The organism is Paraburkholderia sp. BL10I2N1 (assembly GCF_004361815.1).
GTDB lineage: Bacteria > Pseudomonadota > Gammaproteobacteria > Burkholderiales > Burkholderiaceae > Paraburkholderia.
On sequence record NZ_SNWA01000003.1, the window covers coordinates 511,112 to 567,836 of the forward strand.

Here is a 56,725-nt window from a genome sequence, read left to right on the forward strand (position 1 = left end):
GGTACTGCTTTGCCGGATCACACCCTCGATCGCGACACCCGCCTGTCGCTCGTTGAGCACGATCGGCTGGTCGTAAAAGATGCCCCAGCGATCGCGCACATGCGTGTACACGCCAATCGACGCCGTGCGTCGCCGCGGATCGGCACGCGCCTGCCAGACCGTTTTCGTCGTTTCCAGCGACATCATGTCCGACGACGCAAGGTCCGCCCGGCCCCAGTGCTGCGCGATCGGATGCTGGTGCATGAATTCGAGCACAGCATCGGCAGCCTGGCGCAACATCCGCTCGTCCGCGATGCGGCTCATCATCTGGCGGATCGCGGTCGCCGACAGTTCCGGCACCATGCGGGCGATATCGGCGGCGGACATCGACGTGCCGTGTGCGAGAACCGCGGCATAGACCATCAGCAGTTCGGTGCGCGAGCGCGGCTCCCGACCCAGCAGTATCCAGCTGAAGCGCACGGTGCTGTCGACTTCGAGAATGATCCTCGGCAATTGCCCGTCGGGTCGGGGTGCAAAAATTGCCCGGCGCAGCGATTCGAGCGCGACATCGTGCGGATGGGCGCCCAGCGGGCCAATATGGACTGCATCATCGACGCGCAGCTCGCCGCGCGCCACTGCCTCGCGAAGACGTTCCAGACCGGCATTGAGATGCTCGATGACCGGCTTGAGAAATTCCTTGGGGTCCTGAGGTAGTTTCAGATGGCCATAGTAATGATTGCGTCTGGCCTGCCATTCGTCGTCCGGGATCAGCAGCGTGGCCTGACTGCGGAAATCAAAGCTGTGCTCGACATAGACCGAGCCGTTGCGCAAGGCGACGCGTAGCGCGAAAAGGGTTGCCCATTCGAAAGCGAGCAGCGCCTGGTTGCGGTCTTCGTTCTCGATCAGGCGTTGCCAGGCCCGACCGAGCTGGATGGTCGTGTTCTGCGGCAGCTCGACCGATCTGCTCGCGTAGAGGTCGCGCAACAGCGCGATCGCTTCGATGACCGGATGCGCGATCTGCGCTTCGAATGGCAGCGTCAACAGCCTGGCGAGCATGGCGCGAGCGACGCGCCGTTTGGATATCAGTTGCGAGCGAACCAGACTTGCGCGGCTGGGCGTCTCCTGTTTGAGCACTGCATCCGCCAAGGCAGAGATCTGCTCGACCAGTTCGTCGTGCGTCAGACTTTCGTCGGTGGCTATCGCCTTGACGGCCGTGGCAAAGTGGTGCATCTGTGCCTTGAGGTCTGGCCGCGCTGCCGAAACCCTGCTGTTCGCTTCGTTGAGGGATTTACGAATCCAGCGGCCGAGCATCGAAAGCAACTGGTCGGTGGCGGTGCAGAGCGCATACCGTATGAAGCATGCGGCCTCGAGCCGGCGAGACGACTGGATTCGCTTGCTGACCGATGGTTTGCGATGGGCACAGCGCCGCGCGAAGTGTCGCACGCTTGCTTCATTGCATGTCGTCGGCCAGTTACCGTGTACGCCAAGCTCGATCAGTCGATCAATCTTGCGAAACAGTTCGCTCATCTGGTGCGTCGAGTTGCGCAGCGGCACCGACCACAGCCATTGCTGCAGGCTCGCAACCGATCCATGCGGCAACGGTAGCAGGCGTCCCCAGCGATCAAGCGTCGCTTCGCCGAACGCGTGGACGAGGCTACCGGTCAGTGTCGTTTCGACATCGCGCGCGGCCTGCACAAGTAGGGGCGTGAGCGCGCGATCCTGCTGGATCAGGATGCGATGTTCATAAAGCCATCGTTTGAGTTCCTGCATCAGATCGGCGCGATTCGGACGCCCCGCCAAGCGCTCCTTGAGCCAGCGCACAACGTAACGGCGCTGATGTTCGGCCATCGGTACGAAGCCGAGCGCCTGATAGGCGATCACCTGATGATCGAAAAGCGTGCGCTCGCGCGTTTCGTAGAGGGTGCGCAGCGTGCCGAGGTCTGGTGGCTCGATCCCGAGATGCTTGCCCAGGTGGCTCCACAAGATCTGCGGTACATACTGGTAAGCATCGAGTGTCGCGCCGGTCATGCGCACGAAGCCGATATGCAACGCGAGCGCGAACCGGTAGAGGGGACCACGGCGCGCGTTGATCAATGCCCGTTCTTTGGACGAGAACGTAAAGAACGTGGCGAGTTCGAACTCGCTGAGATCGCGCGGCATACGCCGCATGCCCAGATAAGCCAGTCGCCAGTGTTCCATCGTCGTCCGCTCCGGAAGCGAAAGAGGGACCGACCAGCCTAGCCGGAAAAAATTGGCAGATCAACAGACAATTGTCGGAACACGCCAGTACGCGATCGAGAGCGAACCACAAACAGTAACTATTTGATCTATATAAACATAATATTGGGGTCCGACCGTTAACCATTGTCGCGCCTAGATCGCGCTACCGTCGTAATCTGTATGGAAATCACGGGGACGCCTTGCATGCGCACTTCCGGTACTCATCTGCGCGTCGTTGCGCGACAATCATCGTGCACCGATGTCTGGTCGCTCGTTCTCGATAGCGCGCGGGTACTCCACATCGATACAGATCCCGAAGAGATCGGCCGCAACTACAAAGCCGTACGCCTCGCCGGCGATACCCGCGAAACGCTTGAGCGCCTCACTGCAGTGCTCGGCCAGCACAGCCGTGACCGCGCTGCGATCGAGCCCAGGATTGCCGATGCATGGACAGCTTTCGATCGGCCACGCACCCCCTTGTTTCGGAGAGCACACCGATTCGTCCCGAACGGATTCTGGCGGCAATCCAAAAGCGAATGGCTTCCGATCCGATCGTAGTCACTGACGCCAGCTATTCATCAATCAGGGTTGCAACGGGTGCATCAAATATGTACGGAGCATGGTCGACGGTCGCAGGACCGACAATCTTCTTGCACTGCCCCAGCGATAGGCCCGTCCGTGGCAATACCGGGCAAATGAACGCGCACGCATGAACCTGATATGCGGGAGGAACGGTTTCGGATATTCCTCCCGCTTTCATCGCATACGTCCGAACGAGAAAGCCTCCAGTTCATCCGTATCGAAGCTAGGCATTCGTCAGGCCGTGGCTTACTTCCAACTCTTCGAGGATCTGAGCAGCCTGAAATGGGTCTCGTACCAGCCGAAGGTCGATGCCTTTTTGTCCGCTCATGAACCGCAGGCGAGCCAGCAGTTCGTTGGCGATCTGACTGGCTTCCTTCGTCTTTGCCGTGTTTAATGCCGCTGTATTGATCAGTAACGCGGATTGCGCCGGGGCGTTCGATCGAAGGATGGATGCGGTGATGTCCAGTTCGAGTATCTTGCTTTCCGCTTCTTTCTGTAAGGCTGCGAGATGCGGTGCCGTTTGTGGAAGGCTTGTCACCTGTATCAGATGCTTGTCGTGCGCATAGTCGATTGTCATGCCTGCTGCGCCGGCCACTTCGATGGTCCGATTGAAACGCGACCTCCGCTCATCATCGTTCTGCGCAAACACTGATCGAAGCGATCTCAGGAATTGTCTGGTCGGCACCGAGTCCCGTTGAACCTGCTCTTCGTCGTCTTCAAAGTACGATCTCGTACCAAAAGCCGAGAGCGTTCGGATTGCGGTGTCGACGACCTGCTTGGCGGAGTATCCCTTGATACTCGTTGTGGTACCAACATCGAAGCCGTCGTAAGGCGCGACAACCTGGTCGAAATCGGCGCCGGCGATCATCTGTTGCTGCATGAATTCTGCGACATGCTGCATGATTCCGAGGGCGGACTCAGCCCGCTTCGCGCCAATCATCGCGCGAAGCTGTTTGGGGTGGAACGCGATAGGCGTTGCGATCTCGCCGCGATTGGGCGACTGAAACTGAACGAGTATCAGGGAGACGAAGCGCTCTCCGGTCGTTGCTGTCGGCGTCCATAGCACGGGAGCGGCGCGCGCAGCAAATGGTGGGCTTTCCCAGATATTCATGACGAAGGAGACCAAAGATTTTTAGCGGTGGGCGTTTCGAGCCGTTGCTCAAGATACATCGCCAGCGGCTTCAGGCGCAGCGCTATCAGATCAACAATGGTGGCGGCCACCATCACGATGGGGGCGATCCTAGCGTCCAGTTTCCACTTTCGCATTTCAATGGCTAGAAACGAAAGCTTTTTCGCCTGTTTGACTAACCTGTCCGCTTCCTTGAGGATGCCCTCATTGCCCGAGTGCCTACTTTTCAGCTGTGAAAGAATCTGATTAACCCGGGCGATGTGATCGACGACCTTACGCTGCGCGCTCGCTTCACCAATCGAGGCATACAGATCGGAAAGGGGTTGCAGGGCGAGGTTATGATCGAATAACCACCAGTTGACGCCATCGAACAGCAGGTTCTGGGCGTGCCGATCCGGGTTCGCCACGAGTTCGTCCCAGGCCGCCCCTTGCGGTGCAACCTCATTTTCACATACCTTTTGCCAGATATATTCCGTTCCTAGCTCACCCTCCTTCGTCCGCTGCACCGTGAATGGATCGGGTGGTTGAAACAGACTGCCGAACAGCAGGACAGGGCCATTTTTAAGGCCATTGGGGTGGTTTGGCAGTTCATCCAGGTCCGCGATCACAAGCGCCGGGTTCGGTACCGGCAATCGCAAGACCTGTGAGGCAAGACCACAAGCCAGTTCGATGTCGATCTGGGATTGGCGTGGAAGATACTTTGCGAATACGGGGATACCCGGCTCATCCAGTCCTGGCACGCCTGCGAGGCCCTTCCAGACGTGATTGAGATGGTCGCCGTAAACCTTTTCGCCGACACCCAGCAACCGGTAAATTGGCGGCCTTTGGACGAGCGTGGCTAGATCGGAGGGTAGGTCATTTCGCGTGGTCATAGTCTTCCGCGTGCCATTCGCTCGGGGGTGTATGCTACTGCCATTCATATTTTGCCATCAATGCTCCGCAATCGGACGACGGGTGGCAGATCGACCGGGGTTTGTAATCGGCGTCGTCCCGTAACGGCGCCAGCGCGCCCGGGATCGTGCGGACGTCCTGTCGACAGAGATAGCGATCTGCGTGCATGGGTTGGCTGCATCGTCATCGCTCGGAAGATCTGATCGCGAAGTGTGCTCAGGCTAATCCATTTGACGGTGCTTCGGAAGGTGCGGCCGTTCGCATTGATCGACTCGATGATCACGTGCTGACCGCTCGCTTCGGCGATCGCACGCACAGTGCGCTGGCCGTAATGCATCAGCGCGCCTATGAGCGCACAGGCTGGGCCCTTTCGCCCGGCTCCTCCTGCCCGCGTTTTCCCGACGCGAGTTTCCTTTTCCATCGGGCCTAGGCCCGCTTCCTCCGCCGTGCCGTCGTTTTGCTGGATGGCGCCGAGGGAACCGGGACCTAGCGTGTCGGCCCGGTGTTCGCGCCGGACGGGCTACGGGGGTGCGTGCGGCAATGGTCCTCGCGCAATCTGGGTGAGCATGGTTGGCGCTGGATTCGCGTCGAGCAGCCAACTGTTCCTGCAACATCACGTTCGTCGCCTGTACGGCATCGAGCCGCCCCTGCAGCATGCCCGCCTGATGGCGCGCGTCACCGAATTGGATCTACAGCGCCTCGACCGCCCCGCGATGCTCCGCCTCGCGCCGGTCGGCCAGCTTCGTCGTCTCGTCGGCTTCGTTCTGCAGGCTTCACGACGGCGCTGCGCTCGCGATCGGTCTCCAGCAGCGCGCGCTTTTCCGTGGCACGCAGGCACTCTTCGGCACGCTCCGCCGTTTCCCGCAGATTCGCGAGGTCCCGCGAAAACCCCTCCCGCACCTTTTCAAACTCACGGTCGCGCGCCGCCGCCTCGGCCTTCAGGTGGCTGACCTCCGCCTCGAGCGCCTGCCGCGCGACGTGGCCCTCGGCCTGCGCCTTCTCGAGCGGGCGGACCTCGACCTGCGCGGCGAGCAGCGCCGCGGTGCGCTGTTCCGGTGCCACTTCCGTGCGTTCGGTTCGCTGCGGACATGCAAACGCGTTATCGGCATTGTTCCGCGGCTCTTGAATTTGACGAACGTGCGGGTGCGCTGTGTTCATCGGCAGACCGGACTATGCTGGGTACGACAGCGCGGCCGCCCGGCAAGCCCGGGTATCGCGACGCGGCGTCGGGAGATCATCGGCGGGTGATCGGTAGAGGGGCGATATTTTGCCCGCGTCAAGAGTCGGGTCGAACTGTATCGACTTGCTCCCGCACGGTTTCGGTGTGTCGCCGGTCATCTTCCACGTGAAGATAGATGCCGGTCGTCTGGATTGATGCGTGACGCATGTTCTTCTGGATGAAGCGCAGGTCGGTGCCGGCGTCGGCCTGATGAGTAGCGGCGCTGTGACGCAACCAGTGAGTCGAGGCGCGTCGCAGCTTTGCTGCGCCCGCTGAATCACTCGCTTCAAGCATCCCGGCGGCCCGTCTAAACACTTCCTTGACGATGAGGTAGACCGCCGACGGCGTCAGATGTCTGCACGGGTCGCCGGCGACGCTCATCAGCGCGGCCGTGGTCTCGTTCCCCGACGGCGTTGGCGCCAGTCCGTGAAAAACCCGGTACCGCGCCAGGTCCGCCATCAGCGCGGCGCTCACCGGCACCTCCCCTTCGGTGCCACCCTTCCCGACCACGTGCAGCCACCACCTGCCGCGCCGCGGATAGAAGTCCGCTGCCTTTGCATTCGCCGCCTCCGAGACCCGCAGCCCTGTGTGATATAGCAGGCGGATCAGCCAGCGGCTGCGCTCGTAGTGCTGATGATCGCGCGCGGTCAGCCGCGGCCACTGCTCGACGCTGGCGAGCACGTGGTCCCAGAGCGCGTGATCCAGATACCGTTCGACCCGCCGCGTACGTCGGGCTGCAGTGCCGGTCCGGCGGCGCAGCGCCAGTGGATTGCCAGCCAGATAACCGGCGCTGACCAGATACGTCAGCAGGCCCGACACGATGCCAAGCGCCTGATGCTGGCTGCGCTCCGACAGCGGCCCGTCAAAGAGGCGCCGCGTGCCGCCCCGCCGCGGCAGGGTTGGATCCGCCCAGTCGCCGGTCGGCGCCGCGAGAAACTGCTCGTACAGCACAAAGTCCTCGCGCGTCAGGCTCGAGAGTGGCTTGCCCAGCGCCTGCGTGGCCCACAGCAGCAGGCGTACCGCTTCCTTGCGGTAGCTGCGCAATGTGTGGGGCGAACCGGCATATTCCGCGAGCCACAGGCGCACCGCCTCGACGTCGCTGTCCGCGGCGATCTGCCGGTGCCCGCCGCGTGCGCGGTTGACACCGTTGTGCCCGTCGAGAGCGGCCGGCAGCACAAGGGAAAAGATCGGTTCTGGTGATTCTGGGGCTGCAGCGGGCAGGTTCATGGTGTGACGCGTTTTGAAGTGGGTGTTTGGCAGCGTACACGATCAGAACTTGCGATTATGCGCCTTATCGTAAATTTCTTGCCTGTATCGTTATGTATATAACGTAATACGTAGATATACGATTATACTTGCCGGCAAAACTCCACTCCCTCGACCACTTCACGGTGAAATCCACTCATGAGCCGCATCAGCGACACCCGCATCCGCACCCGCGATGCCGCCACGCGCTTGGTCGCTGCCGGCCGGTGCCCGCACGAGCTCACCGTCGACCTCATCTACGCGGAGATCCGCCAGGGCAGCCGCACCACGATCAACGACGAGCTCAAGCTCTGGAAGGATGAGCAGGCGCGCCACGACGCGCTCGCTGCGGCGCTGCCGCCCCCGGTTGCCAATGCGATGCTTTCGCTCTGGGCGCTCGCCGTTGAGCACGGCGAACAGGTGTTCGCACAGCGCGGTGAAGAGCTCGAGCGCGAAGCGACCGACGCCACGGCACGCGCAGAGTCGTCGGAGACTGCTCATGCGGCGCTCGAGGCCCAAGCGCAAACGCTGCGCGCGCAACTCGAGGACCGAGAGGTGCGGCTCGCCGCGGCGACAGCTGAGCTCGCGCGCGCCCAGGCTGAGCACGACACGGCCGTCCGCGAGGTACAGACTGTCGCAGCCGGGCGAGATGCCGCGCGCGCCAACGCGGAGGAAGCCCTGCGTGCGGCGCGGGCTACACATATGCGCGAGCTCGAGACGCTGCGCGCCGAACACGCTGAGCGCGAAGCCGCCCTGCGCGTGCAGATCGACCAGGCAACTGCGCGGCTCGAAGGTGTGCAAAAGCGCGTCATGCTGCAAACCGAGGAGGCGCGCGATGCGCAGCGCCGCGCGGAAGCGGCGCTGGCCAAGATCCAGCAGCGCAACGAACAGCTCGTCGGCGACGTGCAGCGGCTCACGGCTGAGGCGGGCGAGCAGCGGCGCCTGGCCGAACGGCACGAAAAGCAACTCGCGGGCGTTATGGACGAGGCGCGCGAACTGCGGCGCGAGCGTGACGCGCTCGCCCAGCAGGTCGCGCTGCTGCAAGGACAGCTCAACGCGCGAGCCGAGCCCGCGCCGACGCGGGCGACGAGGCGTTCCCGTCAAGCAACCTGACGGTGCGACACACAGCCTCTACAACGTGCAGTGGATGTCGCGCAAACTGAAGGGGTTGCAGGGGAAGGGCCACCCGGTCGACGCCGAGGTGCTCCAGGCGCTGTCGCCTTACCGCAGGGACCACATCAACCGGCTCGGATCCTGTCTGCTGGATCTTCAGCGGAAGGTCCCGCCGCTCGATCCATCGATCGATTTCGGCTTTGAATCAGCCGCTTAAGCCGATTTTGGCGAAAATTTCACGATCCCGCCCGACCCTCCACTGCGGGTACGCCTTGCGGGAGCTCGATTCCCGATGTGGAGAATAAACCGGTCGGCTATTTTTGCTGCAGTACACCCCCTGAAAGCCAAGCCTGGCAGCGGTTTTCGGAGGATTTTCAGGTTTCGGGGGATGGGCAAAAATAGCCTTCCACCTCGCCCCGACGGCCAAAGCCATAAGTAAAGCGGACCCATCATCGTCTTTTTTATTGCTTTACCCGCTCCACGTTCTACCCGACAGTAACCTCAGCGGGCCGCCACGGCAGCTTGCAGCCGAAACGCGATTGATCAGTGCTGACGGCTACCTACGACAATGATGACCTGCATAGCAGAAAATCTGCGGGTCCGGGAGACGAGACGATGAGTCATGTGGAAGCTTAATCAACTACCGGCTTACGAAGTCAGGGCCATTCACTTCGGCCGACACACGGCCGGCCCGGCCATGGGCATATCACCTTGCTGCGATCTCTGTTAATGACGCTGGATTTATTGCGTCATCGCGATGCACGCCTGCAGGGACCTCTCGAACAGGTGATGCCTAACTGGGAATTAAGGAACACCGAAAACCATACCGCTCCGGCAAGTTTCACCATTCCAAATATCAAAGATATCGATGTTTTATTATCTAAATTATCAGAAAGACAAGGCATCGAGATGAAGACTTCAATTAATGATTAGATCCCGGATAGCTTTTTATATTTAACCGACATTAATACTGGATTCGATATGTCTAACCATGTGATTTTGCCGCGCATCCTTCAGGTCGGCGCCAACGCCAGCGAGACAGTTCCCGCGGTTCTGGCGACTCTCGGCTGCAGTCGACCTCTGATCATCACCGACAAGATGATGGTGCAGCTGGGCTATGCCGGGCGCATTCAGGAAAATCTCGCCGCCAATGGCATGACAGCCGAAATTTTCGCTGATACGGTCCCCGAGCCCACGGTTGACTCGATTCGAGCTGGCGTGGAGAAGGCTCGCGCAGGAGACTACGACAGCATCATTGCACTGGGCGGCGGCAGTCCGATCGACAGCGCCAAGGCGATTGGCATTCTTGCCAGGCATGGTGGAGAAATGCGCGACTATAAGTTTCCGCGCATTGTTACCGAGGTTGGGTTGCCCATTATCGCGGTGCCCACCACTGCGGGAACCGGCTCGGAAGTGACGCGTTTCACGATCATCACTGACGCGCAGAACGACGAAAAAATGCTCTGCGTGGGCATCGGCTTCATGCCCGTGGCAGCCTTGGTCGACTACGACCTGACCCTCAGCCTGCCGCCGCGCGTCACCGCCGATACGGGTATTGATGCGCTGACCCACGCGATCGAGGCCTACGTCAGCCAGAAAGCCAACCTGTACAGCGACAGTCAGGCCCTGGCGGCCATGCGCTTGATTGGCCCGAACCTGCGTAAAGCCTATCGATCCGGCCGGGATACAGCCGCCCGCGAAGCCCTGATGCTCGGTTCGACGCTCGCCGGTGTGGCGTTTTCCGCTGCGTCCGTGGCGCTGGTACACGGCATGAGTCGACCGATCGGCGCCTTTTTCCACGTTCCCCATGGGCTGTCCAACGCCATGCTGCTGCCCAGTGTGACCGCGTTCTCGATCCCGGCGGCGGAAGAACGCTACGCTGATTGCGCTCGTGCCATGGGCGTGGCCGACAGGCAGGACAGTACGCAGGCCGCCAATGCCAGGTTGCTCGCTGAATTGCGGTCGATCAACGATGACCTTCAGGTGCCGACGCCCGAACAATTTGGTATCGACCGCGAGCGCTTCTTCAGCTTAATGCCGACCATGGCACAGCAGGCTCTGGCCTCCGGCTCGCCTGGCAATAACCCACGCGTGCCCTCGGTCGAGGAGATGGTCGAGCTCTACCGCGGTCTCTGGTAAGCGAATACCAAAAAAACCGCATCTGATCTATCGAAGTCAAGGTCGTTCAGATGCGACAACAACAACTCTTGGCGTCGGGAAGCAGAACCCTATTCCCATCGCCCCTTTTTGCGGCCCTTAGAGCCTGTTCCGATCCCAGCAAGGAGTATGAAATGCAGCCCTTCAACGACGACGCAGACGTGGTTCACTTCATCAACGGTCGCCGCGTGCCAGGCTCAGGCACTCGAAAGCAGCCGATATTCAACCCCGCGACCGGTTCTCCGGCACGCATGCTGCACCTCGGCGACGCGTCCGACGTAAGTGCCGCCGCAGCGTCAGGGACACAGGCGTTCCAGGGATGGAGCAATACGCCACCCATCCGTCGCGCGCGCGTCATGCGCCGCTTTCTCGAACTGATGAACCAGCACAAGGACGAGCTGGCAACGATCATGACCGCCGAGCATGGAAAAGTGTTCAGCGATGCGCAAGGCGAAGTGGCACGGGGCATCGATGTGATCGAGTTTGCCTGCGGCATTCCGCAATTGCTGAAGGGTGACCATACGGAACAGGTGTCGACCGACATCGACAACTGGACGACCCGGCAACCACTCGGCGTTGTCGCGGGAATCACGCCTTTCAACTTTCCGTGCATGGTTCCTTGCTGGATGTTTCCGATCGCGATCGCCGCAGGCAATGCGTTCATTCTGAAGCCCAGCGAGCGTGATCCCTCAGCGTCGCTCTACATGGCCCGCCTGCTGCAGGAAGCCGGGTTGCCTGACGGCGTGTTCAACGTCGTGCAGGGGGACAAGGTAGTCGTGGATGCTCTGCTCGAGCATCCTGACGTAAAAGCGATCAGTTTCGTCGGTTCGACGCCGATTGCCAACTACATCTACGAGACGGGGGCAAAGCACGGAAAACGGATCCAGGCGCTTGGCGGAGCGAAGAATCACATGGTTGTGATGCCCGACGCTGACATTGATCAAGCCGTCGACGCCTTGGTCGGCGCAGGCTACGGCTCCGCGGGGGAACGGTGCATGGCGATCTCGGTCGCAGTCCTCGTAGGCGACGTTGCGGACAAGCTGATTCCGCGGCTCGCTGATCGAGCACGCTCCGTAATAGTAAAGAACGGCATGGAGCCCGACGCCGAGATGGGGCCGATCGTCACACGTCAGGCGCTGGAACGCATTGAAAACTACATCGCGATTGGCGTCGAAGAAGGCGCGTCGCTGGTTGTCGATGGACGTGGCCTCAAGGTTCCGGGGCACGAGGAAGGCTTTTTTACCGGTGCCACGTTGTTCGACCACGTCACACCCGAGATGCGCATCTATCAAGAGGAAATCTTCGGACCGGTGCTGTCCTGCGTCCGTGCGAAGGACTTTACAGAGGCCGTCGACCTGGTCAACGCGCACGAATTCGGCAATGGCGTCGCCTGTTACACTCGCGATGGACACATCGCGCGCGAGTTCGGCCGGAGAATTGAGGTGGGAATGGTTGGCATCAACGTACCGATCCCGGTACCGATGGCGTGGCACGGATTTGGCGGCTGGAAGCGCAGCTTGTTTGGTGACACGCACGCGTATGGCGAGGAAGGCGTCCGGTTCTATACGCGTCAGAAGTCAATCATGCAACGCTGGCCGGAGAGTATCGAGCAAGGTGCCGAATTCGCGATGCCGACGGCGAGGTAGTCTTTCCACTGCAAAACCCGCTACAGCTCCCGTGCTGTCACATCCCGGCACGGGAGAACACACCACCGGTCCTGAAGTCGCAGGCCTTCAAATCCGAACGGAAGCGCCCGGCATCATGCGCTGCGGCAAATGTCGACAACCGTTCGACCCCTCAGCTTTCCATCCATCATTTGCACGGCTGCCTCCGGCACGTCGTGCAACGCTATTCGGTGCGTGAGTTCGGCGAGCTTTGCTCGATCCAGATCCGCAGCGAGCCGATTCCACGCTGTCTGACGATGAGCGATCGGACACATGACCGAGTCGATGCCCAGCAGTTTTATACCGCGCAGAATGAAAGGCGCAACGTTCGCCGGGAACTCCATGCCTTGCGCGAGACCACATGCCGTTACGACGCCGCCATATTTCGTCTGTGCGCATGCGTTGGCAAGCGTATGCGAGCCGACAGAATCCACAACCGCCGCCCAGCGCTCTTTCTGCAACGGCTTGCCGGTTGCCGACAGCGTGTCCCGATCGACCACATCGGCGGCGCCGATACGCTTCAGAAAATGCGCCTGCTCCGGCTTGCCCGTCGACGCCACGACCGTAAATCCCCAACTGCTCAATAGCGAGATTGCCACGCTGCCCACCCCGCCGCTCGCGCCGGTCACGAGCACTTCACCGTCGGCCGGCTTGACACCGGCCTGTTCCAGCGCAAGGCAGGATAGCATCGCCGTGTAACCGGCCGTCCCGATTGCCATGCTTTCGGCCGTTGATAGTCCCTGCGGTACCGCAATCAGCCAGTCGGCCTTCAGGCGGGCTTTCTCTGCGAGGCACCCCCAGTGTGTTTCGCCGAGGCCCCATCCGTTGACGAGGACAATATCGCCCGCATTCCAGCGAGAATCTGTCGATGTCACCACCTCGCCGGCGCCATCGATACCCGCCACCATTGGCCAGGCGCGCACGACCGGACCGCGGTTCGTGACCGCTAGCGCGTCCTTGTAGTTAAGCGTCGAGTGCGCGATACGAATGAGCACTTCGCCGGCTGCGAGGGGATGCTCGTCGAGGGTTCGGTCATCGAGGCTGGTAACCCCGGCCGAAAAACCGTTGTCATTCTGCTGCAGATAAAGGGCTGAAAAAGCCATGCTTGACCTCTTTGACGGTAAACGCAGGCGGTCAGGCGAGGCGAAATGGTACATCCGGACAACATAAACCATGCAAGGATGTACCACTTCGCCCCATGCCTGACGGCTTCCACGGGCATAAGGCGACAGGTGCCGCGGCAAGCAATGTCACGTCGCTATCTGTCGCGCCGCGCTTCTGGACCTCAGCCACTCCATCGTCACCAGAAGCAGGCTGGAAAATACAATCAGAATTGTCGCAAGGGCAGCAATCGTCGGAGTAATGTTTTCCCGGAGGCCGATGAACATCTGCAACGGCAATGTACCTTGTGTCGGACCCGCGATGAACATCGTGATGACGACATCATCGAGCGACGTGGCGAATGCAAACAGGGCTCCAGAAATAACGCCCGGCGCAATGATGGGCAGGGTGACGGAGAAGAACGTCCTGACGGGCGACGCACCGAGGCTCAGGCTCGCGCGCACGTAATTCTGGTTGAACCCGGCAAGGGTGGCGTTGACAGTGACCACCACGAATGGAGCAGCGATAGCGGTATGACCGAAAATCAGACCAAGGTACGACCCGGCTAAGCCCCACTTCGCAAAGAACAGATACATCCCGACGGCAGTGACGATCACCGGCACGATCATCGGCGAGATCAATATGCCGATCAGCGCGCCCTTGCCTTTGAACGTCGCCTTGTTGAGGCCTAACGCGGCCAACGTCCCGAGGACAGTGGCCAGGATCGTGGCAAGCGGGGTTATGATGAAGCTGTTTTTTCCGGCACGAAGCCAGTCAATGGACGTAAACAGATTGTGGTACCACTTGAACGAGAACTTGTGTATCGGATAGACCAGGAATGTATTGTCCGTGAAAGAAAGCGGGATGATCACCAGTATCGGCAAGACCAGAAACAGCAGGATCATGACATTGGTCGATCGCAAAAAGTAGTGCCACGCGATCTCGGGAGCCGATGTATAAGGTGCAAAACGCGATACGGTCGTTTTCATGGTCCTAACCTACCTTCAGTTCGTTGCCGACGATCTTTCGATAAACACCGAAGAGTATCAACGTCACGAGAAGCAGAACCGCTCCCAGTGCGCACGCCATCCCCCAGTTCAAGGCCACATTCGTGAAATACGCGATGTAGTAGCTCACCATCTGGTCGCCGGCTCCGCCCAGCAATGCGGGAGTGATGTAGTAGCCCAACGCCGTGATGAATACCAGCAGTCCGCCGGCGCCGACTCCCGGCAGCGTTTGCGGAAAGTAGACCTTCCAGAACGCGCCGAACGGGTGACTGCCCAGCGAGATCGCTGCCTTCGTATAGCTGGCTGGCACGGATTTCATGACGCTGTACAGCGGCAGGATCATGAACGGCAGGAGGATATGAGTCATCGAGACCAGCACCCCCGTCCGGTTGAACAGCAGTGTCAATGGAGACGATATCAGGTCCAGCGACAGCAACGCCTTGTTGACGAGGCCGGATCCTTGAAGGATGACGATCCAGGCGGAGATCCGCACAAGGATCGAAGTCCAGAAGGGAAGGAGCACCAGAATCATCAGCAGATTTGCCTTACCCGCCGGCAGACTGGAGATCCAGTATGCCAGGGGGTAGCCGAGGAGCAGCGCGGCGAGCGTTACCAGGCCGCTAATCACGAACGTTCGCTTGAATACCTCCTGATATGCCGAGGCGCCTGGATCAACCGGAACGATGTCACCGGCAGGATTGCGACGGTAGTCCGCCGTCGCGAGGAGATACTGGCTTGTGTATCGGGATGAATCTTTAGCGATTGCCTGCCAGTAACCGGGATCTTCCCAACGCCTGTCGATTTCGATCAGCTTTTGTCGAACCTCGTGCGCAGGCAGCGCTGAATCATTGTCGCCGAACGGAAGTGCACTCGAAGTCTTGTAAAACAACGAACGGAAACCCTCCTTCTGCCCGTTCAGTCGACCGGCAGCGGTACCCGAACTGTTGTTCCCGCCGTTGCGCTCGATATCCAGCATCAGCCCGCGAAAGGCGTCATCCGGAACTGCCGATTTCCGATCCCAGTTTCGCAGCGCCGCCGTCGTGTCTGGCAACGCGTCAACGACTTCCGGACTCTGAATCGACCGCGAAATCATCGACGCAACGGGCATCACGAATACCAGAAAAATGAAAATAGCGAGAGGAGCGACCAGCGCCAGCGCCGCCATCTGCTTACGTAAATTCACGTTCCTGAGCGATCGCTTGAGCTCACGCAAATGCCAATCCTGCTGCTGAGTAGTTACCGCGCTCATGTCTCTCTCCTTCGCGTACCCGTGCGTTCGAGCGATGGGTACGCAATTCGCGTTATTTCGCTGCCCACGCGGTGAAACGCTGTTCTAGCGCGTCGCCGTGGTCGGTCCAGAACTCTACGTCGTTGGGGATAGCGTCTTTGCCGTTCTTCGGCGAGTTAGGCAGGTTTACAAGAGTGGCTGCATCAAGCAGCTTTAAGGCGCCCTTGTTGGTTGGCCCGTACGGAATGTGCTGCGCGAACGCAGCTTGAGCCTGAGGTTCGAGCACGTAGGCAAGGTACTTCTCGGCTGCATCCTTATTTTTTGAGCCCTTCGGAATCACGAAAAAGTCCAGCTCATAGATGCTTTGGTCCCACGAGATACCCAGGTTCTTGTTCCCTGCCCGCATTGCGGCATCGATGCGGCCGTTATACGCGGTGGACATCGAAACATCACCGGCGACCAGGAACTGCGGCGGCTGTGCGCCAGCCTCCCACCACTGAATGTATGGCTTGAGCCCGTCCATCTTCTTGAACGCCCGATTGACGCCAGCCTCCGTGCCCAGCACGGTGTACACGTCTTTCGCCGGAACGCCATCTGCCATCAGTGCGAATTCGAGGTTATAACGTGCCTCCTTCTTCATGCCACGCTTGCCAGGAAATTTCTTGACGTCCCAAAAATCCTTCCAGCCCTGTGGCGTGCCCTTCGTCAGCGTCGGGTTGTAGGCCAGCACGGTCGACCACACGAATGTGCCGGCAGCGCAGGGAGTCACCGATCCAGGCAGCAGATCACCCTTTTTCGCGATCTTCGACCAGTCGAGCTTCTCGAAGAGTCCGTCCTGACAGCCGCGTCCGATGTCTGCCGACTCGACTTCAACGACATCCCACGTGACATCTTTGGCGTCGACCATCGCTTTGACTTTGGCCATTTCGCCCGTGTACTCAATCGCATTCGTCGGAATACCGCTCGCTTTCGAGAACGGTTCAACCCAGGCAGCCTTCTCGGCGTTCCCCACGGCGCCACCGTAATTGACCGTCGTAAGGCCGTCGGCCAATGCGAAAGCGGAACAACACATCATGGCAGCGACGCTGACCGTATTTCTAAAGAACCTCATTTCGTTCTCCTTGGCACAAGGTGATTTCGCTACGCGTGGTCAATTGAAAACTCTCAGATGATCTTCATGAAACGACAACGCGATTCGATTTCCCGGTTGGACATGGGCCGCCCCGTCCTGCCCGAGCGGAACCTTCACGAAACACTCTGTTGCTCCGGGGCAGCGGCAGCGTAGCCGGACGTGATCGCCGAAGTAGATCATCCCAAGCGTTTCGCTGTTGATGACATTGCGCTGCTGTTCGGATTGCCGTCCAATCGAGAGCCGCTCGGGACGGATCACCCCTGTGGCGTGGCTACCGACATTGACCCCGGCAACATTCAGCGCACGTACGGTCGTACCGTCTGCAATACGCAACTCGCAATAATTACCGTCCCGGCTTACGACGGTGCCTTCCACCCGATTACTGTCACCAATGAAGTTGGCTACAAACAGATTCGTCGGCGATTCGTAGAGCGAGTCGACCTGGTCGAGCTGTTGAATCACCCCCTGATCAAAGACCGCTACTCGATCTGACATCGTGAGCGCCTCACCTTGATCGTGTGTGACGTACACAAAGGTCAGGCCAAGGGATTCGTGCAATGCCTTGAGTTCTATCTGCATGTGCTCGCGCAGCTGTTTGTCCAGCGCGCCAAGCGGTTCGTCCATCAGCACAAGCTTTGGGTTGAACACCAGCGCACGCGCAAGCGCCACGCGCTGTTGCTGACCGCCTGAGAGCTGACCTGGCATTCGCTTACCCAGCTTTTCCATGTGGACCATCTCGAGCGCCCGCTTGACGCGCGCGGCCCGCTCGTCTGTCGGCATCTTGCGAACCTTGAGGGGATACTCGAGGTTCTGTCCGACGGTCAGGTGTGGGAAGAGTGCATAGTTCTGAAATACCATTCCGATGTCGCGTTTATGCGGCGGAATACGATTGAGCAACTGACCGTCCAGCCAGATTTCTCCATCGGTTGGGTATTCAAACCCGGCGAGCATCATGAGACAGGTGGTCTTTCCCGAGCCGGACGGACCGAGCAAAGTGAGAAACTCCCCCTTCTGGATGTCGAGATTCAGGTCTTTGACGACGAGTGTTTCTCCGTCGTATGTCTTCCGAACATGGCGGAAGCTCACAAATGTGTTGCCCTGGTTTTGCATGATCGTTACCTTCAATGTCTTTCGGTGCGGAAGGCACCTGGCAGCGCAGGCGGTAGCGCTGTGTCTGCAGATCGGCTGCGGCGACAGGGAGGCGCACAGGGGACCTCCTTCCCCGTGCCTCGCCATGGGCGTCTTCGCGCCATGTGCTGCGTAGCTCGATTGAGGTTCTCGATAACGATTTCTGCGCCTCGCCGGGTGTTTTCGGTACCCGGGAGGTTGCGGTGTCGTCCGTGCATCTTCGTCTCCAATCTTATAAATATTCGAACACCTCTTCGCTACAGCCTTTTTTCTTTTAAGGTGCTTGCTGCTATCGTTCGCGTCCACACATCAGCGGAACGGTCGCGATTTGTTCCGGCTTGCCCGCAACGGTGACGTGTTCAGCTGGGCAAGTACTCTTCGCACCAGCTTTCGCCGACCGCCCCTCGCGCAATCAACGTCGCAATCTGGGTATCGCTGTAGCCCATCTTGCACAGAACCCCTCGGGTCGAGGCACCAAACTTTTCTGCTGGCGCCAGTGCGCGGATCGGAGCAACGTGAGGGCGAATCGCAAAAGGATCGAGTTGGGTGACGCGTCGTCCGCTCGGATGCCCGGCATACACACTGAATGAATAGCTGCCGTTATCGATGCCCGGACGATTGTCTGCAGCGCGACTGTAGCGTTGGCGCAAGTTGTCGATATTGTCCGGAATGGCCGCGGCCACATTGGCCGCTTGCAACCGCGTCTGCCAGGTTTCGGCGGAGGCCGTGGCGAGCGCGGAGCTGAGAAACGCTGCGGGATCCGCCGCGCCGCGGATGCCCGTCAGCCCCTCTACGGCGTTTAGCTTGTCCAGTTCCTTTGCGCTGGCGTCCACATACAACCAGTCATCCGCGGCCCGAAAGAAGCGCGACAGGTTGCCAAAGCCCTGGGCGCTACGGCCGGAAGGCTCATCGAACGGAGCCCGCCCTGGGTAGTCGTAGCAGAAGGGGATCTGCACCAGGTTGCCGAGCGATGCCAGGGAGGTCCGGGCACGGCTGATCTCGCCGGTTCTGGCTTTGCGATATAACGCGGCGGCAACGCCGAGCGCTGCAGCGAACCCGCAATTCACGTCAATGGTTCCCACGTGAGCGTGTTCCTCTGGCGTTGCCATGCCGCCGCCGAAGCGCAGCATGATGCCGGTGCCAGCCTGGATCAAGTCGTCGTAACCGAGATAATCGGTTCGCGGGCCGCGACGCGGTCCGCCAAAGCAATCCAGTTGACAGAAGATCACGCCAGGGTTGACGGCCTGGAGACTCGCTTCGTCAAGACCCAACGGTGCCAGTTGACGATCCGGCGCATTCATCACGATCACGTCAACCGAACGAACCAATTGGTTAAACACCTCGCGTCCGTCAGGGTGGTTCAGGTCGACCAGGACGCTTTGCTTGCCGCGGCCCGAAGACATGCCAAAGACCACTGTGTTCCAGGGATCATAGTTGGGTGTTACGGGGTCGAGCTTGATGACATCGGCGCCGAACCGGCCGAGGTAGGAGGTCGAATGCGGACCCGCGATGACATTGGTCAGATCGAGAATACGCACACCGTCAAGCCAGCCGCCAACATGCTGTTCAGATGGGGGCGGCAGTGCCGTGGGCGCGCACTTATCCAGGATGGCCAGGGCTTCCTTGAGACTTACCGTGCGGCGTGAGTCGGGCGAGAGCATCAAGTCGGCACTGTCTTCCAGCCAGGCGATCGCGCCGGGCTGTTTCATGTTGCCGTACTGGTAGTCGTCGACATCGACCACCAGCCCCGCGGCGTTCGCGTGCTCGTCGTGCAACCACTCATGAGTCGAGCGGTGGGGCGCCCCGGGAAACCGGCCTTCGCCGAAAATTTTTTCCCACTCGGCCGCTGTCTTGGTCAGGAACACTTCCTTCATGCGTGCCGAAATGCGCTGGGCCCAATGGTCAGGCAACGGGTAGACACCGAGTGAGGCATCCCCCTCCCACTGACAGAGAGGAAGGTATGGGTCGCTCACTGTCGGCAGCCCGGCAGATAGCATTTCCTCATACAACCCCATCGCCTGAAGGCAACGCTTGGCGTGCGAGCGGTGTGACGGGCATACCGCATAGAACTTGCGACCGTCCGCGCACTCGTACGTGCGGTAAAAGGGGTCGAGATATTCTTGCAGTTCTTCGTAGCTGAGGTTCATCGGAAGATTTTCCGACCGCCGCCGCTCAATTTCCTTTTCACGTAAGGTCTTGTAGCGTTCGGGATAACCGTCGATCTTGATCGAGTTGTAAGACAGCCCCTCCATCACCGCCGCGGCCAGAGGCACCTCGATTTGATCACCCACTCCCGTGCGCTCCCGCGCTTGCAGAGCGAGTGCCACCGCGGAGACAGCCAGCATGGTGCCGTAGGACGATGCTAGCGGCAGCGGCGAAAAGCTCGGGTTTATCCCCATCAGTACGCGGTTCTGACCCATATCGGTGAATACCCCGGAGGCCGACGCAATAATCGGCTCGAGGGCGCGCCAGTGACGACGCAGCGGGTCGTTGCTGGCGAAGCCAGGGATGGACAGCGTAATGAGCTCGGGCCTTTGACGACGCAGCTCGGCAAAGTCCAGGCCCAAACGGGTCATGACATCCGGCCGGAAGTTCTCGATTACGATATCGGCACGCGCGATGAATGCCATGGCCGCCTCGAGCCCCTGCGCGGACTTCAGGTCAAGCTGCAAGCAATACTTGTTGCGGTTCAGTACGGCGTTGGCCGGGCTGTCCCAAAGCGGCCCAGCAGGGGGATCGATGTGAATGACGGTGGCGCCGAGATCCGCCAGGATCATCGCCACGGCCGGGCCGGCGATGTACTGGCCAAAGTCGATGACTTTTACGCCGCTAAAAGGCAGTTGATTATGCTTTCCCATGGTTCGCCGACTCATCTCCAGGACCTGCAGATATTCCGAAACGCAGGTCATCATTGTGGTGGGTCGCCGCCAGCACCCATCAACCGCATTTCGAATGCGAGGCGAGTGGCCTTGGCGACGAACTGGGGATCACTGTCGGATACAACGGGGAGCCGGTAAAGCAATAAAAAAAACGAGGATGGGGTTGTTTTATTTATGGCTGAGGCCGGCGGAGTGAACGCGCAGGAAAATGGCCAGTCAATCGCTGGCAGCCCGGCGAAATGGACGTGCGATGTCAGCCTGCTTGATCAGTTCCGCGCACGCCCCTCCTGGGCCTTCGCACTCAACCAGGCCACGAACGCCGCGGCATCAGGGTTGACGATGCTATGCGGAGAATAGACCAGGTAGAAAGCTTCACTGGTCGTAATCTGGGATTTGAACGGCGCTATCAGTTGCCCGGCATCCAGCATCGACTGGACCAGCGACGAGCGCGCCAAGGCCACCCCTTGACCAAGCTCGGCCATTCTCAAAGCAGAGATCAATGTATCGAACTGCATTCCCTTCGAAGAGTCGACCTGTCCCGCGCCTGCTTTCTTCAACCAGTATCCCCAGCCCTCCTCGTAGCCCAGGACGTGGAGCAGTTCGTGGTGACGGAGATCCTTCGGAGAAGCCAGTGGCGCCTGTTCGGACGGCAAGGATGGGGCGCATACCGGCAGCAACGTATCCCAGGTCAGCCGCTCGGCCTTGAGTCCCGTCCATTCTCCATGTCCATAGCGGATTTCCATATCGGCTTCGACGTCGGTAACGCTCGAATCGCCCCCCCATATGTTGCTGGTGATACGCAGATTGACCTCGGGGTGGCGTTCACGAAAGTCGGGTAAACGCATTGCCAGCCAATGGGTAAAAAACACCAGGCTGACCCGAACGGTAAGGACTCTGCCGTGACCTTGCCCGAAGATCTCTTCAGTTGCGGCCGCCAGTCGCTCTACGGCCTCGTGGACAACCGGCAAATAGGCTAGCCCGGCCTCAGTGAGCTCGAGTCCTCTTGGCAAGCGCTTAAAGAGGACTGCCCCCAACTGCGACTCGAGTCCCTTCACCTGCTGGCTTACCGCCGCCTGGGTCAGGTTCAACTCTGTCGCTGCATGGGTGAAACTGAGATGCCGGGCAGAGGATTCAAATGCGCGCAACCAGTTAAGCGGAGGTAATCGTTTTTTCATTCTGCAGACCGTTTGACTAAAGCTGTCCGACTTCGTGGATTAGTTGCGTGTTGCGGCAACTCAGGATCCACTAGACCTGCGGACGCGGCGGCGTTCCCAGGCGTCGACGAGTGCGTGCTCACTCCAATTGGGCAATCGAACATATGTTAGCGCGGAATTTCGAGCACTCGGAAATGAAAAGCCCGGTGGCGTAAGGTCTGCGATATGCAGTTGAGAAGGCGAGGGATTGTTAGGGAAACACTGATTTATGAGGCTCGGAAGTTATCGCAGAGGTAGCCGCTCCGGCAACCTGAATAGGGCGTCGCGCGATTCGGAGTGCCACGGATCGCGCGGGAACCCGCGCTACAATCGTGCGCTCAGTCATCGGCGGATGCGACATGGCTGATGCAGTGCCATGAGACCGCTCAACAGGAAGCCGCGAATCCATGAACACGAATGAACCGCAATCGCCAGTCTGGCAGCCGATCACCGCGCTACCGGTCATCTTCGATCTCGCCGGCGCCCAGCTTGCCGAGGCGCAGGGCACTTTCGACGCGCTGGCGCAGTGCCGGTTGCATCCTCACGTGCTCGACGATGCAACGCTTGCCCGGACCTGTCAGGTCTATGGCGAGCAACGCGATTTTCTGCCGGTACAGCGCGAGCAGGTCGCACGGTGGCGGTCCGGACCGCTGACGCCGGAGCAACAGGAGGGAGTTGCCCATCTGACGGCGCGGATGGATCGGCTGGCTGCGTTACTCGACGATATCCTTGCACTCGCAGACGAATTGTCGCGCGGTACGATCGACAGGATCATCGGAATGAGCGACGCGGATCTCGCTGCTGCCGTGCTATCCGGCGCGATTAAACTTCCTCAACGTTGACGGCGAACGCCCGGCGTGCCAGTCAGTTTTGTCACCGCCGATCAACGGGACGGCTATGGTCGCTATGACGGTTCGCCGTCGCCGGAAGAGCTGACCCGCTATTTCCATCTGGACGACGCGGATCGCGTGCTCATCGGGCGGTGTCGCGGCGCTCATAATCGCCTCGGATTCGCCTTGCAACTCTGTACGGTGCGATTTCTCGGCACCTTTCTCGACGATCCGGTCGCCGTACCCGACACGGTGATCGCGACGCTCGCGCGTCAGTTACATATCGATGACGTTGATCTGGCCGCCTACCGTGACGGCAAGCAGCGCTGGAACCACACCGTCGAGATCCGCCAGCATTCCGGCTACCGCGCATTCTCGGATGCTGTCGTTGGTTTTCGGCTTTCGCGCTGGCTGTATGCGTTGTGCTGGACAGGCACCGACCGGCCCGGCGCGCTGTTCGAGCGCGCAACCGGCTGGCTGCTTGCTCACAAGGTGCTGCTGCCTGGCGCGACGATGCTCGAAAGCTTTGTCGCACGCGTGCGCCAGCGCGTGGAGACACGACTGTGGCGCATGCTTGGCAGCGGTCTGAGTTATGAAGCACGCGCGAATCTTGAGGCGTTGCTCTCCAGCGTGCCAGGCAGCCGGAGCTCCGTGCTCGACCGGTTGCGTAGCGGCCCGGTTGTCGTCAGCGGACCTTCGCTGGTACGCTCGCTCGAACGTCTGGAGGCGGTGCGGGCGTTGGGCATCCGCCTGCCGATAGCGGCTCATATTCCGCCGACCCGGATTGCCGCGCTGGCGCGCTTTGCCAATACCTCGAAGGTCACAGCGATCGAGAGATTGCCGCCGGCGCGACGTCTCGCCACGCTCGTGGCCTTTGCCTACACACTTGAAGCGAGCGCGCAGGACGATGCGCTGGAGGTGCTCGAAGTCCTGCTCAGGGAGTTGTTCAACAATGCACAGAAAGCCGACCAGAAATCGCGCGTGCGCAGCCTGAAAGATCTCGACGCCTCGGCCATCAAGCTCGCTGGCGCCTGTACGTTCCTGCTTGATACCGACCTGCCGGCGAACAAGGTGCGCGATGCGGTGTTCAAGGAAATTCCACGGGATGAACTCCTCAACGCCCTGCAGGAGGTCAGCACGCTGGTTCGTCCGCCGCAGGATGTGTTCTATCGTGAATTGCAGGGACGTTACCGCTCCGTGCGACGCTTCCTGCCCGCGCTGCTTGAGCACATACATCTTGATGCAGGTCCAGCCGGGCGGGCGGTGGTTGAGGCGCTCAAATACCTGCACGTGATGGAGGTCGATCCGAAACGGGATGCCGAGCCTCCAATGGCGGTCGTGTCGAAATCCTGGCAGACGCACGTCGTGCCGAACGAGGGCGAGGTGGATCGGCGGGCCTATCTGTTCTGTACGCTGGATCAGTTGCGAGTCGCACTGCGTCGGCGTGACGTGTTGGCGGCACCAAGCTGGCGGTACGCCGATCCTCGCAAGGGTTTGCTGACGGCGGTCGAGTGGGACGTCGCCCGCCCCGTCGTTTACCGCTCGCTCGGGTACACAGCGAATCCGTCGGCGATGCTGGCTGCAATGGCGCAGGAGCTGGATCAGACCTACCGCGCCGTCGCGGCGCGCCTGCCTGACAATCCCTTCGTGCGTATCGAGGCCGATGGCGACAAACACGAACTGATATTGACGCCGCTCGACAAGATCGAGGAACCCGAGTCGCTTATCGCACTGCGTGCCATCGTGGCTGAACGGCTGCCGCGCGTCGATTTGCCAGAAATCATCCTGGAAATTGCTGCGCGTACGGGTTTCAGCAAGGCTTTCACCCACATCAGCGAGCGTGAGTCGAGGGCCGACGATCTCACGACCAGTCTATGCGCTGTGCTGATTGCCGAGTCGTGCAACACCGGGTTCGAGCCCCTGGTCCGGCAGGATATGCCAGCGTTGCGTCGCGACCGGCTCGCGTGGGTTGCCCAGACCTATATTCGCGACGACACCCTGTCTGCCGCGAACGCCATGCTGGTCGCAGCGCAGAATCAGATCGAACTGGCGCACATCTGGGGTGGTGGCGAAGTTGCGTCGGCCGACGGCATGCGCTTCGTGGTGCCGGTGCGAACGGTTCATGCGGGCCCCAATCCGAAATACTATGGCGTCGGCCGCGGCGTCACGTACTACAACATGGTATCGGACCAGTTCACCGGCATGCATGGCATCCCGGTGCCGGGCACGCTGCGCGACAGCCTGGTACTGCTGACGGTGGTACTCGAACAGCAAACAGAACTGCAGCCGACACAGATCATGACTGATACCGGTGCCTACACCGATATCATCTTCGGGTTGTTCCGCCTGCTCGGATATCGCTTCAGCCCACGCCTGGCCGATATGGGCGGCACGCGGTTCTGGCGGATCGATCCGAGCGCTGACTATGGCGAACTCAACAAGATCGCACGACAGCGGGCGCGACTGTCAGTCATCGAGCCGCATCTGGACGACATGCTGCGCCTCGCGGGCTCCCTGAAGCTGGGCAGGGTATCAGCCGCCGGTATCATGCGCACGTTGCAGGTCGGCGACCGGCAGACACAGTTGGCAAAGGCACTGGCCGAATTCGGCCGGATCGAGAAGACGCTGCACACGCTCACGTACATCGACGACGAGGCAAAACGCCGAAGCACGCTGATCCAGCTAAACCGAGGCGAAGCGCGCCATGGGTTAGCCAGAACCGTGTTTCATGGCAAGCGTGGCGAATTGCGCCAGCGGTACCGGGAAGGACAGGAAGACCAGTTGAGCGCGCTCGGACTGGTCGTCAACGTGATCGTGTTGTGGAACACCATCTACATGGAGGCCGTGTTGAAGCAGCTTCGCAGTGAAGGTTACCCGGTGCAGGACGAAGATGTTGCTCGCCTGTCGCCGCTCATCCATGACCACGCCAACATGCTCGGCCGTTATTCGTTCGCCGTGCCGGAAGCAATCGTACGCGGAGAGTTAAGACCACTCAGGAAGCCCGGCGACGATGCGAACGTCTGACGGGCCGTCAAGGCTCGCAGTTTTCGCGCTGGCCGTTTGTTTTTGCCGTCGCCTTATTCCCTGAAATAGGCTTTCCGCGAATTTATATAACCTCAAAGCTTAAAGGGGTTTTCTGTTCCGTTACTCCTCGTACCCCGATTTCGGGGATCGAACTGGCTCGGTGCGGGCCCGCCCAGACGTGGGAGCTGCATGGTCCTGAAGGACAGCGTACCGCTGTCGCGTATCGGCTTCGCATACGTTGCGACGATGCATTGATGGTCCGTTCATGCGTGCTTGCCGGCAGCGGCGTGGCCGCGTTGCCACTACCCCTTTGCCGCTCCGATCTCGAGCAAGGCCGGCTCGTGCGCGTCTTGCCTGACTGGCATATTCGCTCCGGCACGCTCAGCATCGCGCTGCCGTCGCGACAGGGCTTGACACCCGCTGTGCGGGCGACCGTCGGCTTTCTCGTCAGCGCACTACCCGCGTATCTGAGTGACTAGCCAGTGCTCTCATTTTTCCGGGCGGCCCAAGCGCACATGCAAGCGATGTGTAGATAGGTAACTGTCCGCGAGCCTTTCGTAACGCGTGGAGATTCAGCGAAAAGGCTTGATGCGGTTGATGAAGCGCTCGGCGACATTGCGCGAGCGCTGCAGCGTGGACAAGCGTTCAACATCCGTGCAAGCGGCTGCTTTAGAGGGCGATATGGAGTCCTGCTCACGCAATCAAAATTCCACAACCCTTTCAGCAATGCACGAATGAGCTGCAACACGGGGCCACGCCCGTCCTTGCGCACTTATTCCTGTCCAGCCACCGCACGCAAGATTGTCGGGACCTGCTTTAACGGAGCGTACAGATTGGCGGCGATCCCGTATCCATTTGCCAATTCTTGTGTGACGTCCTGATAGTCGACATGCACGCCGTGTTGATCGTCTTCCCAGATGACGGCCCTGAGGGGCAATTGCAATGCAGCATGCGGATTCCTCTGCATGATCGGGGTTCCCGCCTTCGGATTGCCGAACAGAAAGAGCCTCGTGGGACGTAAGGTGGTGCCCGCCTGCACAGCAGCGCTGCTCTGGTCGATGTCTGCAAACAAGGTTACGCCATGTGCCGCGAGGTTTTCCTTGAGGCGGGATACGGTTGTCTGAAAATCGTAGCGACTCTGAATTGTGGTAACAGAACCAGGCAATGTGCTCGTAGTCTCGGCGTGGGTCACGGCGGGCACCATCCAGCAAAGGACAAGAAGAGAAAGGTGATTCAAGCAGCGCTTCATTTCAGTTCCGGCAAGGGCGACCCACAGAGTCTACCTCGGGCTCGGGCGGGGAACAACGCATCGCGGACCAACCGGCAGCCACCGATCGCTCAAAAACCATGCACGCCCCTGCCCCGCCGTTGAAGCTGGCCAGGGTCATTTCACGTCTGAAATGCTGGGTTACCGATTTCGACCATTTGACTCATTTCCAGCAGGACCTGGACTGCATGCTCTTCCTGTCATTCAGAGAGATTGCGCCGGGCCGGATCCTGACTGATCGAATTCGCGAATCGTCGCTCAGGCAGAAGCTCGCCGACGGCAAGAGCGAGCAGGAGGGGCTCGTCGAACTCGCCGCAGAAGTGCCATTGAAGCGGATCGGTCAGCTCGAAGAACTCGGTGCGCTGGTCGCCTCCTGGCCTCTGGACGCGCCAGCTACATCAACGGTGCGACCATCGAAGTGGGTGGCGGACTGGGAAACGGGATCCTCTGAGCCTTTGAAACGGCGCCACGAACAACATGGATCAAGTGCGTTGTCGCCTGCACGACGCCGGCCACAATGGTCCGACATACGCACCGGGACCGCGTTCAGCGTCGATGTTGGCGATCGAGCAAGATATTTCCAACCTGGAGCGACAGCACGGTATCAAGACAAGAATACGCCCTTGAGTAAATTGCTTCGCATTTCTGAGCGCCTGCCAGAAGAGTTGACGGTAAAGTGAGCCCCACCATCGCAAGGTGGTGATTGCTGTAACTCCTTTGACGTGAAGGCGTACTGGACGCGGGTTCGATTCCCGCCACCTCCACCAGATGACGCGTTTGGCAGAAGCGCCATCTGATGGGGGTGTCCCGGTTTCGACAGGGCGAGATAGCGAAGAAGGCAGCAGGAAAGGTGACCGACCTAACCGGCACAAATCCGTAACTGCAAATGATGGCAGCTACACCTTGAGAGCTAACGGCTAACATCCGGTTTTGCTTCTCCGAGTTGCCGCCCCATCGCGCAAGTGATGCTTGGGAACAGAAAGGGCGGCCCCATCGTCGATGCAGTGAAACCGGGCGCATTAAATGGCTGCGTCGCCGGACCAGCGTAACCGGCACCCCACTCCGATCAGCCAGGCGATCAGTTGCCGTGAGACTTCGCTTCACCGAGGACAAAGCATGACTGAAGCAATCTGGGGGCGCGCTCTGTTCAAGGTCGGAACTATTGTCGATTGGATCAACACCTGTTTGGCGCTTTGAACATGGTCGAATACTCCGAAGAAGAGGGGCGGGAATTCATCACGCGACGGTTGCGGGTATTCGCCGTGGCACCGCGACAAGCGGCCCAACTCTGCCGGTCCCTGCTCAAGGACGAAGAAGTTTCCGGGCTGGTTCCGTGGATGGATGGAAAGTCCGCGAAGGAACTCGATCAGGAGACACTTCGGATCGAACTCCTCTGTGCGGCCGGTGGTTTGAATGTCTGGGCGATTCAACTGCTCGAAGATCAGGTCATCGTTGGCGCGATCATTGAAACGTCGTCGCTCGCGGGCAGCAATGTGGAAGCGATTCTCGGGAGGGACTGCTGGGGGCATGGGTTCGCGGATGAGGCGCTCGCTCCGGTACTGCATTGGGTGGCGTCGTGAATCAGCGAGATGCGTGCAGACTGGCGATCGAGAAAAACTCGCTCCTCGTTGAAGACTTCATATGTCTTCACGTATCAACATTTTCGGCACCCGGCGGCGCAATGCGCGTGATGGCAGCGGCAGTAACAGAATTCTTCGCATGCATTCCTGGATAAGGCCTCACCCGGCAGATTTATTTTGCTAAGCCAATAGCGTCGAAGCCGATCGACATCAAGACAAACGGCCTGCTTCGCGTGAACTCTCATTCGCCCGTCTGAGCGTTCACGCGCTTGTCGAGCCTAGCCGAGCGTGGTCATCCCAACCGTGACTCGACTGCGCCATTGCCGGAACGGTAGCCATCGCGTGCCAGCTTGATAACCGCCTCGTATTCGTAGGGACCGACTTTCTTCGGAGCGTGCCTGACTTTATGTCCCGGCTTCTTTTTCGGACCGTTCATCGCATCGACGAGTGCGTCGTTGTCGAGTGGGGCAAGGCTCTTGTCGGTCTTGAGATGATGGTTCACCAGATCTTGCACGATGGTCTGTTTGTGTGCGTCGTGGACGTTCTGATCGGCGAGCACTTCCATGAATCTGTCGAATGCTTCGGCGTATTCAGGGCGTTTCGGATCTCTGTTGTAGTCCTTTCGCGTATTGCGGATGCCCTTTGCAGCTTCATACGGCCATTTCCATAGTCCAGTTCGCGGCTCGTCCACGAACGCAAAAATGCCATCGATCATCGCGTACACGGGGGTTAGCGGCACAGACATGGTTCCCATAACAATGTCGCAGGCTTGTCTATCGCGAAGTTTCGCCTTCTGCTCCGGTGTATGCCTGCGGATACCGGCGTCTTGAACCGTCAACCAGAATTGAACCGCTCTTTTGGGGTCGACCGGGTGTGAGTTCTCCGATCCGGTGAACATCTCTTCGAGGCGAGCAGAGATGCTCGCTCGCGTCTCTTTGCCTAACGTTTTAACATATCGATAGAGGTTGGTTGAATGCTTGCTAAGCGCGAGCCCGTGGTTATCGTCTTGATGCAATTTGTCCATCCGGGCAATATGCTCGTCTATAACGGCTGCTAATTCGCTCTCCGAAGTGATGGCGACTGCCACTACGCTCCTGTTTAGTGGTTGGAGTCCTGCCACTAGCGCGTCATCGCGGGTGGCAGGGGAAGTGCTGCGGCTGGGTGGAGGCGTATCTTCGTTGAGGTCACGTGAGGAATCCGCGCAGCAAATTGAATTACTTGAATAATTTCTGGAAATCGTGGTCATTTGCAGCTCCTGAGGTAATGAGATTTCCAAAGTTTGAACGAAACCGATAACTCCTGACGCCCAATGCGCGAATTCCTATTCGTAAAAGCGAAGCTATCGTGGCACGTGGATTTTCCAAAACATTTCAGATTCGACTCGCGCGTGCGGAGGAGCGGATCGGCAGCGGCGGTCGCCCCGTGTCTTGTCTATGAAACAAGGGGGCGCCGCGTTGGTGGCCGTTGGTTTTCTGGTGGCGACATACTGGCTTTTGAAAGAATTGAGGCCCCCAGGTCGCCTCAATCTTCCATCGACCTTTCGCCGCTTCAATGGAAAAGCATTTTCAAGATCTATACCCAATGGTAGGGAGAATTCGGGTCGTGTGGCGGAGTTGGGAGTTCAGATTCAGATTCATGTTTAGCCGGAGCTAGGTGCGGATTGTTTTCGGCATCAAATTCCCCATTGGAATTGGGTATGAGATAGTACGAATCTATGATTTGATCGATGGGTGGTTGTGATTTTTGGTGTGCTTCGGAATGCGCGTATTCATCAACAGCGGGCATGTTACGAACCGCTTTATGTGCCTTTGATTTAAATTTTCATGACGCTGCCTTTACCAGACCGCCAAGTACTTCTGATACATTTAATTTATTACTGCCTTCCAGATTTTTGACCTTCTTTTCTGGATCCTCATCAAACTCTCCGTGGGAGTTAAATGAGGAAAGAGACTCAACTGAGGAACGGGAAGAGTTAGATGAATGACGTTCAATTGGCATGCTAGTTTCCTTGTGAAATTAATCGCTCTTGTCCAGCCGAATCAAGAGATTCGAGTGTTCTCTGAACTCGTCAGTTTTCCAACCCAATCAAGGGGCCAGGAAGCGATGAACAGCCGACCAGTTCCACGCGCTGTCCACCTCAAGGCGCGTCAAAATGCAGTCACTCCCGCAGCAGTGACCTCCGCCCAAACGCCAGATAGCGCGACAGTTCGCTCCGCGTAGAAGCGGTCCGGTTTCCGCAGCCACGACTTCCGTTCACCGAATCTTGGGTTGTCACAAGGTAACAGGTGTCGCCGCGCCCCAGGTGTAAGCAACTGTAGACGCGGTTACTGCTTGTGAGCGCCCCGACAACCTGGTTCGTGAGGACGAACACTTTTTCGCGGCTTGGTCTGTGATGTCCAACGAGGCGAGGTTGGGGAACGATATCGATGGATTTCAGAGGGTTTGCGCCGTTGGGGTAGTCTGGAAACCAGGCGCAGTAGCGCGGCGCCTGAGCGCCTCGATGCTGCGCTGGCGCTGCTGTTCTTCGTAGCGCTGCTGTTCTTCGTAGCGCTGCTGCCCCTCGTTGACGAAGGCTTCGCCACGTGTGAGCATGAAGTACACCATTCGCGCGTACTCAATGGTGGGCGGACGCGGGCAATGTGGAGGATTGCCGACGGTGCCGGGCCGTCGTGCTCAGGACTGCGAGGATGCACTGGCGCGGGCCGGCCCTTCCTCTATGCGCAAATCGAGATTCGCGAGATGCTCGCGGACGGCTCGATCGACATCCTCGGCAAGTTTGGCGACCTGTGCCACGCGGAATTCGCGTCGCTGCGCGCCCAGCAGTTCTGAAACCCGCTCACGAGCCGCTCATTTCCCCATTCATCGCGGCTTGAGTTCGACAGGCGGATCGGCGCGATAGCCGCCGCCGAGCGCCTTCGTCAACGCGATCTCCTGACTGAGCATCTGGCCGTTGAGCGTGAGCAGCGCGACCTGTTCCGCGATCACGGGCTGACGTGCCTCGAGCGCCGCCAGGCGGCTGGTGAGTCCGCGCTGATAGTGCGCTTCAACGCTGTCTCGCGCGAACGCGACGGATTCGATCCGTTGCTTCTGCAACCCGGTCTCCGCATCGAGGGCCTGCAGACGGCTGCCCGTCTGCGCGACATCGCGTACCGCATTCAGGACGGCCTGGTTGTACTGCTCGATCAACAGGTTGCTGCCCTCACGTGCGCCGCCAAGGTTCGCGTTGAGCCGGCCACCATCGAAAATCGGCAGATACAGGCCAGGGATCAGGTTGATCTGCTGGCTTGCATGCGTGAAGAGGTCGGAAAGATGCAATGCGTTGTAGCCGAAGAACGCCTTGATGTCGAAGCTCGGATAGAACGCCGCCTTCGCTGCGTCGATCCGGTCGAACGATGCCGCCACGTACCAGCGCATCGCCTGAAGATCGGGCCGCCGGGCGAGGAGTTCATAAGAGAGCGTCGCGGGCAAGGCCGCTTGCGAGCGCGGCAACGCAACGGGCTCGATCGGGGGCAAGCCGTTCGGTCCCGCGCCGATCAATGCTCGCAACGATTCGCGAATCTGCCGTATCTGGCCTTGCGCCGAAACGATCTGCCGTTCGATGGCCAGTTGCTGCGCACGGGCTTCTTCGAGCTGCGTTCGGGGCTCCAGGCCGCGCACCGCGCGCGCGTCGTGTGCATCCACCGAGAACACCGCTACCTCGCGCGATTCGTTCAGCAGATCGATAAGCTGGTAAGTCGTCTGAATGCCGTAGTACAGCTGCGCGACGTCGGTCGAGATTTCGAGTTCGACGGCGGACGTCTCGGCAAGCCGCGCATTGCTCACGCCGAGCGACGCGGCGACCTGCGCGCGCTGTTTGCCCCAGATGTCGACGTTCAGACTTGCGCCAAGCCCGACGATGCCCTCGGTGTACCAGGGGCCCGTCAGCCCCAACGCAGGTTCGTTCATCGCGAACGGGCCGAGAAAGCCGTTCGCGGAAACGTGCTCGCGATCCAGCAAGGCAAGCGCCACCACCTGAAGGCTCGACCCCGTTCTCACAAGCTCGACGTCCGACTTTGCCTGCGCGACGCGGGTTCGCGCAATCAACATCGTCGGCGCATCGGCGAGCGTCAGCCGTGAACTGGCGCGTAATGCGTGTCCGGTGCGCGGCTACGCTTCGGTAGTCGCGCAGACCATCAGTTCGAACCGGCGGGCTGCAGCGCGCACGCCGGGTAAGCTGAATCCCCAAGGCGCACTGTGGCGCATTGTGCTCAGTCTGCTTAGCTGGAAGTGGTCGCCGCAGCAGATCTCCGGTACGCTGACGCGCATGTGGCCCGATGACCCTTCCATGCACGTCTCGCACGAGACCATCTACAACGCAATCTATGCACACCCGCGCGGCGAACTGCGCCGCCAGCTCATCTCGTGTCTGCGCCAGGCTCGCAGCACGCGAATGCCACGCAGTCGTGGCAACGACAGACGGGGCAAGATCGCCGACATGCTGAGCATCCACGTACGCCCGCCTGAGGTGAACGATCGGGTCATGCCCGGGCACTGGGAGGGAGACTTTATCAAGGGTGCGGGCAACCAGTCCTCCGTGGGAGTTCTGGTCGAGCGCACCAGCCGGCTTGTCCTGCTCGCGAAGATGGAGGATGCCACCGCCGCCTCAGCGCTGGCCGGCTTCACCGCCAAACTGAACTCCATCGCCACGCCACTGCGTCAGAGCCTGACCTATGATCAGGGCAAGGAGATGGCGCGGCATCCGGAACTCACCGCCGCCACCGGCGTGCGCGTGTATTTCTGCGATCCTCACAGCCCATGGCAGCGTGGCACCTGCGAGAACACCAATGGCCTGCTACGCCAGTATCTGCCCAATGGCACCGATCTCTCGGTCTACAGTCAGGACGACCTCGATGTCATCGCCGACAGCCTCAACGGCCGGCCCCGTGCCACACACGCATTCCACTCGCCGTTCGAAGTCTTCGCCACCATGCTTGCACTTGCCTCTCGACCTGATACTTCCGTTCAATAAGCCTTGTGTTGCGCTTCACGTTTGAAACCGCCCAGTCGAGGATCCGGCCTCGAGCCAGCTGACTGCCCTCGACCGTCTTCCCAAATTCACCGGCGTCGTCGCTGATCACGGTCACGCGTTCATCGCTCGCCACACCGTTCCGGCTGAGGAACTGATCGAGTCGCGCTGCCGCTGAGGTTACTTCCTTGTGCACATACGCATACAGTTTTGGGGGACCGTCAGTGAACGTCGCCCGTCCCGCGACGATGTTCACGTGGCGGCCAGGGTCTCGCCCGGGGTCGCAATTGCGTAGCCATGCCGAGTCGACGCTCACGGCGGCGACATGACTGCATTCGCGAACCTGTTCGTCTGCAACAGCCGGGGGCAGCTGCGCGATGTCACGCTCGATATCAGCGTCGAGCTGTTTTCCAAGGCCAAGAATCCGATCGCGGATGCCACTCGACGAGATGCCCTTGTCCAGCGGTAGCAGTTCCTTGAGCATGGCCGTCGCCTGCCGGTAGGGCAAATGAGCTACCCACTTCGCCTCAAGGTATTCCAGCTCCGGCGTGACGCGTCTGGCTAGCGCTCTCGACAAGGGGTGCATCACGCGCTGCTCCGTCTGCGCAGCCCCTTGACACGAGCACGACTACAACCGCGGACTCTTCACGGTCACTTTGCCGTAGACGGTACGCAGCACCGTCGAGCGGCTGTGTTTGTGCCTCAGGGCGGCACCGCAGCTCTCACAATGGGTCTGGCTTGCGAACCACCGCTGTACCTGTTTCGAAATAAGTTCGGTCTGCACCTTCGCCAGCAGCGACCGCCCTTCCGCGAGAGACAGGCCCGGGGCCGCAAGGCTGCAATCAGGGCGCTCAACGACGGCCAGAATTCCGTCGCCCTCCTCGAGCGTGTCACTGTCTCCGTCGACCAATCGTGCTTCGATGATCAACCGCATGGCTTGCTCCCACCGTTGCGAGAGCGATTAGCGTACTCCATGCCAAACGGGCAACGCCACCGAACGCACAAGTGGCTCCTCCGTGGGAGCCTCCCCAGCTTTTGCACGCTCTCGACGACGTTCGGATAGCCTTTGCTGACAGATCTAACGGACAGCGAGTTAACGTCAGCGCGGTTGCTCCGGAGATTCTCGCCACGCTGACGCTCAAACATACCGCCGCGACTTCCTCAGCGACCTCGTTCGGCAATTCGGCCACTGGGTCGGCCTGTGCGGTCGATCGCGACGCGATGGACTCATCCCACACCTGCTTGAGGCGATTTGACGAGTGCTGCCTCCGCGCCGCAATAGTCGCAGAAGGGCTGGGGACGGGCGCTAAGAGTGCGGCCTTATTGGGGCGCTTTGCTCAGCGCTTTCCAAACCACTTTTGCGGCGGCCCGAAACGCGTCCAGATCGGGCGCGTTTTCTCCAGCGCGACGGATAAAAACGACCAGGCCTTGCAAGTGCGAGATGAGCAAGGCACCACGCAGCGCGCATTCTCCAGACGTCAGCGCCGGGTTTATTTTCGCGACAAGGGTCGCAAAAATTTCCTGGAATTCCCCCGTGATTTCAGCCGTCAAATCGCGCGCAAAAGCCTCGTGCTCAGCCAGACTCCAACTTTCGAGGGCGAAGGCGCTCACGTTTGTGCCAGGCCCCGTCAGTGCAGCAAACGCCTCGTCGACGATGGCATCGAGGCGGGCTTCCGGCGACCGAAGCTTATCCCTGGCGATCGTTCGATAAAGCTCAAGGTAGCGGTTGGCCATCGCCTTCAAAGTGGCTCGCAACAGGTCTTCCCGGGTACCGAAGTAGTGCTGCAGGGTGCTCAGGCGAACCCCCGCGTCGCTCGCGACCCGGCGTTGCGTGAACCCGGCGTTACCTTCGCTAGCGAAAACGCTGATCGACACCTCGAGGATCTCCGGCACGCGGGTCGTTCTGTTGCCTCGCCGCCTAGGCTCCTCTGGCGCTCTAGAGCCTAGCATTTCCGCCGATGTGATGATCATTTCTTTCATCTGCGCCCAACTCCTCAGTGACGGGTTATCTCCGCAGGACAGTGCGTTCCGGCAGCCCAAATGGTGCGCCCGACTCAGCTCGCGCGTGGCTCAAGCGGCGATTCCTCAGTGGGTATCTCCGGGCCACCAGGAAGCGGAAGCCGAAGCCGAAGCAGCCGTCCCTTTGTGTCATCCGACATATACATGGTAGGTCAAAAAACCAATTAAGCATAGCAAACACACTGCCAAGCAGAAGCGTAACGACCAATTGTCTAGGTCTGACCCATTAACTGTCACTAAATCCTCGTACCTATTGGTATTTCCCCTCCCTTTACCGGGCTTGATTATCGGTCTTTCGACCACTAGTATTTGGTCATAAGACCTATTTCAGCAGGCCCGATTGCTGGATGCGTCGAGGCGGCTGCTGTAGTGAAGGAGAAGCTGACGTGTTGATGTCCTACCCCCTGCGCGAGCTGCAAAATGCGATCTGGGCGCCGTTCCTTCCCTGGCTGCAGGCCACCGCCAGCTTTTTTACATCTCCCGACCACGCCCCTTCCGCACTGCCCACCTGTCAGATCGCGGCCGGCTGCGACCTGTTGGTGCGGCTCTGCCAGCGCTACCCGAAACCCGAATTCGGCCTGACCGACACCGTCGTCGACGGTCAACGGGTCGCGGTGACCGAAACTGTAGTGGTGGACCAGCCGTTCTGCCGGCTGCTGCATTTCCAGCGCGCCACGCCCCACAGGCATCCCGTCGCGCTGGTCGTCGCACCCCTGTCGGGCCACCACGCGACGCTGCTGCGTGACACCGTGGCGGCGATGCTGCCGGATTTCGATATCTACATCACCGACTGGGTCGACGCGCGCCAGGTACCCCTTTCCGAGGGGACGTTCCACCTCGACGACTATGTCGCATACGTGCGTGAGTTCATCAGCTTCCTCGGCCCGGAAATTCACGTGGTGTCGGTCTGCCAGTCGACCGTGCCGGTGCTGGCCGCTATTTCGCTGATGGCCGCCCATGGCGAAGCGACACCCAGAAGCGTGACGCTGATCGGCGGCCCGATCGACGCCCGCCGAGGTCCGACGACCGTCAACGAATTCGCCCTCAGCAAACCGCTCGACTGGTTCGCGCGCGAACTGATCGATACCGTGCCGGGTAACTATCCCGGTGCCGGACGCAAGGTGTATCCCGGCTTCGTGCAGCACGCGGCCTTCGTGGCGATGAATCCCGAGCGCCACCTGGATTCGCACCTGCGCTACTACGGCGACGTGGCGGCCGGCAACAGCGAAGCGGCCGACGCACATCGCCGCTTCTACGACGAGTACAACGCCGTGCTCGATATGACGGCTGAATACTACCTGGAGACGGTTCGGGTGGTCTTTCAGGAGTTCTGCCTGGCGCGCGGCGACTGGCGGGTGCGTGGCGAGCACGTTCGCCCGGGCGCCATCAAGGCCACGGCGCTCATCACCGTCGAAGGCGAACGGGACGATATCTGCGGGCGGGGCCAGACCCACGCGGCCCACGATCTGTGCACGGGACTCGACGCCTCGCTCAGACACCGCCTGACGGCGCGCGGCTGCGGCCACTACGGGATTTTCTCGGGCAATGCCTGGCGCACCGCGATCTATCCGCAACTTCGCGACCTGATCTATCAGCACGAAGCGCGCGCCAGTGACGAGTCAGCGGCCGGTTTGCACAACGAATTCCTCGAAGACGTGGCGGCGTGACGGCGCACGACGAGGGGCGTGGCCGGGCAACGGCCCTGTGGTTGAAGGAGCAGCAGATGAACACCGATCAAAAGTCCTTGCGTTGGCTGATCGACAAATGGCTGGCGCCAACGCCGGCCATGCCAGTTCGCCTGATCCGATACGGTCTTGCGGGCTCGCGCCAGAGACGCTGCGTACGTGTGGAGTCATTGCGTCCGACAGGCTTGCTGGCGATTTTCTTCTTCCAGCACGACGACGGATCGTGGTGCGTGTTCCCGCCCGCGACCAGAGGGCCGGTGATGCATACCTACCCACGAACTGAATAGACAGATTTCGCACGTACGAACGGGAAGTCTGGCTGGCCTGGTCGGCCGTGTGATAACACGGGAGAACGGAATGAACATCCTGGAATTGGCGGGGGATTCCGGAATGCTGGTCGTACTTGACGGCAGGATCGGTCGCACCGAGTACCGAAGCGTCCATGGATCCCTGGATGCGTTTCAGCGTTTTGTTCATGCGTTGAAATCGGCATTGGCGAATGATGAGGAATCCGATTGGTCTCGATGTCGTGGCCGCCTGTGCGGGGAGTCATCGTCATCTTGAAGACATGGTGCCGGAGCGCCGCCAGGGAGGCCCTCTCCCTGACCTGGGAATGCGCATCTGGCCGCTGGCCATGTAACCGGAGTGCGTGCAGGACACCCTGGTGCCGGATCGTATTCGCCCACACCGGGGAGCAAGTTCAATTGAGTGGAGAGACTGATGAAGGTTTCCGCAATCTACGCCTGGGTAACGGTGTTTGCTGCAATCGCCGCTGGGCTCCCTCCGGGCTCGTCCTACGCCTACGCGCTCGATCCGCAACTCGACTGTAGATCGAACGCACACGCGTTCATCGCCCCGCTCCTAAAGAGCCGGTATATCGATTCGAATCCGATGCGCGTCGAAGCAAACTCGGTCAACGCATTTCGACCGGCGCACGACAGCAAGTTGATGGCATTTGGCTTTCCCGTCTACGCCGTCCTGGGGTATGAACACGACGATGCACTGTTCAAACACGGAGATGGCCAGCCCGTCACGGACTCAGCCTATGGCGTGGTAGTACTCGGCCCCGCCGAGTCAGTAGAAGCACACGTGCGCCAGGCCGGAAGCGGCGCTGTCATTCATCAAGTTGTCCCCCTCTTGCTCACGGCCATTTTCTGCAGCGGACCGTGACGCGCTCGGCGGGGTTCTGTCGGAACTCACCCTCGAGGATGTCGCCCAGATCGTGCGGCGAATGCACGCGGTATCCCTGCGGCTCCGGGTAAAGGTCGCGCTCGGTCTGCGCAAACAGCAGGTAGACGTTCTCTTTCTGCAGCTTCTCGATATCGGCTTCGAGCGTGCGCGGATATTTGTCGAGATCTTCGTTCGGCTGGAATTGCCAGGCTTGGCGGCCGGGGCAAGGATCGACAAGGCAACATAGTCGTATGGCCATCGCTGACGCTGGCGCGCCTACGCTCTCCAAGCCATCGATACCATTCCGTCGTGATCACCAAGAGCCTTCGGGCGCCTCTCTCTCGCACAACCTGGCGCACGCACTGCCGACGCTCATCCCCGAACTTCATCACGTTGAATCCACCCTGATCTAGCCTCACGAGTTCGCCTTCGCATACGAGCGGCGCAATTCCACCTTACTGATCTTGCCGCTGGTCAATCTCGGAAGCGCGTCGACGAAGTCGATGCTCTTCGGGCACTTGTAGCCGGCAATCAGTCGCCTGCAGTGCTCGATCAACTCCGCCTCGGTGACGGTGGATTCGGACGAACGCACGGCCACAGCCTTGACCGCCTCGCCCCAGCGATCGTTGGGCACGCCAATCACGGCCACGTCCGCAAGGCCCGGGTGCTCGATCAACGCCTCCTCGACTTCGCGGCAATACACGTTCTCGCCGCCGGTGATGATCATGTCCTTCTTGCGATCGACAAGAAAGACGAAACGCAGTTCATCCATCCTCCCGACGTCACCAGTGCGCAGCCAACCGCCACGCAGCGCTTCCACAGTTGCTGGATGGTTGTTCCAGTAGCCCATCATGTTGCTGGCCGAACGCACCAGCAATTCGCCAACCTGCCCGCGAGGAAGCTCATGGCCGTCATCATCGGCGACGATGACTTCTGTGCCAACCGCCGGTTGTCCGACCGACGCCAGACGCACGATGTCTTCATTACTTCCATCGGGTCGATGAAGATGCTGAGGCAGCACGGAACCATTGCCGCCCTCGGTAAGACCCCAGCCATTGATCAGGATGCGACCAAAGCGATCGATTGCTCGGCGCAGCACAGGCAAAGGCATAGGTGCAGCGGCATAGATGATGCACTTCAGGCTCGACGTGTCGTAGCGCTTGTGGTTGGGCAGATCGAGCAGACTCTGAACCATGGTTGGCACCATGTGGACATGGGTGATTCGCTCAGCCTCAATGGTCCGTAGTACCTCCTCCGCGTCGAAAAGCCGCAACAACACGACGGTTCCGCCGCGCAGGTGCATTGGCAGTTGCTGCGAGCGCGCGCCGACGTGGAACAAAGGAGCGATGACCAGAGCGCGATCGCCCGGCAGCATGGCCTGATACGCGGCGGACTGATCGGCCATGAACGCATGCGCGTGGTGGCTGAGCATGCAGCCCTTTGGGCGGCCCGTCGTGCCGCTGGTGTAGATCAGACACAACAGGTCGTCAGGCGACGGGCGCAATGGCGCGCCTGCTGCGTCTCCATCTGCGATAACCGCCTCGTAAGGCTGTGCCCACACCGGAACGTCGGCACCCACACAAATCCAATGCTCGATCGAGGTCAATTTCGTACGCAGGGCGTCCACTATCGACACGTACTGGCTTTCGAAAATGAGCGCCCGTGGCACGGCATCGCGCAGCACGTATGCAATCTCCGAGGCAGTCAGGCGCCAGTTCACCGTCGTTGCCACGAATCCGGAAAATTCAGCTGCTCCGAACACCTCAAGATATTCGGTGCAATTCATCGCCAGTATCGCTACCCGATCCTGATGGCGCATTCCGAGTTTATAGAGCCCGCTGGTCAGCCGCCGCACACGGTCCGCAAACTGGCGAAAGCTGAGCTGACGCCCCTCGAAAACGCTGTGGATGGCGTCCGGATAAAGCGCGGCGTTGCGTTCGATAACCTCTCTCAACCCGATCATTTACGCCCCCGGGGTCTAACGGAAAGAAATGGTGTGGCCGCCATCCACCGCAATGGTCTGGCCATTGATGTAGCCACCTGCCGATGAAGCCAGCATGACGGCCAGCCCGGCGATTTCATCTACTTCACCAAAGCGCCTTGACGGGTTGCGCTGCTCGTACCACGCGACCATAGCGGGGTCCTCCCATTGAGAGCGCGCCATCTCGGTCTTGAAGGTGCCGGGCGCGATGCAGTTGGCGCACACGCCCTTGCTCGCAAATTCCATCGCCATGTTGCGAACGAACTGCATGTCGGCTGCCTTGGTCAGGCCGTACGTGCCTGTGAGCGGGTCGCCAAGCAAGCCGACAATCGAGGCCACGAGAATAAAGCGCCCATAGTTGCGCTCGATCATGCCCGGCACGGTCATCTGTGCGAGCCAGACGTTGCTCTGCACATTGACCTGCATGAATTTGTTGAAAGTTTCGTCACTCAGATCGAGCACGCTGCCTACCCAGGGGTGGATTGCTGCATTGGCCATCACGATGTCGACGCGACCCCACCGCTCATTGGCGGTATCGATCACCCTCTGCAGTTCGTCCCTACGCCCAATGTTGCAGGGTGCGGCAATCGCTTCGCCTGTTTCCGAGCCGGGATTGGCATTGATATCGGCTGCGGCGGCTTCGCAGGCGTCGGCCTTACGGCCGCAGATCGCGACTTTCGCACCGTACTCCGCCATACGACGCGCACTTGCAAGACCAATGCCGCGGCTGGACCCGGTGATGACGGCCACCTTACCACTCAAATCGAAAAGCGTCGAAGACATGGATTCCTCGGTTAACGAAGGGCCACTGAAACCACCTGCACGACGTGGGGCTCATGGCGAGTTTGCACGAAAGCACACGTTAACAATGTGAACAATGTATGATAATGCGAACGCCTGGCACTGTCATCCACAGTGTATAAAAGGGCGCACTCGATACATTCTTATGCCGTGACGCTCGACTCAGCGCCTGGTTAAGTCGGCCTGAGTTCCGGATGGAAGTTCGACAAGGAGACGCAATGACTCGATCAGCAGATACAGTCCTCGTCACCGGTGCAACCGGTGCGCAGGGTGGCGCGACCGCACGGCACTTGTTGGGCAGTGGACGCCGCGTACGCTTCCTCACACGCGATCCACAGTCTGCGGCCGCGCGCGCCCTCGTTGCAGAGGGCGCGCATGCCGCACCGGGAGATCTTGGCGATGCCGCGGCCGTTGCAGCGGCAGTACAAGGGGTGGATGCCGTCTTTTCGGTTCAACTGCCCGACGTCAGGGGCGAAGACAGCGAACGCCGCCATGGTTTCGTGCTTGTCAACGCGGCGCGGGCCGCCGGTGTGCCGCAATTCGTTCACACGTCAGTGGCGCAATCTGGAAACCACACGAGCTTTCCTGGCTGGGACAGCAGCCGCTGGTCGAAAAAGTACTGGACCGATAAGTGGGAGGTCGAAAACGCCGTGCGCACCGCGGGCTTCGCAAATTGGACCGTGCTGCAGCCCGCCTTCATGATGGACAATCTGGCGCGGCCCAAGGTCGGCTTTATGTTTCCTCATCTGCACGAAGGCGAGTTGCTAACCGCGCTTCTGCCTGACACAAATCTGGACTTCATTGCGGCCGATGACGTGGGTGCATTCGCTGCGGCTTCGATGACTGACCCGGCGCGCTGGCATGAGCAGAGTATCCCGCTCGCCGCCGAATCGCTAACGATGTCCCAGGTAGCCGCGACACTCGCCAATGCGCTGAAGATAAATATCAGGGCGACGCACGTGAGGCCGCAGGATACGATCGCGCGCGGCATCTCTCCGGGCTGGGTGAACACGCAGGAATGGATCAACGAGGTAGGCTATCGCGTCGACATCGACAAGGTGAAGTCGTATGGACTTCCGCTGACGTCTCTGCGGGAATGGGCCGAGGCGCATGGCAGTTGCATTCCTGCATCCAACGCCCCTACCCATGAATAACCTGACGACACCGGGCCTGAACGCCGGCCCGCGAATGCCGCTGGCGAGTTGGCATCACGCCCGACTTCAAACAATGATGGAGTCTGCGTGATGACGAGTGCGGTGCCTTCGTGGTTCGAATGGGCTTTGCAACAGCCACGCCAGTCGCATTTCACGGATGCCAGCGGCACACGCATCCATCACGTATCATGGAACGCGGGCGACACCCACAAGCCCGGCTTGCTGTTCGCGCATGGCTTCCTGGGGCACAGCCACTGGTGGGACTTTATCGCTCCATTTTTCACTGAGCAATTTCGCGTGTTCGCGTTTGATTTCAGCGGCATGGGAGAGAGTGGTCATCGCGACGAGTACCGATCCGACAGTTTTGTTCGTGACTTCGCCGCCGTGCTTAAGGCCGCTGCCATCGCTCCCGGCGTTATTGTGGCGCATAGTTTTGGCGGCTCGCGCCTCCTGCAGGCGTGCGCGACATTCCCCGAACTGATCCGCCACGCAATCGTGCTCGACTCATACTACATGCTGCCTGGCGATCTACGTCCCGTGATCGACAGGCGCCCCGCACCGCGGCCGTATCCCGACGCCAATACCGGCATGGCGCACTTCCGGCTTATCCCTGGACAGGACTGCGAGCCGTGGTTGATCGATCACCTTGCCCGGACCTCCCTGCGTCAAACTGAGGCGGGTTGGACCTGGCGCTTCGACCCATCGCTGCGCCACGTTCAGCCGGTCGATGGTGATGAGAGTCTGCTGAGCCGCATAACGGTCCCCGTGACCTATGTACACGCGGAAATGAGCGCGGTCGTCAGCGCCGACAGGGCCAACAGAATCGTCGCAGCCATCCCCAATGCGCGGGGACCCGTCACTATGGCTCAGGCTCACCACCACCTTATGCTGGATCACCCGTTGGCACTCGTCGATCTGCTGCGGAGTTTGCTGGAGCAATCGTCATGAAAGCGACGGCTACCTACAGTGACTGGATACCTGATGTCCCGTTGAACGTACTGTTGTCGAGGGCTGCTCAGGCCAACCCTGCGACGCGCATGCACTTTCACACTGAGGAAGGCGTGACGAGCGTCACCACGTTAGAGCTGACCAGGCACGCAGCTCGACTCGCTCGCGGCCTGCGCGCCGTCGGTCTGCGTCGCGGCGACGCTATTGCCATGCAACTGCCAACGCAGCGGGAAACCGCGGTACTCTACCTGGCTGCACTGGAGATCGGTGCCGTACTGGTACCTGTTGTGCACATCTACGGACCTGCCGAAGTTCGGTTTATTCTGAAGCAGTCACGGGCGCGATTCCTCTGTGTACCTGAGCGCTGGCGTGGGATCGATTTTCTGGAGCGTGTCGAGGCGCTCGGCAGCCTGCCAGATCTGGAGCGTGTAATCGTTGTGGGTGATTCCACGCCTCAAAACGGCATCACGCTGAGGGCGGTCGAAGCACTTTCGCTGGACAGGAAAATCAACGTCGATGCGTCGCCCCCGCAGCCGCAGGATGTTTGCCTGCTGCTTTATACCTCAGGAACCACGGCTGCCCCAAAGGGCGTTCAGCACACTCACCAGACTGTCGGGGCCGAGTGGTCGATTCCGTTCATCGACGGCTCGGGGCCCTATCTCACCCCCTTCCCCGCCGGCCACATCGCCGGCTTCAACTTCCTGCTCCGTCCTTTCGTGACCGCCACTGACATGGTGTTCATGGACCGTTGGGACGCACCGCTTGCGGTCGAACTGATCGAGCACTACCGTGTTCGCCTGTCAGGGGGAACACCGTTCCATCTGCAGGGCCTGCTCGAAGCAGCACGTCACAGCGGACGCGACCTTTCATCTCTGGCCACTTATGGACTGGGGGGAACCGGCGTCACGCCCGAACACGTCGCGCTAGCCGACCGCGCCGGCTTCGCTGGCACGCGCGCCTATGGCCTGACCGAACACTCGACGGTCAGTACCGGCTGGTGCGACAGCCCATTCACCGAGCGCGCGTGCACAGACGGTCGCGTGCAACCTGGCAGCCAAGTGCGCATCGTCGACGAGTTGGACCGTGATCTGGCAACCGGAAGTGAGGGCGAGATTCTGACAAAGGGTCCCGAACTGTTTGTCGGCTACACGGACCCGTCACTCAGTACAAACGCCTTTACCCCCGACGGCTGGTTTCGTACAGGCGACATCGGCAAGCTCGATGCGGCGAACTGCCTGACGATAACCGACCGTAAAAAAGACATTGTGATTCGTGGTGGCGAGAACATCTCATCACAGGAGGTCGAGCGTGTGCTGGCCACACATAACGCGATACGGGACGTGGCCGTGGTGGCCCAACGCGATTCGCGGTACGGCGAAAAGGTATGCGCTGTCGTCGTGCTCCAGAAGGGATCCACGCTCGACCTCGCCACGGTGCAGAGACATTTCGCCGAGGCAGGAGTAGCGCGGCAAAAGACACCCGAAAATCTGCTTATCGTCGAAGAATTGCCACGTACGGCATCCGGGAAAGTACGTAAAGGCGACCTGCGTGCGCAGGTCAATTTGCAACTGGCTGGCTCATGACAACCAGAACACAGAAGGAGACACTCAAGTGATTGACAGCTCCGCTAGCATGTACGGAATGCCTCCCCAACTGCAGGTCACGGCTGACGGCCCACTGCGGTTTATCACCCTCAACAGGCCGGACGAACTGAACGCATCGTCCACTGAAATGTTGTTTGCCTATGCGGATCTATTTGCCCGGCTCGCGAAGGATAGCGAAGCTCGTGTCGCGATCCTGACTGGCTCGGGACGTGCATTCAGCGCAGGCGGAGACTTCCACCACTTCGTCAAGACACTCGATGATCCGGCGTTCGCGCGCGAGGTTCAGGAGAATGCGCGCCGTGTGATTCATAGCATCATTGATTTGCCGATCCCTATCATCGCCGCTGTCAATGGACCGGCAGTCGGATTCGGCGCTACCCTCGCAACGCTCTGTGACATCGTGTTGATGTCGGACCGCGCGTTCCTCGCCGAGCCCCATATCAATATCGGGCTGGTAGTGGGTGACGGAATCTCGGTGTCGTGGCCGCTGTACATGAGCCTGTTGCGCGCCAAAGAACTTATTTTCACCGGCGACCGGATCACGGCACAGCAGGCGGTCGAGTATGGCCTCGCGAACCGTGTGGTCACCGCTGACCAGTTGATGGACGAGGCCCGCAAACTTGCGGACAAGCTACTCGCGCAGCCACAAATTGCGCTGCGGGAAACCAAGAAGATCATGAACACCTTCTTGCGTCAGAGCGCGTCGCATGTTCTCGACACCACGCTGGCGACTCAGCTTTCCGCGACGCTAAGCGACGAACATCATCAACTGGCCCGGGCATTTCTGGCTAGGCAAGCGCGCAGCTAGCTTGCAATCCGGAGTATTTCATGCGCCCTCAGCTTTTTAGAACGCGTATTACTGATCTTCTTGGTATCCGGCATCCGGTATTGTGTGGTGGCCTCGGTCCGCGTGTCTCCGACGCGGCCTATGTGGCCGCCGTGGTCAATGCCGGCGGCGTGGGTTTTATCGTGGCGGCGGGTTTCGCAGACCCTGACGAATTCCGCGTGCAACTCAAGCGCTGTCGCGAACTAACGGCAGGGCAGCCTTTTGGCGTCAATCTGTACATCTCACGGCAAAGCGGTGGACTTGCCAGGGTCACCGAGCAGATTCGCATCCTGATCGAAGAAGGGGTTTGTTGCGTGGAGACTGCCGGCGCCAGTCCAGAGCCCGTCATCCCTGTCTTGCGTGAGGCAGGTGTGAAGATCCTGCACAAGGTCCCAGCCATCAAATATGCCCGCAGCGCCGCCCGTCTGGGCGTCGATGCCATCATTTTGGTGGGTAACGATTGCGGAGGGCACCCGGGCCTCTTTGGCATTAGCAGCATGGTGCAGGGGGCGCATGGCCCTTCGGTCATCGACCTGCCCATGGTGATTGGTGGCGGCATTGGCACAGGTCGGCAAATGGCTGCCGTACTGGCCATGGGCGCAGAAGGCATCATCATGGGATCCCGGATGATGGTTGCGGAAGAGCTGTGGATACACGAAACCTACAAAGCGAAAGTCGTGCGTGGAGACGGCACGGAGACCGTCGTGGTGAAACGTGCGATTGATGATCCCCATCGCGTCCTTCTCAACGACAGCGCTCGCGCCGTACTCACACTCGACGATGCAAAAATCACCGACTTTGAACAGTTTCGTCCCCACGTGATGGGGGCGCTTGCGCACAAAGCGTATTTGAGCGGGGACACGAGTCAGGGCATGCTGGATTATGGTCCCGCTGTCGTCTTCGCCGATGCCGTGAAGCCTGTGGAAGCGATCTTTGACGAGATTATCGATGATGCTGCAATCGCCATGAGACGTCTTAACGGTTTGGAAACGCCAGGCAACCGATGTGACGCAGAATTCGTCTGAAATATCTCGTTGCGAGCCTTTCATCCAACCTCGTCGCAGCGGAATCGTTCCGATGGAGATTGCCTGCTGCATTCAGGCGGTACAGCAGCGCTCCAGGAGGTATCGGCAGCGTCCAGATGCGAAAAACGTCGGCACGAGTCCGCCTAAGGCTACGTCGATCGGCGGCGTGATGCGCATGTCCTCGCCCTGTATCAACTCACCATGAAGCCTCCATCGACCGCGAGCAGTTGACCCGTCACATAACTCGAGGCCGAACTCGCGAGGAAAAGAATTACATTGGCGACTTCAAGCGGGTCAGCCATTCGTCCAAGCGGAATCCGGCCTTCCCCAATAATCGGCCCGCGAATCTTGAAGGTATGGCTAATGTTCTGACCACCTTCCGTGCGCATACCGCCGGGCAGCACCGAATTGACGCGAATGTTGTCGGCCGCGAATTCGCTGGCGAGCGTGCGCGTCAGGCTGTCGACTCCGCTCTTCGCGGCATCGTAATGCACATTGACTCCCCATAGCGTCGTGCGTACTGCCCCAACCGTCGACACATTGACGATCGCTCCGCCTTTTCCGGCCGAGCGCATGTGCTGGATGGCTTCGCGGACGCAAAGAAAGGTGCCGCGCGCAGTGACGTGATGCATGCGGTCCCATTGTTCCACGCTCATATCGAAGAACTCGGCCTTCGATCGATCCGCCGCGTTGTTCACCAGGATATCCGCGGCGCCGAAGTGATCGATGGAGCGCGCGAACAGTTGCTTCACGGACGCCTCCTCCGACACATCCGCCTGTACTGCGACTGCACTCCCGCCATGACTTTCGATTGCATCGGCGGTAGCCTGCGCCGCTTCGAGATTCAGATCTGCGATCACCACTTGCGCGCCCATCCCGGCGAACAGTGCCGCCGTCGTGCGACCAAGTCCCGAGGCGGAGCCGGTGATGATCGCGGTCTTGCCTTCCAGACCAAACGTGCTCGCAAGCCGCGCATCGATTGCTTCGCGTGAATTCATATCGGTGCCCTGGTTGTACTGTTCGGGAGGGGTGCACGAACACGTCGATTACAGCATCTTCAGGCCGCAGAAGACGCTGCTGGGTCCAAACACCCAGGAACCATGGTTGTCGGTCGGGAGGACGTCAACACCCAGTGAAGCAAAACCATATCGAGCTTTCTTTCCAGTCCAACCTCACCGCTGCATCAGATCGTAAGCGCAGAGTGCCGCGATCTCAGTCACCCCGCCGTCTACCGGCAAACACACGCCGGTAATGAAGCGCGCCTCATCGCTCGCGAGGAACAAGGCCGCTGACGCAACGTCCCAGGCATCTCCTTCGATCGCGAGCGGCGCAACTTTACGGCGCCGCTCTTTTGCCTGCTCGTCCAGCATGCTCTCGACCATCGGTGTGAAGATATGCCCCGGCGCGATGGCATTGGCGCGGACTCCGTCGCGACCGTATACCACCGCCAGTTCACGCGTCAGCGCAATCATGCCCGCCTTTGACGACCCATATGCCGCCGCCCCGTGACTCCGGATACCCGCTGTCGAGCTGATGTTGATCACTGCACCACCTCCACCGGCAACCAGATGAGGTGCCGCACTTCGGCTCATCAGAAACGCACTCTTCAGATTCACGTCGATGATGCGGTCCCACGAGGCTTCGTCAAGATTCTCGAAACGGCCGCCAGCGCCTGCCACTCCCACGTTATTGACCAATACGTGCAGCGCGCCATAGCGCTCCACAGTGGCCGCGACGACGCGTGCGCATGCGTCGCTGTCGGTGACATCGCCGGCACAAACGAACGCATTGCCGCCTGCTTCGAGGATCATCGCGAGCGTTCCAGCGGCCCGATCCTCGTCCCGATCGACGAGGCAAACCGACGCGCCTTCGCGCGCGAAAAGGCAAGCGATCGCCTTACCGGTACCGACGCCATCGCCTTGCGAACCAGCGCCAGTCACGATTGCGACCTTGCCCGCCAGACGCTGGCGGAATGTCTTTGGATAAGGCATTTTCTACCCGATGTGAGTTTGCGCGCTGAGCCGTCAGTGCGGCGGACGCAAGACCGTTGCCCGCCCATCACGTGATGCCAGAATCACCTCATCACCCGTGTGAAAGTGCATCGGAATCTCGTCGAGCGGGACCTTCCTGCCATCGATCCCCCGGCTGTACGTGCTCTCATCGAGTGCGAACGTGCCGCTGCGGCCGTCCTCTCCTTGCACCGCTACCTCACGATGCGTGAGCGAAGTGATCTTGCCGATGATCGGCGTGTCGCCGGACGCAGCCATCACCCGTATATCCATCGAGAGCCGGAAACGGTCCGAGTAATTCGCCACCCCCGTGTGCGGGGTGTTCAGATGCATGATGACGACATCGCCCGGGCGATACGTCGTGCGTCGCCATGCGTGCGTTGGCACAGCGCCGTCAGGAACGGGAAACAGCGGTGGCTGAGAAAGATCGTGCAGATACGGCCCCTTGTGCAGCCCTTCGGCAAGAACAAGACCGCCGACATCCGGGTCGATCTCCACGAGCGGAATCCAGCAGATAGCGAACGGAATCCCCGCGTTGTAGAAGCCGTCCTGATGGACGTAGTCGAAGCGGGGACGTGTGCTATCCTGCGCCGGCGGCGTAGCGCGGTACTCAACCGTAGGAATCCAGAACGGTTCGTCGGCAAGTAACTGGCTGAAAAATCGATGAATGGCGGGCTCAGCAACGAACGGCTTCCATGTCTTGCGCGCCGCGAGCGATTCCATGCGGAACGGAAAGTCATCAAGGCTCTTGCCGCTGTATCGCGCAACCGGATCGCCCGGCGCAATCACGCCCAGCCGCGAAAGCTCGTCCAGAAATACGCTGCGCAACCGCCCTACCGCTTCCGTATCCAGCACATCGCGGAAGAACCAGTAGCCATCGCGCTCCCAGGCTGCCTGGAGTGCTGCGTGATCGTCAAGAATATCGTTCGATACGTGCAGTTCCTGCATGGCCGGCAGTACGCCAGCAACAAGCACTGTACTCATTTCGTCTCCTTGTTATTCGCCGTGGTTTTATTCGCACGGTCGACATCTCCACCCGAAGGGCTCGAATTCAGTGTAATCTTGACGACAAGTTAATGCAACTATCAGTTGCATTAACTGCACTAGACATTCCGGCTCTGGTCGTGCCGAAAATCCGGGCACCCGCCACCCCGCGTCTCGAAGGCGTGCCCGCCATCGCGGCATCGTGCCGCGCTCCAGCACTGCGGCACCGAAACGGGAGGCATAAGCCGTATCCACTGCCTCGGTCTGAAAGCGCGTCTCGTTGATAGCAAAGATGAAATAGCCGTAGGCGAGATCTCGCCGATTTCCAACCAGAAGGATCCGTGCCCGCATCAAAGCAGCGAGGCGTGTTCATATCGGTGAACGGCAAATCATCCTGATGGTTGAGCATCAGTGTCACGACGTCGCCGTCTCGCTACTCCACCACTAGACCATCCAATTCCGCCCTCGCCCGAATATGTGATCGCATCGTCGCGCAGACGGCCTGTCGTTGACAACATGGGGAAAACCACACGATGAAAAACGTTGCACTTTTCGAACAGTGTACATATAGTTGCCTCCAATCGCAGATACTTTTTCGGCAGAAATCCAGTGGATCACTCGTCAGAACTGCAGCTTGAGGACGACCGGGCGGATGTTGAACCCGCGTCTGTGGAAGGCTCGAATATCTACCGCTCAGAGGAAAGCGTCGCGTACCGGATGAACCAGGTACGCCTTCTGTTGTGCAACGCAATCGACGCACAACTCGCGGCAAGTGGCCTGTCCGCGCTGCAATGGGGTGTGTTGAAAGCGCTGTTCGACGGCCGCGCAAGAACGCCCACCGAGCTGTACCGCATCCTGCTGTCCGATAGTGGGGCAATGACCCGCCAGCTCGATTTCCTTGAAAAGCGCGGGTTTGTGCGTCGCGAGCGCAATGAGTCGGATAGACGTAGCGTCTATCTGGTGCTGACCGACGCTGGCCGCACCGTGACCTGCAAAACGCTTCCACTTATTGTCGAGACGAACGACCGGCAGCTGCACGGCTTCACAGGTGATGAAGTGAAAGCGCTGAAGCAGTTCATGGATCGCATGATTGCCAACCTTAGCCGACCAGGACCACCCTAACCCCCTCATTCGCGGGTTCGTCCGGACGCGAGAATCGCACCTTACCGAATCGAGAAGGAATGCCATATGAATCACATCGACGCCCCCACCCGGGAAACCGGGCCTTCGCATCACGGTGCCACCCCACCGCTGCCCGTACCGCACGTCTATCGCGGGCGTACCGTTTCGGGCGATGCGCTCACCCATGTGTCGCGCGATCTCGGCAAGGGATTCTGCACGCCGGCTGTAGAACTGGATGATCTCATCTGGCCGCGCACGCAGGCCGGTCCGGCGTTTGAATTACCGGTCGATCAGGTTATCGACTTTCTCGTTGAACTCGGTCCACGTCTGCATCTGGATGTCAATCCGCTGATGCAACAGGCACTGGAATCGATGATCGAAGTAAGCCCGCTCGGCCGCCGTATTCTGGAAAACTGCTACCGCGATATTCCGAATCTGTTCGCTCGTAACGTGATCGAAGATGAATTGCGCGTCAGCCTCGGCGATACCCATGTGATCGACGGCTGGGTGCCGCGCACATTGCGCGGCCGTCCCAGCCGTCTGCGCGCGTTCCCTCCGCGCCTCGTCCACATACTCGCCGGCAATTCGCCCATGGTGGCGGCGATGACAGTGATGCGCGCTGCACTGACCAAAGGTGTTCACCTACTGAAGCTGCCCTCCAACGACCTGTTTACCGCGACTGCGATCCTGCGCACGATGGCCGAAATCGATCCGGCGCATCCGCTGACGCAGTCGTTTTCGGCGGCTTACTGGCGCGGTGGAGATGAGAACATCGAGTCGATCCTGTACCGCCCGCAGTACTTCGACAAGCTCGTGGTGTGGGGCGGCGAAAGCGCCGTGCGTCACGTGATGCGTTACGCGGGCCCCGGCCTTGAACTGGTCGCTTTCGACCCCAAGGTATCGATCTCGCTGATCGGGCGAGAGGCATTCGCCTCGGACGAACTGCTTCGGCAGGTGGCGCGCGCTGGCGCGGCCGACGTGCAATCGTTCAACCAGGACGCGTGCAATGCGAGCCGCTATCAGTTCATCGAAGGCGACGAGGACGATGCCGACCGCTATTGCGAATACCTTGCGGCCGCGCTCGGCGAAGACTTCCGCTACGGCGATGGCCAGGGCCCAGTAGTACCGAACGACATCCGCGAGGCCGTTAATGTATTGCGCGAAATGGAACCCATCTATCGCGTGTTCGGCGGTTACGACGGGAAAGGCCTCGTGGTCCGGTCGGACGAACTGGTCGACTTCCATCCCATCTGCAAGACCGTGAACGTGGTGCCCGTGCAGAGTCTGCGTGATGCGACCCGCTTTGCAACCGTAGCGACCCAGACTGTCGGCATCTACCCGCCGCACCGAGTCGATGAAGTTCGCGACGCGCTTGCTTGTGCCGGCGTGCAGCGCATGGTGGCGCTTGGCGAATCGATTTCGGACGGCGTCGGCGGCTATCCGCATGATGGCATGTTTCCCATACACCGCTTCATGAAGTGGGTATCCGAAGAAGCGGGCGATAACATCTGATTGGAGACGCCGTCATGCCAGCTCTTGATACCCTGCTGCAACTGACCGATCATCCCGATCCGTTTCGCAACGCCCCCGACGACCTTCAGGCCATCCAGTTGCAGGCCCTGCGCGAGCGGTTTGTGCAGCGGCGTCAACAGATCCGCATTCTCGACAAACGTGCGACCGACGCAGGCGTCACCGAACTGTCAAGTCTCGACGATGCGGTGCCTTTGCTGTTTGCCGACGCAGTGTACAAGAGCTATCCCGAGTCCTTTATCGAACAGGGAAAGTGGAGCCGTCTGACAGCATGGCTGCAGACGCTTACGGCGCGGAAAATCGAGGGACCCGATTACGCCAACGTCGCGGACATGGACGACTGGATCAACGAGTTGCGCCGCAACGGCCACTACGTAATGAGCTCCAGTGGCACGTCGGGCAAACAATCGTTTATCTACCAAAGCGGCGTGGACCGCGAACTCGGCTGGCGGCTGATGGGACAAGGCATCCGTTGGGCGGCGAGCGCCATGCGCGATTCGTCGCGCCGTTACCCAGTGTTCCTGCTGACGCCCTCGTCCGGTTCTTATACCGGTACGGAGCGGATGTCGAAGTTCGCGGAATCGATCGCCATACCGGGCGACATTCATTACATGTCCGACGTGCCGCAAAGCGCGGCGCATACCACGCGCATGGCGCGCATGCGCCGCGCCATCGCCGACGGCACGGCCCGGCCCAGTGAGATCGCCAGCTTCCAGGCCGAGAGTCGTGAACGCGGCGAGCGTGTGCAGGCTGACTTCCGTCGGTTTATTGATCTGCTGCTGGAGCGGCGCCACGAACCGATGTTTATCATGGGCATGATGGGCATGCTGTATCAGATTGTCGCGACCGCCCGCGAGCGCGGCATACCCGACGGCGATTTTCATCCGGACACGGTCATCACCATCGGCGGCGGCAAGAAAGGCGCGAATCTCCCCGAGGACTTCCAGCAACAGTGCGCGCGCTTCTTCAATTTCAACGCGACCAATTTCAATGACGGCTACGGCATGGGCGAGATATCCGGCTTTTGCCCCTGGTTCCACGCCGCCAACGCGTGGGCTGTACCGCCATGGCTTGTGCCGCTCGTACTCGACTCCACGGGCGAAAGGTTGCTCAATCCGCCCGATGGCAAAGGTGTCGTCGAGGGTCGACTCGCGATCGTCGATCTGCTGGCCGATGGACGCTGGGGCGGCGTGATCGGCGGCGACAAGGTGGTTGTGGAGTTCGGCCATGACATCGATGGCGTGCGCACACCTGTCATCCGCGACGTGATGCGCTACAAGGACCTGCCGGGCGGCGACGACAAGCTGTCGTGTGCCGGCACCCTCGATGCCTATGTACGCGGCGAGCTGGGCGACATGGTCGAAGCAGCCCGTCCCGCCTGATATCCCCTTTGAATTCACAAGAGAGAGTTTTAATGACTGCCATATCGACATCCGCCGCTGTCTGGCTAATCACGGGTGTGTCGTCCGGCTTCGGCCGAGCCCTCGCCGAAGCGGTACTCGCGCGTGGCGACCAGGTGGTCGGCACCGTGCGCAACCCGTCGCAGATTGCGGCGTTCGAGCAGATGTCGCCGGCCGGCCTGGCACACGGGGTGCTGCTCGACGTCACCGACGCGTCGGCGGTGCCGCAGGCAATCGAGCAGGCGCTCGAGCGCACGGGCAGGATCGACGTGCTCGTCAACAACGCTGGGTACGGTCTGTTCGGTGCGCTCGAAGAGGTGTCCGACACCGAGGCCAGACAGGTGTTTGACACCAATTTCTTCGGTACTGTGAACACCGTCCGGGCCGTGTTGCCGCACTTCCGCGAGCGAGGCGCCGGACATATCGTCAACCTGTCGTCAGTCGCGGGTTTGATCGGCATCACCGGGTGCAGCCTCTATTGCGCGTCCAAGCATGCAGTCGAGGGCCTGTCCGAGTCCCTGGCGCAAGAGCTCAAGCCGTTCGGCATACGCGTCATGCTGGTTGAACCAGGCGGCTTTCGCACGAATTTCGCTGGTAGCTCGCTGCGGTGGAGCGAAGCCGTTGTACCTGCGTACGCAGAAACCGTGGGCACGATGCGCGAGCAGATGACCCACTATCACGGCACCCAGTCAGGGGATCCGGCCAAGGCCGCTGCTGCGATCATCCAGGCGGTCCAGGCCGACGAACCGCCTTTGAGGCTAGCCCTCGGACCCGATGCGGTCAGCGTGGCGCGCAACAAACTTGCGGGATTGCAGAAGAACCTCGACGCGTGGGCCGAAGTCTCGACCGCCACGGATTTCGATCAATAGCGCAGTACCGCATCCATACGCCGGAGACACCATGTCGACCCTCGAATGCTTTTACGACCTGCTTGAACAGGATGCCGATCCTTTTCGCCGCCATCCCGACAATCTGCGTGCGCTCCAGCTGGCGGCGATGCAGGAGCGCTTTGCGCAGCGCCGCGAACAGATAAGGCTCCTGGGTCGCCGTGCCGCTGACATGGGCGTCGATGCGGTTCACAGCGAAGCCGATATGGTGCCGCTGCTGTTCGCGCATCAAATTTACAAGAGCTACCCAGAACAGTTCGTGGAAAACGGCCGCTGGAAACACCTGAACACCTGGCTGCAAACGCTGACGAGCCGACCCGTGACCGACGTCGATGTCGATGGCGTCGACAACGTCGATGCATGGATGGATCGCCTGCGCGGTGCCGGGCACTATGTGTTCAGTTCCAGTGGCACTTCCGGCAAATGCAGTTTCATCAGTCAGACGCGCGCCGACCTGGACCGTGTGACGGCGTCCTGCGTGAAACTTGGCTTGTTTGGCAACAAGCTCATCGAGCGGGATTTCGGCAAGCGTCCAGTCTTTTTGATGATGCCGCCGCGCGGTGCCCATCGTCATGTCGAACCGGTACTGAGCGCCGCCGCGCAGCTCGGAAGCGAAAGCACGTTGATGTTCGACGATCCGGCGCTCGCATCGTCCACGATCGAGATGGGCCGCATGCGTCGCGCGATCGCGGACGGCAGTGCAAAGCCGAGCGCGATCGCGGCATTCCAGGAAAAGGCAGCATCGCGTCAGCGACACACCGGCGCGATGATCGACCGCTTTCTGGACAAGCTACTCGCTCACCGCGACGTACCTGTGCTTGTGCAAGGCAACTGGTCGCTGCACTGGATGCTGGTCGAGCACGCACGCCGGCGCGGCGTCGCGGATGGCATCTGTCATCCCGAAACCGTCATCACCACAGGCGGCGGATTGAAAGGCACCCAGGCGCCCGCCGATTTCCGCAAGCAGATCATTGCCTTTTACGGCATCGAGCCAGAGAACGTCCAGAACAGCTATGGCATGTCGGAAATGATCGGCACCGGCCCATGGTCTGAAGTGGCGCAAGGCTATGCAGTCTGTCCATGGATCGTTCCGTTTGTGCTCGACAAGGCGGGCGAAAAGCTGCTAAACCCCGCCGACGGGAAGGGACGCGTCGAAGGCCGCTTCGCATTTTTCGATCTGCTTGCCGAAGGGTACTGGGGCGGCTTCATTGCTGGAGACAAGGTCACGATCGACTTCTCGCCCGAAGATCCCACTGACGGCCTTCAGGGGCCTCTCGTCAGGCAGGTCGGCCGCTATGCGGATCTCGAGGAAGGCGAGGACAAGCTGTCGTGCGCGGGCACGATGGAGTCTTACGTTCGTGGCATGATCGACGTCTGACGCGCCAGCCTGCGCGAAGCCTGTTCCACTTCCAGACCGGCCGCGCCGCGACCCCGCTCGCGATGATCGCCTCGCCCTCGAATAGCCCTCGCGTCCGCCCTACTGGCGGACCGCAAGGGACGTGAGTACACTTTCACCTTTCTCACTGGTCGCCCCTTGCCCATGGCCAAATCGCCGGCACTTCGAGCTTCGCCCGCCCCTTCTGTCGGCGCCGTGGCGGTCCCAGCCACCCCGCGCGCGGCTGGGCGGCCCACGCAGGACGCTGCCGCCGAATTGCGCGAAAGACTGTTAAGGGCGGCTACGCAGATTTTTCGTGCAGAGGGTTTCGGCGCGGCGAGAGTCGAAGAGATCGCGGCGCGCGCGGGAATCAGCAAAACGACCGTCTACCGGCAGTTCGGCACCAAAGAGGACCTGTTTCGCGCCGCGGTATGGCACGGCATGCAGGATCTGCGTGGCAGGATCGAGCAACTGCTCATACCGCGCCGCCACTTCGCGAAGACGCTGTCGCTCCTTTTGAGCACGCTGACTGAACATATGGCGTCCACGGACACGATCGAAATCACCCGTGTGGTAGTGGGCGAATCGAATCGCTTTCCGGACGTGGCGAATGGATTCCTTCAATATGTGAA

Annotated in this window: 52 protein-coding genes, 1 other RNA gene and 4 pseudogenes (2 of these 57 cut by a window edge); 29 read left to right on the top strand and 28 right to left on the bottom strand. The window is 60.2% G+C overall.

Going from position 1 to position 56,725, the window contains the following annotated elements:
- From B0G77_RS40360 to B0G77_RS40390, 7 genes are all read right to left on the bottom strand, one after another.
- Positions 1 to 2,178: the 5' portion of a Tn3 family transposase gene (locus tag B0G77_RS40360; protein ID WP_133667430.1), read on the bottom strand. 753 nt of this gene lie to the left of the window's left edge; only the first 2,178 of its 2,931 coding nucleotides appear in the window; its start codon is at positions 2,176 to 2,178; the stop codon falls past the left edge of the window.
- A 267-nt stretch (positions 2,179 to 2,445) separates the two neighbouring features.
- Positions 2,446 to 2,694 (bottom strand): hypothetical protein, encoded by a 249-nt coding sequence (locus B0G77_RS40365; protein ID WP_133667431.1) that lies wholly within the window; start codon positions 2,692 to 2,694, stop codon positions 2,446 to 2,448.
- 310 nt (positions 2,695 to 3,004) lie between these two features.
- Complete coding sequence (locus tag B0G77_RS40370; RefSeq protein ID WP_133667432.1) at positions 3,005 to 3,892, bottom strand: hypothetical protein; 888 nt, start codon at positions 3,890 to 3,892, stop codon at positions 3,005 to 3,007.
- Positions 3,889 to 4,782 carry a hypothetical protein gene (locus tag B0G77_RS45105; RefSeq protein WP_243751491.1) on the bottom strand — a complete coding sequence of 298 codons (894 nt, stop codon included), beginning with the start codon at positions 4,780 to 4,782 and terminating at the stop codon, positions 3,889 to 3,891. The genes B0G77_RS40370 and B0G77_RS45105 overlap by 4 nt, the downstream gene beginning before the upstream one ends.
- 44 nt (positions 4,783 to 4,826) lie before the next feature.
- Complete coding sequence (locus B0G77_RS40380) at positions 4,827 to 5,138, bottom strand: hypothetical protein (protein ID WP_133667433.1); 312 nt, start codon at positions 5,136 to 5,138, stop codon at positions 4,827 to 4,829.
- 338 nt (positions 5,139 to 5,476) lie between these two features.
- Positions 5,477 to 5,959: a hypothetical protein gene (locus B0G77_RS40385; protein ID WP_347814219.1), complete on the bottom strand. Its 483-nt coding sequence runs from the start codon at positions 5,957 to 5,959 to the stop codon at positions 5,477 to 5,479.
- A 118-nt stretch (positions 5,960 to 6,077) separates the two neighbouring features.
- Positions 6,078 to 7,247, bottom strand: coding sequence for a tyrosine-type recombinase/integrase (locus B0G77_RS40390; RefSeq protein WP_133667434.1), 1,170 nt, complete (start codon positions 7,245 to 7,247; stop codon positions 6,078 to 6,080).
- Between the two features lie 177 nt (positions 7,248 to 7,424).
- Between B0G77_RS40390 and B0G77_RS40395 the strand changes: the two genes are divergently transcribed.
- The 5 genes and pseudogenes from B0G77_RS40395 to B0G77_RS40415 all read left to right on the top strand — a co-directional run bounded on the left by B0G77_RS40395 (position 7,425) and on the right by B0G77_RS40415 (position 12,181).
- Positions 7,425 to 8,378, top strand: coding sequence for a DNA-binding protein (locus B0G77_RS40395; protein WP_133667435.1), 954 nt, complete (start codon positions 7,425 to 7,427; stop codon positions 8,376 to 8,378).
- Between the two features lie 16 nt (positions 8,379 to 8,394).
- Positions 8,395 to 8,595, top strand: a pseudogene (locus tag B0G77_RS40400) (Tn3 family transposase); the annotation flags it as partial.
- A gap of 512 nt (positions 8,596 to 9,107) precedes the next feature.
- The gene (locus B0G77_RS40405) at positions 9,108 to 9,311 is read left to right on the top strand and encodes a hypothetical protein (RefSeq protein WP_133667436.1); all 204 of its coding nucleotides are present in this window, start codon (positions 9,108 to 9,110) and stop codon (positions 9,309 to 9,311) included.
- 48 nt (positions 9,312 to 9,359) lie between these two features.
- Complete coding sequence (locus tag B0G77_RS40410) at positions 9,360 to 10,517, top strand: iron-containing alcohol dehydrogenase (RefSeq protein ID WP_133667437.1); 1,158 nt, start codon at positions 9,360 to 9,362, stop codon at positions 10,515 to 10,517.
- A gap of 152 nt (positions 10,518 to 10,669) precedes the next feature.
- A complete protein-coding gene (locus B0G77_RS40415) occupies positions 10,670 to 12,181 on the top strand; it encodes a CoA-acylating methylmalonate-semialdehyde dehydrogenase (RefSeq protein ID WP_133667438.1) in 1,512 nt (503 codons plus the stop codon).
- Between the two features lie 113 nt (positions 12,182 to 12,294).
- Here the strand turns inward: B0G77_RS40415 and B0G77_RS40420 are convergent, their stop codons facing one another.
- From B0G77_RS40420 to gcvA, 7 genes are all read right to left on the bottom strand, one after another.
- Positions 12,295 to 13,302 carry an MDR family oxidoreductase gene (locus B0G77_RS40420; protein WP_133667439.1) on the bottom strand — a complete coding sequence of 336 codons (1,008 nt, stop codon included), beginning with the start codon at positions 13,300 to 13,302 and terminating at the stop codon, positions 12,295 to 12,297.
- 147 nt (positions 13,303 to 13,449) lie between these two features.
- Positions 13,450 to 14,289 (bottom strand): ABC transporter permease, encoded by an 840-nt coding sequence (locus B0G77_RS40425; RefSeq protein ID WP_133667440.1) that lies wholly within the window; start codon positions 14,287 to 14,289, stop codon positions 13,450 to 13,452.
- 4 nt (positions 14,290 to 14,293) lie between these two features.
- On the bottom strand, positions 14,294 to 15,556 hold the full coding sequence (locus B0G77_RS40430) for an ABC transporter permease (protein ID WP_133667441.1): 1,263 nt from the start codon (positions 15,554 to 15,556) through the stop codon (positions 14,294 to 14,296).
- Between the two features lie 52 nt (positions 15,557 to 15,608).
- Positions 15,609 to 16,610: a polyamine ABC transporter substrate-binding protein gene (locus tag B0G77_RS40435; protein WP_243751516.1), complete on the bottom strand. Its 1,002-nt coding sequence runs from the start codon at positions 16,608 to 16,610 to the stop codon at positions 15,609 to 15,611.
- Between the two features lie 75 nt (positions 16,611 to 16,685).
- Positions 16,686 to 17,777, bottom strand: coding sequence for an ABC transporter ATP-binding protein (locus B0G77_RS40440; RefSeq protein WP_133667443.1), 1,092 nt, complete (start codon positions 17,775 to 17,777; stop codon positions 16,686 to 16,688).
- Positions 17,778 to 18,154: 377 nt separating this feature from the next.
- Positions 18,155 to 20,707 (bottom strand): CoA transferase, encoded by a 2,553-nt coding sequence (locus B0G77_RS40445; protein WP_243751492.1) that lies wholly within the window; start codon positions 20,705 to 20,707, stop codon positions 18,155 to 18,157.
- A gap of 233 nt (positions 20,708 to 20,940) precedes the next feature.
- On the bottom strand, positions 20,941 to 21,849 hold the full coding sequence (gene gcvA / locus B0G77_RS40450; RefSeq protein ID WP_133667445.1) for a transcriptional regulator GcvA: 909 nt from the start codon (positions 21,847 to 21,849) through the stop codon (positions 20,941 to 20,943).
- Positions 21,850 to 22,274: 425 nt separating this feature from the next.
- On the opposite strand from gcvA, the gene B0G77_RS40455 reads away from it, so the two are divergent.
- The 3 genes from B0G77_RS40455 to B0G77_RS45110 all read left to right on the top strand — a co-directional run bounded on the left by B0G77_RS40455 (position 22,275) and on the right by B0G77_RS45110 (position 26,200).
- Entirely contained in the window at positions 22,275 to 22,709 is a 435-nt protein-coding gene (locus B0G77_RS40455; RefSeq protein ID WP_133667446.1) for a hypothetical protein, read from the top strand.
- A 15-nt stretch (positions 22,710 to 22,724) separates the two neighbouring features.
- Positions 22,725 to 25,721: a Tn3 family transposase gene (locus B0G77_RS40460; protein ID WP_133667447.1), complete on the top strand. Its 2,997-nt coding sequence runs from the start codon at positions 22,725 to 22,727 to the stop codon at positions 25,719 to 25,721.
- A gap of 185 nt (positions 25,722 to 25,906) precedes the next feature.
- Positions 25,907 to 26,200, top strand: a complete 294-nt coding sequence (locus B0G77_RS45110) for a LysR substrate-binding domain-containing protein (protein ID WP_279571395.1) — start codon at positions 25,907 to 25,909, stop codon at positions 26,198 to 26,200.
- Between the two features lie 93 nt (positions 26,201 to 26,293).
- Here B0G77_RS45110 and B0G77_RS45420 read toward each other — a convergent pair whose 3' ends face one another.
- The gene (locus B0G77_RS45420) at positions 26,294 to 26,422 is read right to left on the bottom strand and encodes a hypothetical protein (protein WP_279571384.1); all 129 of its coding nucleotides are present in this window, start codon (positions 26,420 to 26,422) and stop codon (positions 26,294 to 26,296) included.
- Between the two features lie 71 nt (positions 26,423 to 26,493).
- Positions 26,494 to 26,970 carry a DUF302 domain-containing protein gene (locus B0G77_RS40470; RefSeq protein WP_243751494.1) on the bottom strand — a complete coding sequence of 159 codons (477 nt, stop codon included), beginning with the start codon at positions 26,968 to 26,970 and terminating at the stop codon, positions 26,494 to 26,496.
- Between the two features lie 98 nt (positions 26,971 to 27,068).
- On the opposite strand from B0G77_RS40470, the gene B0G77_RS43705 reads away from it, so the two are divergent.
- From B0G77_RS43705 to B0G77_RS40480, 3 genes are all read left to right on the top strand, one after another.
- The gene (locus B0G77_RS43705; protein WP_166656389.1) at positions 27,069 to 27,668 is read left to right on the top strand and encodes a hypothetical protein; all 600 of its coding nucleotides are present in this window, start codon (positions 27,069 to 27,071) and stop codon (positions 27,666 to 27,668) included.
- Positions 27,640 to 27,909: a transfer-messenger RNA gene (gene ssrA, locus B0G77_RS40475) on the top strand. The genes B0G77_RS43705 and ssrA overlap by 29 nt, the downstream gene beginning before the upstream one ends.
- 278 nt (positions 27,910 to 28,187) lie before the next feature.
- A complete protein-coding gene (locus B0G77_RS40480; protein ID WP_133667449.1) occupies positions 28,188 to 28,568 on the top strand; it encodes a GNAT family N-acetyltransferase in 381 nt (126 codons plus the stop codon).
- Between the two features lie 292 nt (positions 28,569 to 28,860).
- On the opposite strand, the gene B0G77_RS40485 is transcribed toward B0G77_RS40480, so the two are convergent.
- From B0G77_RS40485 to B0G77_RS40490, 3 genes and pseudogenes are all read right to left on the bottom strand, one after another.
- Positions 28,861 to 29,814: a hypothetical protein gene (locus B0G77_RS40485; RefSeq protein ID WP_133667450.1), complete on the bottom strand. Its 954-nt coding sequence runs from the start codon at positions 29,812 to 29,814 to the stop codon at positions 28,861 to 28,863.
- Between the two features lie 575 nt (positions 29,815 to 30,389).
- Positions 30,390 to 30,566 carry a hypothetical protein gene (locus B0G77_RS43710; RefSeq protein WP_166656390.1) on the bottom strand — a complete coding sequence of 59 codons (177 nt, stop codon included), beginning with the start codon at positions 30,564 to 30,566 and terminating at the stop codon, positions 30,390 to 30,392.
- Between the two features lie 435 nt (positions 30,567 to 31,001).
- Positions 31,002 to 31,184 (bottom strand): annotated as a pseudogene (locus B0G77_RS40490) (hypothetical protein); the annotation flags it as partial.
- Positions 31,185 to 31,205: 21 nt separating this feature from the next.
- Here B0G77_RS40490 and B0G77_RS40495 point away from each other — a divergent pair.
- Positions 31,206 to 31,397 carry a hypothetical protein gene (locus B0G77_RS40495; protein ID WP_133667451.1) on the top strand — a complete coding sequence of 64 codons (192 nt, stop codon included), beginning with the start codon at positions 31,206 to 31,208 and terminating at the stop codon, positions 31,395 to 31,397.
- 30 nt (positions 31,398 to 31,427) lie between these two features.
- On the opposite strand, the gene B0G77_RS40500 is transcribed toward B0G77_RS40495, so the two are convergent.
- Complete coding sequence (locus B0G77_RS40500) at positions 31,428 to 32,654, bottom strand: MdtP family multidrug efflux transporter outer membrane subunit (protein WP_347814220.1); 1,227 nt, start codon at positions 32,652 to 32,654, stop codon at positions 31,428 to 31,430.
- Here B0G77_RS40500 and B0G77_RS40505 point away from each other — a divergent pair.
- Positions 32,647 to 33,576 (top strand): IS30 family transposase, encoded by a 930-nt coding sequence (locus B0G77_RS40505; protein WP_133667452.1) that lies wholly within the window; start codon positions 32,647 to 32,649, stop codon positions 33,574 to 33,576. The genes B0G77_RS40500 and B0G77_RS40505 overlap by 8 nt on opposite strands.
- Before the next feature lie 322 nt (positions 33,577 to 33,898).
- A complete protein-coding gene (locus B0G77_RS43715; protein ID WP_166656391.1) occupies positions 33,899 to 34,042 on the top strand; it encodes a hypothetical protein in 144 nt (47 codons plus the stop codon).
- Between the two features lie 159 nt (positions 34,043 to 34,201).
- Here B0G77_RS43715 and B0G77_RS40510 read toward each other — a convergent pair whose 3' ends face one another.
- The gene (locus B0G77_RS40510; protein WP_133667453.1) at positions 34,202 to 34,507 is read right to left on the bottom strand and encodes a hypothetical protein; all 306 of its coding nucleotides are present in this window, start codon (positions 34,505 to 34,507) and stop codon (positions 34,202 to 34,204) included.
- 386 nt (positions 34,508 to 34,893) lie between these two features.
- A complete protein-coding gene (locus B0G77_RS40520; RefSeq protein ID WP_133667454.1) occupies positions 34,894 to 35,553 on the bottom strand; it encodes a TetR/AcrR family transcriptional regulator in 660 nt (219 codons plus the stop codon).
- Between the two features lie 431 nt (positions 35,554 to 35,984).
- Here B0G77_RS40520 and phaZ point away from each other — a divergent pair, with 431 nt between their 5' ends.
- The 4 genes from phaZ (at position 35,985) to B0G77_RS40540 (ending at position 38,447) form a co-directional block, all read left to right on the top strand.
- Entirely contained in the window at positions 35,985 to 37,259 is a 1,275-nt protein-coding gene (gene phaZ, locus B0G77_RS40525; RefSeq protein ID WP_133667641.1) for a polyhydroxyalkanoate depolymerase, read from the top strand.
- 56 nt (positions 37,260 to 37,315) lie between these two features.
- Complete coding sequence (locus B0G77_RS40530; RefSeq protein ID WP_133667455.1) at positions 37,316 to 37,564, top strand: hypothetical protein; 249 nt, start codon at positions 37,316 to 37,318, stop codon at positions 37,562 to 37,564.
- A 70-nt stretch (positions 37,565 to 37,634) separates the two neighbouring features.
- Complete coding sequence (locus B0G77_RS40535; RefSeq protein WP_133667456.1) at positions 37,635 to 37,841, top strand: hypothetical protein; 207 nt, start codon at positions 37,635 to 37,637, stop codon at positions 37,839 to 37,841.
- Positions 37,842 to 37,997: 156 nt separating this feature from the next.
- On the top strand, positions 37,998 to 38,447 hold the full coding sequence (locus B0G77_RS40540) for a hypothetical protein (RefSeq protein ID WP_133667457.1): 450 nt from the start codon (positions 37,998 to 38,000) through the stop codon (positions 38,445 to 38,447).
- On the opposite strand, the pseudogene B0G77_RS40545 reads toward B0G77_RS40540, so the two are convergent.
- The 3 genes and pseudogenes from B0G77_RS40545 to B0G77_RS40555 form a co-directional block, all read right to left on the bottom strand.
- A pseudogene (locus B0G77_RS40545) lies at positions 38,419 to 38,652 on the bottom strand (pantoate--beta-alanine ligase); the annotation flags it as partial. The gene B0G77_RS40540 and the pseudogene B0G77_RS40545 overlap by 29 nt on opposite strands.
- A gap of 210 nt (positions 38,653 to 38,862) precedes the next feature.
- Positions 38,863 to 40,410, bottom strand: coding sequence for a long-chain-fatty-acid--CoA ligase (locus tag B0G77_RS40550; RefSeq protein ID WP_133667458.1), 1,548 nt, complete (start codon positions 40,408 to 40,410; stop codon positions 38,863 to 38,865).
- A gap of 15 nt (positions 40,411 to 40,425) precedes the next feature.
- Positions 40,426 to 41,211 (bottom strand): SDR family oxidoreductase, encoded by a 786-nt coding sequence (locus B0G77_RS40555; protein WP_133667459.1) that lies wholly within the window; start codon positions 41,209 to 41,211, stop codon positions 40,426 to 40,428.
- 236 nt (positions 41,212 to 41,447) lie between these two features.
- On the opposite strand from B0G77_RS40555, the gene B0G77_RS40560 reads away from it, so the two are divergent.
- The 5 genes from B0G77_RS40560 (at position 41,448) to B0G77_RS40580 (ending at position 46,786) form a co-directional block, all read left to right on the top strand.
- Positions 41,448 to 42,383, top strand: coding sequence for an NmrA family NAD(P)-binding protein (locus B0G77_RS40560; protein ID WP_133667460.1), 936 nt, complete (start codon positions 41,448 to 41,450; stop codon positions 42,381 to 42,383).
- Positions 42,384 to 42,473: 90 nt separating this feature from the next.
- A complete protein-coding gene (locus tag B0G77_RS40565; RefSeq protein ID WP_133667461.1) occupies positions 42,474 to 43,331 on the top strand; it encodes an alpha/beta hydrolase in 858 nt (285 codons plus the stop codon).
- The gene (locus B0G77_RS40570; protein ID WP_133667462.1) at positions 43,328 to 44,914 is read left to right on the top strand and encodes an AMP-binding protein; all 1,587 of its coding nucleotides are present in this window, start codon (positions 43,328 to 43,330) and stop codon (positions 44,912 to 44,914) included. The genes B0G77_RS40565 and B0G77_RS40570 overlap by 4 nt, the downstream gene beginning before the upstream one ends.
- Before the next feature lie 28 nt (positions 44,915 to 44,942).
- Positions 44,943 to 45,743, top strand: coding sequence for an enoyl-CoA hydratase/isomerase family protein (locus B0G77_RS40575; protein ID WP_243751495.1), 801 nt, complete (start codon positions 44,943 to 44,945; stop codon positions 45,741 to 45,743).
- Between the two features lie 20 nt (positions 45,744 to 45,763).
- Positions 45,764 to 46,786 (top strand): nitronate monooxygenase, encoded by a 1,023-nt coding sequence (locus B0G77_RS40580; protein ID WP_133667463.1) that lies wholly within the window; start codon positions 45,764 to 45,766, stop codon positions 46,784 to 46,786.
- A 191-nt stretch (positions 46,787 to 46,977) separates the two neighbouring features.
- Here B0G77_RS40580 and B0G77_RS40585 read toward each other — a convergent pair whose 3' ends face one another.
- The 3 genes from B0G77_RS40585 to B0G77_RS40595 all read right to left on the bottom strand — a co-directional run bounded on the left by B0G77_RS40585 (position 46,978) and on the right by B0G77_RS40595 (position 49,779).
- Positions 46,978 to 47,784 (bottom strand): SDR family NAD(P)-dependent oxidoreductase, encoded by an 807-nt coding sequence (locus B0G77_RS40585; RefSeq protein ID WP_133667464.1) that lies wholly within the window; start codon positions 47,782 to 47,784, stop codon positions 46,978 to 46,980.
- A 174-nt stretch (positions 47,785 to 47,958) separates the two neighbouring features.
- Positions 47,959 to 48,777: an SDR family oxidoreductase gene (locus B0G77_RS40590; RefSeq protein WP_133667465.1), complete on the bottom strand. Its 819-nt coding sequence runs from the start codon at positions 48,775 to 48,777 to the stop codon at positions 47,959 to 47,961.
- 33 nt (positions 48,778 to 48,810) lie between these two features.
- The gene (locus B0G77_RS40595; protein WP_133667466.1) at positions 48,811 to 49,779 is read right to left on the bottom strand and encodes a phytanoyl-CoA dioxygenase family protein; all 969 of its coding nucleotides are present in this window, start codon (positions 49,777 to 49,779) and stop codon (positions 48,811 to 48,813) included.
- A gap of 543 nt (positions 49,780 to 50,322) precedes the next feature.
- On the opposite strand from B0G77_RS40595, the gene B0G77_RS40605 reads away from it, so the two are divergent.
- The 6 genes and pseudogenes from B0G77_RS40605 to B0G77_RS45115 form a co-directional block, all read left to right on the top strand.
- A complete protein-coding gene (locus B0G77_RS40605; RefSeq protein WP_243751496.1) occupies positions 50,323 to 50,901 on the top strand; it encodes a MarR family transcriptional regulator in 579 nt (192 codons plus the stop codon).
- Between the two features lie 66 nt (positions 50,902 to 50,967).
- Positions 50,968 to 52,413, top strand: a complete 1,446-nt coding sequence (locus B0G77_RS40610; protein WP_243751497.1) for an acyl-CoA reductase — start codon at positions 50,968 to 50,970, stop codon at positions 52,411 to 52,413.
- Between the two features lie 14 nt (positions 52,414 to 52,427).
- Positions 52,428 to 53,813, top strand: coding sequence for a hypothetical protein (locus tag B0G77_RS40615; RefSeq protein WP_133667468.1), 1,386 nt, complete (start codon positions 52,428 to 52,430; stop codon positions 53,811 to 53,813).
- 32 nt (positions 53,814 to 53,845) lie between these two features.
- Positions 53,846 to 54,700 (top strand): oxidoreductase, encoded by an 855-nt coding sequence (locus tag B0G77_RS40620; protein WP_133667469.1) that lies wholly within the window; start codon positions 53,846 to 53,848, stop codon positions 54,698 to 54,700.
- Between the two features lie 31 nt (positions 54,701 to 54,731).
- A complete protein-coding gene (locus tag B0G77_RS40625; protein ID WP_133667470.1) occupies positions 54,732 to 56,096 on the top strand; it encodes a hypothetical protein in 1,365 nt (454 codons plus the stop codon).
- 162 nt (positions 56,097 to 56,258) lie between these two features.
- Positions 56,259 to 56,725, top strand: a pseudogene (locus B0G77_RS45115) (TetR/AcrR family transcriptional regulator) (its annotated part continues 70 nt past the right edge of the window); the annotation flags it as partial.

What these genes read in the sequence shown, in the direction of transcription:
- B0G77_RS40495 (WP_133667451.1), top strand. Translation starts at nt 31,206, where the DNA reads ATGTGGAGGATTGCCGACGGTGCCGGGCCGTCGTGCTCAGGACTGCGA.
- B0G77_RS40555 (WP_133667459.1), bottom strand. Translation starts at nt 41,211, where the DNA reads ATGTCTTCGACGCTTTTCGATTTGAGTGGTAAGGTGGCCGTCATCACC.
- B0G77_RS40535 (WP_133667456.1), top strand. Translation starts at nt 37,635, where the DNA reads ATGAACATCCTGGAATTGGCGGGGGATTCCGGAATGCTGGTCGTACTT.
- B0G77_RS40615 (WP_133667468.1), top strand. Translation starts at nt 52,428, where the DNA reads ATGCCAGCTCTTGATACCCTGCTGCAACTGACCGATCATCCCGATCCG.
- B0G77_RS45105 (WP_243751491.1), bottom strand. Translation starts at nt 4,782, where the DNA reads ATGACCACGCGAAATGACCTACCCTCCGATCTAGCCACGCTCGTCCAA.
- B0G77_RS40425 (WP_133667440.1), bottom strand. Translation starts at nt 14,289, where the DNA reads ATGAAAACGACCGTATCGCGTTTTGCACCTTATACATCGGCTCCCGAG.
- B0G77_RS40585 (WP_133667464.1), bottom strand. Translation starts at nt 47,784, where the DNA reads ATGAATTCACGCGAAGCAATCGATGCGCGGCTTGCGAGCACGTTTGGT.
- B0G77_RS40570 (WP_133667462.1), top strand. Translation starts at nt 43,328, where the DNA reads ATGAAAGCGACGGCTACCTACAGTGACTGGATACCTGATGTCCCGTTG.
- B0G77_RS40485 (WP_133667450.1), bottom strand. Translation starts at nt 29,814, where the DNA reads ATGACCACGATTTCCAGAAATTATTCAAGTAATTCAATTTGCTGCGCG.
- B0G77_RS40420 (WP_133667439.1), bottom strand. Translation starts at nt 13,302, where the DNA reads ATGGCTTTTTCAGCCCTTTATCTGCAGCAGAATGACAACGGTTTTTCG.
- B0G77_RS40625 (WP_133667470.1), top strand. Translation starts at nt 54,732, where the DNA reads ATGTCGACCCTCGAATGCTTTTACGACCTGCTTGAACAGGATGCCGAT.
- B0G77_RS40510 (WP_133667453.1), bottom strand. Translation starts at nt 34,507, where the DNA reads ATGCGGTTGATCATCGAAGCACGATTGGTCGACGGAGACAGTGACACG.
- B0G77_RS40595 (WP_133667466.1), bottom strand. Translation starts at nt 49,779, where the DNA reads ATGAGTACAGTGCTTGTTGCTGGCGTACTGCCGGCCATGCAGGAACTG.
- B0G77_RS40395 (WP_133667435.1), top strand. Translation starts at nt 7,425, where the DNA reads ATGAGCCGCATCAGCGACACCCGCATCCGCACCCGCGATGCCGCCACG.
- B0G77_RS40385 (WP_347814219.1), bottom strand. Translation starts at nt 5,959, where the DNA reads ATGAACACAGCGCACCCGCACGTTCGTCAAATTCAAGAGCCGCGGAAC.
- B0G77_RS43710 (WP_166656390.1), bottom strand. Translation starts at nt 30,566, where the DNA reads ATGCCAATTGAACGTCATTCATCTAACTCTTCCCGTTCCTCAGTTGAG.
- B0G77_RS40580 (WP_133667463.1), top strand. Translation starts at nt 45,764, where the DNA reads ATGCGCCCTCAGCTTTTTAGAACGCGTATTACTGATCTTCTTGGTATC.
- B0G77_RS40590 (WP_133667465.1), bottom strand. Translation starts at nt 48,777, where the DNA reads ATGCCTTATCCAAAGACATTCCGCCAGCGTCTGGCGGGCAAGGTCGCA.
- B0G77_RS43705 (WP_166656389.1), top strand. Translation starts at nt 27,069, where the DNA reads ATGCACGCCCCTGCCCCGCCGTTGAAGCTGGCCAGGGTCATTTCACGT.
- phaZ (WP_133667641.1), top strand. Translation starts at nt 35,985, where the DNA reads ATGTCCTACCCCCTGCGCGAGCTGCAAAATGCGATCTGGGCGCCGTTC.
- B0G77_RS40430 (WP_133667441.1), bottom strand. Translation starts at nt 15,556, where the DNA reads ATGAGCGCGGTAACTACTCAGCAGCAGGATTGGCATTTGCGTGAGCTC.
- B0G77_RS40610 (WP_243751497.1), top strand. Translation starts at nt 50,968, where the DNA reads ATGAATCACATCGACGCCCCCACCCGGGAAACCGGGCCTTCGCATCAC.
- B0G77_RS40520 (WP_133667454.1), bottom strand. Translation starts at nt 35,553, where the DNA reads ATGAAAGAAATGATCATCACATCGGCGGAAATGCTAGGCTCTAGAGCG.
- B0G77_RS40550 (WP_133667458.1), bottom strand. Translation starts at nt 40,410, where the DNA reads ATGATCGGGTTGAGAGAGGTTATCGAACGCAACGCCGCGCTTTATCCG.
- B0G77_RS40620 (WP_133667469.1), top strand. Translation starts at nt 53,846, where the DNA reads ATGACTGCCATATCGACATCCGCCGCTGTCTGGCTAATCACGGGTGTG.
- B0G77_RS40435 (WP_243751516.1), bottom strand. Translation starts at nt 16,610, where the DNA reads ATGATGTGTTGTTCCGCTTTCGCATTGGCCGACGGCCTTACGACGGTC.
- B0G77_RS43715 (WP_166656391.1), top strand. Translation starts at nt 33,899, where the DNA reads ATGACTGCATTCGCGAACCTGTTCGTCTGCAACAGCCGGGGGCAGCTG.
- B0G77_RS40415 (WP_133667438.1), top strand. Translation starts at nt 10,670, where the DNA reads ATGCAGCCCTTCAACGACGACGCAGACGTGGTTCACTTCATCAACGGT.
- B0G77_RS40530 (WP_133667455.1), top strand. Translation starts at nt 37,316, where the DNA reads ATGAACACCGATCAAAAGTCCTTGCGTTGGCTGATCGACAAATGGCTG.
- B0G77_RS40390 (WP_133667434.1), bottom strand. Translation starts at nt 7,247, where the DNA reads ATGAACCTGCCCGCTGCAGCCCCAGAATCACCAGAACCGATCTTTTCC.
- B0G77_RS40410 (WP_133667437.1), top strand. Translation starts at nt 9,360, where the DNA reads ATGTCTAACCATGTGATTTTGCCGCGCATCCTTCAGGTCGGCGCCAAC.
- B0G77_RS40445 (WP_243751492.1), bottom strand. Translation starts at nt 20,707, where the DNA reads ATGATGACCTGCGTTTCGGAATATCTGCAGGTCCTGGAGATGAGTCGG.
- B0G77_RS40470 (WP_243751494.1), bottom strand. Translation starts at nt 26,970, where the DNA reads ATGAAGCGCTGCTTGAATCACCTTTCTCTTCTTGTCCTTTGCTGGATG.
- B0G77_RS40480 (WP_133667449.1), top strand. Translation starts at nt 28,188, where the DNA reads ATGGTCGAATACTCCGAAGAAGAGGGGCGGGAATTCATCACGCGACGG.
- B0G77_RS40540 (WP_133667457.1), top strand. Translation starts at nt 37,998, where the DNA reads ATGAAGGTTTCCGCAATCTACGCCTGGGTAACGGTGTTTGCTGCAATC.
- B0G77_RS40500 (WP_347814220.1), bottom strand. Translation starts at nt 32,654, where the DNA reads ATGTTGATTGCGCGAACCCGCGTCGCGCAGGCAAAGTCGGACGTCGAG.
- B0G77_RS40455 (WP_133667446.1), top strand. Translation starts at nt 22,275, where the DNA reads ATGAACACGAATGAACCGCAATCGCCAGTCTGGCAGCCGATCACCGCG.
- B0G77_RS40380 (WP_133667433.1), bottom strand. Translation starts at nt 5,138, where the DNA reads ATGCATTACGGCCAGCGCACTGTGCGTGCGATCGCCGAAGCGAGCGGT.
- B0G77_RS40440 (WP_133667443.1), bottom strand. Translation starts at nt 17,777, where the DNA reads ATGCAAAACCAGGGCAACACATTTGTGAGCTTCCGCCATGTTCGGAAG.
- B0G77_RS40560 (WP_133667460.1), top strand. Translation starts at nt 41,448, where the DNA reads ATGACTCGATCAGCAGATACAGTCCTCGTCACCGGTGCAACCGGTGCG.
- B0G77_RS40370 (WP_133667432.1), bottom strand. Translation starts at nt 3,892, where the DNA reads ATGAATATCTGGGAAAGCCCACCATTTGCTGCGCGCGCCGCTCCCGTG.
- B0G77_RS40405 (WP_133667436.1), top strand. Translation starts at nt 9,108, where the DNA reads ATGACGCTGGATTTATTGCGTCATCGCGATGCACGCCTGCAGGGACCT.
- B0G77_RS40565 (WP_133667461.1), top strand. Translation starts at nt 42,474, where the DNA reads ATGACGAGTGCGGTGCCTTCGTGGTTCGAATGGGCTTTGCAACAGCCA.
- gcvA (WP_133667445.1), bottom strand. Translation starts at nt 21,849, where the DNA reads ATGAAAAAACGATTACCTCCGCTTAACTGGTTGCGCGCATTTGAATCC.